32 protein-coding genes and 1 pseudogene (1 of these 33 running past the window's edge) are annotated in these 57,671 nt (G+C 74.8%); 17 read left to right on the forward strand and 16 right to left on the reverse strand.

The genetic code is table 11. The annotated features are described in order from the left end of the window. From ACWDBB_RS17910 to ACWDBB_RS17920, 3 genes are all read left to right on the forward strand, one after another. A protein-coding gene (locus ACWDBB_RS17910) for a cation-translocating P-type ATPase (protein WP_449790498.1) crosses the window boundary here: on the forward strand, nucleotides 1-1,737 show its 3' portion. The gene continues 795 nt to the left of window position 1, outside the view; only the last 1,737 of its 2,532 coding nucleotides appear in the window; its start codon lies off the left edge, out of view; the stop codon is at nucleotides 1,735-1,737. A gap of 153 nt (nucleotides 1,738-1,890) precedes the next feature. Next, nucleotides 1,891-2,424 (forward strand): flavodoxin family protein, encoded by a 534-nt coding sequence (locus tag ACWDBB_RS17915; protein ID WP_449790499.1) that lies wholly within the window; start codon nucleotides 1,891-1,893, stop codon nucleotides 2,422-2,424. Nucleotides 2,425-2,495: 71 nt separating this feature from the next. Next, a complete protein-coding gene (locus ACWDBB_RS17920; RefSeq protein WP_449790500.1) occupies nucleotides 2,496-3,104 on the forward strand; it encodes a hypothetical protein in 609 nt (202 codons plus the stop codon). Nucleotides 3,105-3,129: 25 nt separating this feature from the next. Here the strand turns inward: ACWDBB_RS17920 and ACWDBB_RS17925 are convergent, their stop codons facing one another. Next, nucleotides 3,130-4,287, reverse strand: a complete 1,158-nt coding sequence (locus ACWDBB_RS17925; RefSeq protein WP_449790501.1) for an NAD(P) transhydrogenase subunit alpha — start codon at nucleotides 4,285-4,287, stop codon at nucleotides 3,130-3,132. 199 nt (nucleotides 4,288-4,486) lie between these two features. Here ACWDBB_RS17925 and ACWDBB_RS17930 point away from each other — a divergent pair, with 199 nt between their 5' ends. Further along, complete coding sequence (locus tag ACWDBB_RS17930; protein WP_449790502.1) at nucleotides 4,487-8,074, forward strand: hydantoinase B/oxoprolinase family protein; 3,588 nt, start codon at nucleotides 4,487-4,489, stop codon at nucleotides 8,072-8,074. 110 nt (nucleotides 8,075-8,184) lie between these two features. On the opposite strand, the gene ACWDBB_RS17935 is transcribed toward ACWDBB_RS17930, so the two are convergent. Further along, nucleotides 8,185-8,778: an ester cyclase gene (locus tag ACWDBB_RS17935; protein WP_449790503.1), complete on the reverse strand. Its 594-nt coding sequence runs from the start codon at nucleotides 8,776-8,778 to the stop codon at nucleotides 8,185-8,187. 87 nt (nucleotides 8,779-8,865) lie between these two features. After that, nucleotides 8,866-9,621: an SDR family oxidoreductase gene (locus ACWDBB_RS17940; protein ID WP_449790504.1), complete on the reverse strand. Its 756-nt coding sequence runs from the start codon at nucleotides 9,619-9,621 to the stop codon at nucleotides 8,866-8,868. A gap of 129 nt (nucleotides 9,622-9,750) precedes the next feature. Here ACWDBB_RS17940 and ACWDBB_RS17945 point away from each other — a divergent pair, with 129 nt between their 5' ends. The 3 genes from ACWDBB_RS17945 (at nucleotide 9,751) to ACWDBB_RS17955 (ending at nucleotide 14,354) form a co-directional block, all read left to right on the forward strand. Next, the gene (locus ACWDBB_RS17945; RefSeq protein ID WP_449790505.1) at nucleotides 9,751-10,710 is read left to right on the forward strand and encodes a LysR substrate-binding domain-containing protein; all 960 of its coding nucleotides are present in this window, start codon (nucleotides 9,751-9,753) and stop codon (nucleotides 10,708-10,710) included. 196 nt (nucleotides 10,711-10,906) lie between these two features. Beyond that, nucleotides 10,907-13,270: a phosphoenolpyruvate synthase gene (ppsA, locus tag ACWDBB_RS17950; protein WP_449790506.1), complete on the forward strand. Its 2,364-nt coding sequence runs from the start codon at nucleotides 10,907-10,909 to the stop codon at nucleotides 13,268-13,270. Nucleotides 13,271-13,313: 43 nt separating this feature from the next. Continuing rightward, complete coding sequence (locus ACWDBB_RS17955) at nucleotides 13,314-14,354, forward strand: zinc-binding alcohol dehydrogenase family protein (RefSeq protein ID WP_449790507.1); 1,041 nt, start codon at nucleotides 13,314-13,316, stop codon at nucleotides 14,352-14,354. A 232-nt stretch (nucleotides 14,355-14,586) separates the two neighbouring features. Here ACWDBB_RS17955 and ACWDBB_RS17960 read toward each other — a convergent pair whose 3' ends face one another. Further along, complete coding sequence (locus ACWDBB_RS17960) at nucleotides 14,587-14,715, reverse strand: hypothetical protein (protein ID WP_449790508.1); 129 nt, start codon at nucleotides 14,713-14,715, stop codon at nucleotides 14,587-14,589. Nucleotides 14,716-14,880: 165 nt separating this feature from the next. Between ACWDBB_RS17960 and ACWDBB_RS17965 the strand changes: the two genes are divergently transcribed. From ACWDBB_RS17965 to ACWDBB_RS17980, 4 genes are read left to right on the forward strand one after another with little or no spacing between them, the layout of a single operon-like run. Then, nucleotides 14,881-15,108, forward strand: coding sequence for a hypothetical protein (locus tag ACWDBB_RS17965; protein WP_449790509.1), 228 nt, complete (start codon nucleotides 14,881-14,883; stop codon nucleotides 15,106-15,108). Next, nucleotides 15,105-15,575 (forward strand): CBS domain-containing protein, encoded by a 471-nt coding sequence (locus ACWDBB_RS17970; RefSeq protein WP_449790510.1) that lies wholly within the window; start codon nucleotides 15,105-15,107, stop codon nucleotides 15,573-15,575. The genes ACWDBB_RS17965 and ACWDBB_RS17970 overlap by 4 nt, the downstream gene beginning before the upstream one ends. Continuing rightward, on the forward strand, nucleotides 15,565-15,993 hold the full coding sequence (locus tag ACWDBB_RS17975) for an Hsp20/alpha crystallin family protein (protein ID WP_449790511.1): 429 nt from the start codon (nucleotides 15,565-15,567) through the stop codon (nucleotides 15,991-15,993). The genes ACWDBB_RS17970 and ACWDBB_RS17975 overlap by 11 nt, the downstream gene beginning before the upstream one ends. 55 nt (nucleotides 15,994-16,048) lie before the next feature. Next, complete coding sequence (locus ACWDBB_RS17980) at nucleotides 16,049-16,315, forward strand: dsRBD fold-containing protein (RefSeq protein ID WP_449790512.1); 267 nt, start codon at nucleotides 16,049-16,051, stop codon at nucleotides 16,313-16,315. A gap of 105 nt (nucleotides 16,316-16,420) precedes the next feature. Here the strand turns inward: ACWDBB_RS17980 and ACWDBB_RS17985 are convergent, their stop codons facing one another. The 3 genes and pseudogenes from ACWDBB_RS17985 to ACWDBB_RS17995 form a co-directional block, all read right to left on the reverse strand. Next, nucleotides 16,421-16,831, reverse strand: coding sequence for a thioesterase II family protein (locus ACWDBB_RS17985; protein ID WP_449790529.1), 411 nt, complete (start codon nucleotides 16,829-16,831; stop codon nucleotides 16,421-16,423). A gap of 65 nt (nucleotides 16,832-16,896) precedes the next feature. Beyond that, nucleotides 16,897-17,076: pseudogene (locus ACWDBB_RS17990) on the reverse strand (thioesterase II family protein); the annotation flags it as partial. Between the two features lie 204 nt (nucleotides 17,077-17,280). After that, nucleotides 17,281-17,415 (reverse strand): hypothetical protein, encoded by a 135-nt coding sequence (locus ACWDBB_RS17995; protein WP_449790513.1) that lies wholly within the window; start codon nucleotides 17,413-17,415, stop codon nucleotides 17,281-17,283. A gap of 12 nt (nucleotides 17,416-17,427) precedes the next feature. On the opposite strand from ACWDBB_RS17995, the gene ACWDBB_RS18000 reads away from it, so the two are divergent. Next, entirely contained in the window at nucleotides 17,428-18,114 is a 687-nt protein-coding gene (locus ACWDBB_RS18000; protein WP_449790514.1) for a hypothetical protein, read from the forward strand. Nucleotides 18,115-18,189: 75 nt separating this feature from the next. Here ACWDBB_RS18000 and ACWDBB_RS18005 read toward each other — a convergent pair whose 3' ends face one another. The 8 genes from ACWDBB_RS18005 to ACWDBB_RS18040 all read right to left on the reverse strand — a co-directional run bounded on the left by ACWDBB_RS18005 (nucleotide 18,190) and on the right by ACWDBB_RS18040 (nucleotide 49,695). After that, the gene (locus tag ACWDBB_RS18005) at nucleotides 18,190-18,390 is read right to left on the reverse strand and encodes a hypothetical protein (RefSeq protein WP_449790515.1); all 201 of its coding nucleotides are present in this window, start codon (nucleotides 18,388-18,390) and stop codon (nucleotides 18,190-18,192) included. Between the two features lie 8 nt (nucleotides 18,391-18,398). Then, on the reverse strand, nucleotides 18,399-19,169 hold the full coding sequence (locus ACWDBB_RS18010; protein ID WP_449790516.1) for an SRPBCC domain-containing protein: 771 nt from the start codon (nucleotides 19,167-19,169) through the stop codon (nucleotides 18,399-18,401). A gap of 3 nt (nucleotides 19,170-19,172) precedes the next feature. Then, nucleotides 19,173-20,456, reverse strand: a complete 1,284-nt coding sequence (locus tag ACWDBB_RS18015) for a cytochrome P450 (RefSeq protein ID WP_449790517.1) — start codon at nucleotides 20,454-20,456, stop codon at nucleotides 19,173-19,175. Between the two features lie 5 nt (nucleotides 20,457-20,461). Beyond that, on the reverse strand, nucleotides 20,462-20,677 hold the full coding sequence (locus ACWDBB_RS18020; RefSeq protein ID WP_392878922.1) for an MbtH family protein: 216 nt from the start codon (nucleotides 20,675-20,677) through the stop codon (nucleotides 20,462-20,464). A 3-nt stretch (nucleotides 20,678-20,680) separates the two neighbouring features. Further along, on the reverse strand, nucleotides 20,681-44,758 hold the full coding sequence (locus ACWDBB_RS18025) for a non-ribosomal peptide synthase/polyketide synthase (RefSeq protein ID WP_449790518.1): 24,078 nt from the start codon (nucleotides 44,756-44,758) through the stop codon (nucleotides 20,681-20,683). A gap of 103 nt (nucleotides 44,759-44,861) precedes the next feature. Next, complete coding sequence (locus ACWDBB_RS18030) at nucleotides 44,862-47,159, reverse strand: ATP-binding cassette domain-containing protein (protein ID WP_449790519.1); 2,298 nt, start codon at nucleotides 47,157-47,159, stop codon at nucleotides 44,862-44,864. 187 nt (nucleotides 47,160-47,346) lie between these two features. Beyond that, nucleotides 47,347-47,694: a DUF5132 domain-containing protein gene (locus tag ACWDBB_RS18035; protein WP_449790520.1), complete on the reverse strand. Its 348-nt coding sequence runs from the start codon at nucleotides 47,692-47,694 to the stop codon at nucleotides 47,347-47,349. 312 nt (nucleotides 47,695-48,006) lie between these two features. Beyond that, nucleotides 48,007-49,695 carry a DUF885 domain-containing protein gene (locus tag ACWDBB_RS18040; protein WP_449790521.1) on the reverse strand — a complete coding sequence of 563 codons (1,689 nt, stop codon included), beginning with the start codon at nucleotides 49,693-49,695 and terminating at the stop codon, nucleotides 48,007-48,009. Between the two features lie 277 nt (nucleotides 49,696-49,972). Here ACWDBB_RS18040 and ACWDBB_RS18045 point away from each other — a divergent pair, with 277 nt between their 5' ends. The 5 genes from ACWDBB_RS18045 to ACWDBB_RS18065 are packed head-to-tail and all read left to right on the forward strand — an operon-like array spanning nucleotide 49,973 to nucleotide 56,480. Continuing rightward, a complete protein-coding gene (locus ACWDBB_RS18045) occupies nucleotides 49,973-51,556 on the forward strand; it encodes an ABC transporter substrate-binding protein (protein WP_449790522.1) in 1,584 nt (527 codons plus the stop codon). 14 nt (nucleotides 51,557-51,570) lie between these two features. Next, on the forward strand, nucleotides 51,571-52,539 hold the full coding sequence (locus ACWDBB_RS18050; protein WP_449790523.1) for an ABC transporter permease: 969 nt from the start codon (nucleotides 51,571-51,573) through the stop codon (nucleotides 52,537-52,539). A 1-nt stretch (nucleotide 52,540) separates the two neighbouring features. Beyond that, nucleotides 52,541-54,418 (forward strand): dipeptide/oligopeptide/nickel ABC transporter permease/ATP-binding protein, encoded by a 1,878-nt coding sequence (locus ACWDBB_RS18055; protein ID WP_449790524.1) that lies wholly within the window; start codon nucleotides 52,541-52,543, stop codon nucleotides 54,416-54,418. Then, the gene (locus ACWDBB_RS18060; RefSeq protein WP_449790525.1) at nucleotides 54,415-55,191 is read left to right on the forward strand and encodes an ABC transporter ATP-binding protein; all 777 of its coding nucleotides are present in this window, start codon (nucleotides 54,415-54,417) and stop codon (nucleotides 55,189-55,191) included. Before ACWDBB_RS18055 ends, ACWDBB_RS18060 begins: the two co-directional genes overlap by 4 nt. After that, on the forward strand, nucleotides 55,191-56,480 hold the full coding sequence (locus ACWDBB_RS18065; RefSeq protein WP_449790526.1) for an NAD(P)/FAD-dependent oxidoreductase: 1,290 nt from the start codon (nucleotides 55,191-55,193) through the stop codon (nucleotides 56,478-56,480). The genes ACWDBB_RS18060 and ACWDBB_RS18065 overlap by 1 nt, the downstream gene beginning before the upstream one ends. Here the strand turns inward: ACWDBB_RS18065 and ACWDBB_RS18070 are convergent. Continuing rightward, nucleotides 56,470-57,552 (reverse strand): alpha/beta fold hydrolase, encoded by a 1,083-nt coding sequence (locus tag ACWDBB_RS18070; RefSeq protein WP_449790527.1) that lies wholly within the window; start codon nucleotides 57,550-57,552, stop codon nucleotides 56,470-56,472. The genes ACWDBB_RS18065 and ACWDBB_RS18070 overlap by 11 nt on opposite strands. Nucleotides 57,553-57,671: the final 119 nt, after the last annotated feature.

Consider the following 57,671-nt stretch of genomic DNA (forward strand, 5'->3'; position numbering starts at 1 on the left):
GTCACGCTCGCCCTCGCCCTCGGCGCCCGCCGGATGGCCGCCCGCCGCGCCGTCGTCCGGCGGCTGCCGGCCGTGGAGACGCTCGGCTCGGTCACCGTGCTGGCCACCGACAAGACCGGCACCCTCACCGAGGGCCGGATGGTGGTCGAGCGCCTCTGGACGCCGCACTCCACGGCGACCGTGACGGGCCTCGGCTACGGGCCCACGGGCGAGGTCCGGATCGACGGGGCCGCCCCCGGTGAAGCGGATGCGCTGCTCACCGCCGCCGTCCTGTGCAACGACGCGGAGCTGCGCCCGCCCGCGGAGGGGGACACCGAGTGGCGGGCCCTCGGCGATCCCACCGAGGCCGCCCTGCTGACCGCCGCCGGCAAGGCGGGGCTGGACCACGAACGGCTGCGGGCCGACCTCCCCCGGGTCGCCGAGACGCCGTTCGACAGCACCCGCAAACGGATGAGCACCCTCCACCGCGGGCCCGACGGCACCCTGTCGGCCTGCCTCAAGGGCGCCCCGGAGGCCGTCCTCGACCCCGTCGTCCTCGCCGAGCCCCCGGAGCTGCTGGAACGGGCCCGGCACGCGGCCGCCGACCTCGCCGCCGAGGGCTACCGGGTGCTCGCCGTGGCGCGGCGGGACGTCGACCACGTGCCCGACCCTCCGGAGGCGGCCGAGCACCGCATGCGGCTGCTCGGCCTGACCGCGATGGCCGACCCGCCCAAGCCGTCCGCGGCCGCCACCCTGGCCGCCTGCCGTCGGGCCGGCATCCTGCCTGTCCTGATCACCGGCGACCATCCCGCCACCGCCCGCGCCCTGGCCGTCCGGATCGGGCTGCTGGACGCGTCCGCCGGAGCCGGGGCGGTCGCGACCGGGCGGGACCTCGTCACCGGCGCGGTCACCGACCCGACCGGTACCCGGGTGTTCGCCCGCACCGATCCCCGGCAGAAGGTCGACATCGTCCAGGCCTGGCGCACCCGGGGCGCCGTCACCGCGATGACCGGCGACGGCGTCAACGACGGCCCCGCCCTGCGGCAGGCCGACATCGGCGTGGCCATGGGTCGGCGCGGCACCGAGGTCGCCCGCCAGGCCGCCGACCTGGTCCTCGCCGACGACGAACTCGCCACCGTGGTCGGCGCGGTGGAGGAGGGCCGCCGGGTCTACGACAACATCCGCCGCTTCCTGGTCTTCGGCCTGGCCGGCGGCGGCGCCGAGATCCTGGTGATGCTGGCCGGCCCGCTGTTCGGCCTCGCCCTGCCCCTGCGCGCCGGCCAGATCCTCTGGATCAACCTGCTCACCCACGGCCTGACCGGCGTGGCCATGGGCGCGGAGCCGGTCTCCCCCGGCGCGATGTCCCGGCCCCCGCGCCCACCGGACCAGCACATCCTCGGCTCCGGCGTCTGGCAGCGGGTGCTGCTGCTCGGCCTCGTCGTCGCGGCCGCGTCCCTCGGCGCGGCGCTCCGGGCCCACGACGACGACCGGCCCTGGCAGACCGTCCTGTTCCTCGCCCTGCTGGCCGCCCAGCTCGGCACCGTCCTGGGCCTGCGCGACCGGCTGCTGACCCGCGCGAACCCCTTCCTTCCGCTGGCCGTCCTCGCCTCCGCCGCCCTCGCCGTGGCCGCCCTCTACCTGCCCTTCCTGCGCGACGTCCTCGCCACCGAACCGCTCGGCTGGGCCGACCTCGCCGCCCCCGTGGCCGCCGGACTCGTCGGCTTCGCGGCCGCCCGGCTGTACGGGCCCGGAGACTGACGTCCCCGTCGGCCGGGCCCGGCCGGCGGCGTCCCGGCCCGTCCGCCACCGGCCTGCGCGGACGTGCCCGTCCTGCCGACCGGTCCGGGCCGAACGGCCCAAGTCGGCGGTGGAATTCGGGCGCAAGACTGGAGACGACGGAAGGTGGAGACCATGCACACCGTGATCGTGTACGAGAGCATGTACGGCAACACCCGGGAGGTCGCCGAGGCGATCGCCGAGGGCGTGCACCAGGCCGATCCCGGGGCGGCCGTCGACTGCATCCCGGTGGCCGAGGCCCGCGCCGACGTCACCCGGACCGCGGACCTGCTGGTGGTCGGCGGCCCGACCCACATGCACGGCATGTCCTCCGGGCTCAGCCGCCGGATGGCCGCCACGGCCGAGGGGCACAAGGAGGGCGCGGACGAGAAGGCGGCCGAGGCGCGGGAGACGGTCGAGGGTCCGGGCCTGCGGGCCTGGTTCCACGACCTCCCGGAGACCGAGTCCGGCACCCATGCCGCCGCGTTCGACACCCGGATCGACATGGCCCGGGCCGGAGGCGCGGCCAAGGGCATCGCCCACCGGCTCTCCCACCACCGCTACGACGTGGTCGTCGAACCCGAGGGCTTCATCGTGGAGGACAACGACGGGCCGCTGCGCACCGGTGAACTCGACCGTGCCCGCGCCTGGGGCGCGAGCCTGGTCTGATCCCGCGCCGAGGCGCCCTCGCCGCACCGGAGGGAGACTGGTCGAGGGGCCGCAGGACAGGAGACGACGGGATGTCCGACGGCGGAGGAACCGGGCGCCGCGCCCTGGTCGGCGAGCTGGCCGGTCTGGTACGGCTGGCGAACACCGCGCTGGGCGGCGCGACGGCCGCACTCACGGACCCGGCCGACGGGGGCGCCGGGATCACCGCCGCGGAGAAGGCCCTGGCGGAACTGCTCACCCGCGTCGAGGAGGACGCCGCCGCGACGCCCGGCGGCCGGGCCGCAATCGTGGTCGGCGTCCACGTGGGATGCGAGGTGGAGGCTCTCGGTCGGCTGGCTCTGCGGCTGCTGGAGGCGGCCTGGGCGCGCCAGGAGCGGGAGCCGTTCGACGAACGCTTGCGAGCGCCCCTGATCGGGATCGCCGACGCTGCGCTGGACCTGGTCGCCCGCTCCGCCGACGCCCTGGGGTCGGGCTCGCCGGAGGACGTCGCGGACCTGCTGACGCGGATGCACGAGCTCGGGCAGCGGCAGCGGCTGCTGTACGAGCTGCTGCTCGGCGAGCAGGGCGGCGATCCGGTCGATGTCACCGACCTCGTGCTGCTGTCGTGCTGCTACCAGCAGTGCGCCGACCGCGCCGGGGCGATCGCCCGGCACGCCGGGCTGTTCTCGCACGCCGTCTGAACCCCTCGCACGCGGTCTGAACCCCTCAGGGAAGACCGGCGACGGCGGTCGCCGCCATCAGCAGCCGGGCGGTGGGTTCGTGCCGTACGGCGCCCCGGTCGGTCACCAGCATCGGGCCGAGTACGGGATCCGCGCCCGGCCGACCGGTGCGCGTCAGCCGGTCGAGCAGCGCCAGCACGTTGTGGGCGTACGCCCGCGAGGCCGTTCCGGGCGCCTGCGCCGCGAGGTCCGCCGCGCCGATCACCGTGGCCCCGCCCCCGGCCCCCGCCGTCGTCGTGCCCGGCGGGACGCCCTCGACGTTGCCGCCCTCCGGGCCGGCCGCGAGGTCCACCAGCACCGAGCCGCGCCGCAGCCGCGCGAGCGTCGCCCCGTGCAGCAGGACGGGCGGCGGCCGGCCCGGCAGGGCGAGGGCCGTCACCACGAGGTCGTACCGCAGGACGGCCTCGGCCAGCGCCGCCGACCAGGCCGAACGGTCCCGGTCGAGCGACTCACCCGGCTCCCCCTCGTCCGCGACCGGGCGCAGCCCGGGCAGGTCCGAGAGCCGAGCGCCCAGGGCCACGGCCGCGGCGCGCTCGCGGTGGCGCGGTTCGACGGCGTCGACCGGGGCGCCGAGACGGCGGGCGGTGTCGATCGCCTGGAGACCCGCCGGGCCCGCGCCGACCACGAGCACCCGGACCGGGTCGAACAGGCCGTCCGTCGTGCCCCAGGGCGGCAGGCAGCGGCCCAGACGGCCGGCGGCGAGCAGCACCGCCCGGTACCCGGCCACCCTGGCCTGGGAGGCCCCGGCGTCCAGCGGGTAGGCGGCGGGCAGGTCGGGCGCCAGGTCCAGGCCGATCGCCGTCACCCCGCGGTCCGCCCACTGCCGGACCAGGTAGGGGATCCGCTGCGGCCGCAGCAGCGCGGCCAGCACCTGCCCGGGCCGCAGCTCGCGCGCCGGGTCGACGTTCGGCGGGTGGATGCCGAGCAGGACGTCGGCACGGCGCAGCAGCTCGGCGCGACCGGTGACGGTGGCGCCCACGGCGCGGAACTCCGCGTCGTGGTGGCCGGCCGGTGCACCGGCTCCGGACTCGACCAGGACGGTCACACCGAGTCGAGCGACGGCCGGGACGAGGTCGGGCACCAGGGCCACCCGGCGCTCACCGGGCACGGTCTCGCGCAGCACCCCCACCGTCGTGGCCGTCAACGCTGCCTCCAGGGGTCGGCCCTCCCGCCCAGTATGTCCCGTTTGCCCGGGTCGTTCGCCCGGTCGGATACTCGTGCGCGGGGCCACTCGTGCGCGCACCACCACGCGCATCCGGACGGCACGCGCATCCGGACACCACGCACACACGGAACGCCGCGCGCACACGGAACGCCGCGCGGCAGGGCGGAGGGAGCCGGTCATGGCAGCCAGGGGCTGGCAGTTCTGGGTGGACCGGGGCGGAACCTTCACCGACGTGGTCGCGCTGGCTCCGGACGGCCGGCTGCTGACCCGCAAGCTGCTCTCGCACGACCCGGCCCGCTACCGCGACCCGGCCGTCGCCGGGATCCGGGCCCTGCTGCCGCCCGGCGCCGACCTCGGAGCCCTCGTCGACTCCGTCCGGATGGGCACCACGGTGGCCACCAACGCCCTGCTGGAGCGCACCGGCGAGCCGACCGCACTGTGCGTCACCCGCGGGTTCGCGGACGCGCTGCGGATCGGCTACCAGGACCGGCCGGAGATCTTCGCCCGCGAGATCGTCCTGCCCGAGCCGCTCTACGCCCGGGTGGTCGAGGTGGACGAACGGATCACCGCCGACGGCGAGGTGCTGCGCCCGCCCGACCTCGACCGGCTCGCCGAGGACCTGCACGGCTGCCTGGACGCCGGCATCCGCTCGGTCGCGGTGGTCTGCCTGCACAGCTGTCTGCACCCCGCCCACGAGCAGGAGATCGGGCGGCTCGCCGAGCGGCTCGGCTTCGACCAGGTGTCGCTGTCCAGCGAGGCGAGCCCGCTGATGAAACTGGTGCCGCGCGGGGACACCGCCGTGGTCGACGCCTACCTCGACCCGGGCCTGCGCCGCTACGTCCGCCGGGTCGCGGAGGAACTCGCCGGTGTCCGGCTGATGTTCATGCAGTCCAACGGCGGCCTCGCCGAGGCCGGCCACTTCCGGGGCAAGGACGCGATCCTCTCCGGCCCGGCCGGCGGCATCGTCGGCATGGTGCGGATGTCCGAACTGGCGGGCCACGACCGGGTGATCGGCTTCGACATGGGCGGCACCTCCACCGACGTGTCGCACTTCGCGGGCGAGTACGAGCGGGTGGTGACCACCCGGGTCGCCGGAGTCCGGCTGCGGGCACCGATGCTGGCCATCCACACCGTCGCCGCGGGCGGCGGCTCGGTGCTGCGCTTCGACGGCGACCGCCTGCGGGTCGGACCGGACTCTGCCGGCGCCGACCCGGGGCCGGCCTGCTACCGGGGCGGCGGGCCGCTGACCGTCACCGACGCCAACCTGCTGCTCGGCCGCATCCAGGCCGGGCACTTCCCGCGCGTCTTCGGGCCGGACGGCGACCAGCCGCTCCACACCGACCTGACCCGGCGCCGCTTCACCGAACTGGCCGACGAGATCGGCGGCCGCTCGGCGGAGGAGACGGCCGAGGGCTTCCTGCGGATCGCGGTGGGCGACATCGCCAACGCGATCAAGCGGATCTCCGTCCAGCAGGGCCACGACGTCACCCGCTACGCCCTGACCACCTTCGGCGGCGCGGGTGGCCAGGTCGCCTGCCCGGTGGCCGAGGCACTCGGCATCCGCACCGTCCTCGTCCCGCCGATGGCCGGGGTGCTGTCCGCCCTCGGCATCGGCCTGGCCGACACCACCGTCCTGCGCGAGCAGGCCGTCAAACGGCCGCTCGCCGAGGAGGAGATGGCCGCGGTACGGGCTCTCGCCGACGAACTCGCGCAGACGGCCACGGGCGAGCTGCTCGACCAGGGCGTCCCACGGGAACGGATCCGGCTGGCGCACCGGGCCCGGCTGCGCTACCAGGGCACCGACACCACGATCGGCGTCCCACTGGGCGAACCGGCCGGCATGCGGGCCGAGTTCGAGGAGCGGCACCGGGCCACCTACTCCTTCCTGATGGACCGCCCGCTCGTGGTCGAGGCCCTCGCCGTGGAGGGCACCGGCCTGACCGAACAGCCCGCACTCGACGCCCTCTGCCCCGCCGGCGCCGCGGCCGAACCCGCCGGCACCGCGGCCGAGCCCGCCTCCGTCCGCCTGTACACCGGCGGCGCGTGGAGCCAAGTCCCGTTGCTGGAGCGGGAGTCGATGCGCGCGGACGACACCGTCACCGGCCCGGCCGTGATCGCCGAGGCCAACGCCACCACCGTGGTGGACGCCGGGTGGAAGGCCACCGTCACCGCCGCCGGGCACCTGCTGGTCGAACAGGTCGGCGCCACCGCCGAGGAGGCCGTGCCGACCACCGCCGACCCGGTGCTGCTGGAGGTCTTCAACAACCTCTTCATGGCGATCGCCCAACAGATGGGCGCCCGGCTGGAGTCCACCGCCCAGTCGGTCAACATCAAGGAGCGGCTCGACTTCTCCTGCGCGCTCTTCGACCCGGACGGCAACCTCGTCGCCAACGCCCCGCACATCCCCGTCCACCTCGGCTCGATGGGCACCACCGTCAAGGAGGTGCTCCGCCGGCAGGGCCCGCGGATGCGCCCGGGCGACGCCTACGCCGTCAACGACCCGTACCACGGCGGCACCCACCTGCCCGACATCACCGTGGTCACCCCAGTCTTCGACCCGGACGGGAAGGACGTGCTGTTCTTCGTCGCCTCCCGCGGCCACCACGCCGAGATCGGCGGCACCGCCCCCGGCTCGATGCCCGCCGACAGCCGCGAGATCCACCAGGAGGGCGTGCTCTTCGACAACTGGCCGCTGGTGGTGGACGGGCGGCTGCGCGAGGAGGAGACCGTCCGGCTGCTCACCGAGGCGCCGTACCCGTCCCGCGACCCGGACACCAACCTCGCCGACCTGCGCGCCCAGATCGCCGCCAACCGCAAGGGCGTCGACGAGGTCAACGCAATGATCGACCACTTCGGCCTCGACGTCGTCCAGGCCTACATGCGGCACGTCCAGGACAACGCCGAACAGGCGGTGCGCCGCGCCGTCGACGGCCTGACCGACGGCACGTACCGCTACGAGACCGACTCGGGCGCCGTGATCGCCGTCTCGGTGCGCGTCGACCGCCGGGAGCGCGGCGCCGTCATCGACTTCACCGGCACCTCCCCCCAGCTCGACGGCAACCTCAACGCGCCCTCCGCCGTCGTCACCGCCGCCGTCCTGTACGTCTTCCGCACGCTCGTCGCCGACGACATCCCGCTCAACGACGGCTGCCTGCGCCCGCTGCGGATCGTCGTGCCGCCCGGCTCCATGCTCGCCCCCGAGTACCCCGCCGCCGTCGCCGCCGGGAACGTGGAGACCTCCCAGGCCATCGTCGGCGCCCTCTACGCCGCACTCGGTGTGCAGGCGGAGGGCTCCGGCACGATGAACAACCTGAGCTTCGGCAACGCGGAGCACCAGTACTACGAGACCATCGCCTCCGGCTCCGGCGCCGGCCCGGACTTCGACGGGGCGGACGCCGTCCAGACCCACATGACCAACTCCCGCCTCACCGACCCCGAGGTCCTGGAGTGGCGGCTGCCGGTCCTGGTCGAGGAGTTCGCGGTCCGCCCCGGCAGCGGCGGCACCGGGCGCCATCACGGCGGCAACGGCGCGCTGCGTCGGCTGCGCTTCCGCGAGCCCATGACGGTCAGCCTGCTCACCGGCCACCGCCGGGTCCCCCCGTACGGCCTCGACGGCGGCTCCCCCGGCGCCCTCGGCGACAACCGGGTCCTGCGCGCGGACGGCACCGTCGAGGAGCTGCCCGGCTGCGGGAGCACCGAGCTCGCCACCGGGGACGCCCTGGAGATCCGCACACCGGGCGGCGGCGGCCACGGCAGCCCGGCCTGAGGCGATCCGCCCGGCCCTGACCCGATCCGGCCGGTCGGCGCCGGGACCGGCCGGGCCGCCGAGGCGGTGACCGCCTTCGCCCGGTGAACGCGGCCGGCTGCCGCGAGCCGTCAGGCGTGGACGCCCAGTTGGGCCAGCAGCGTCGCGTTGTCCTCGATGTGCCAGTCCTCGGTGATCCGGTCGGTGCCGACGTGCTGGATGTCGATGGCGTTGAACTCGACGCGCTGGCCCTGGCCCCGCACGCCGTCGAAGGTGCCGGTGAAGTGGCCGCGGAAGACCAGCCGGGCGGTGATCTTGTCGCCGCTGACGAGGAGGTCGGACAGCTCGCAGGTCAGGTCCGGCACCGCGGCGCGGAAGTTCCTCGAGGCGAACAGCGGCCCGGCGGGGCCCTGCGGACGGCCCGGCGGCAGGGTGTTGTCCCGGAACCGCGGGCTGACCGCCGCGTCCAGGTAGCGCTGCTGCCCGGTGTTCCAGAAGGTGTACAACTGCTGGGCCAGGTGGACCTCATGGGCCGCTCGCCGGGCGCCGATGGAGCGGTCCGCGGTGAGCGCCTTCGGCTGGACGAGGCCGGGCGAACGGTCGACCAGGCGCTGCGGCCAGTCACGGTCGGAGTCGTGGGCGGGGGCGGCCGCAGCGGTGCCACCCGCCAGGGCGGCCACGGCCGCCAGGACGGCGGCGGTACGGATCAGGGTGCGCGAGCGCATGGGAACAGCTCCTCGGATCGGGGTGGGCACGCCCGGGGGCCGGGCGTGCCGGGAGAAGGACGGGGAAGAAGACGCCGCGGCCGCGGCTCAGGCGAGCCGGCCGCCGCCGTCGACGTGCAGCACCGTGCCGGTGACGTACGGGTTGTCGACGGCGTAGAGGACCGCCTTGACCAGGTCCTCCGGGGTGCCGACGCGCCGGGCCGGATTGCGCTCGGCGACCCCGCGCAGGAACGCCTCCTTGTCGGCGCCCAGGCCGTCCCAGGAGCCGGTGTCGACGATGCCGGGAGAGACGGCGTTGACCCGGACCGGCGCGATCTCGACCGCCAGCGCCTGCACCAGGAAGGCCAGCGCGCCGTTGGTGGTGGCCATCACCGTGCGCGCCGGCGCCGGGCGCCACGCGGCCACGCCGGAGAAGAAGGTGAACGAGCCGCTCTCGGCGACCTGCCCGACCAGGTGCTTGGCCAGCAGCAGGGGGCCGATCACCTTCGCCGCGAACGCCCGCTGCACGTCGGCCGCCTCGAGCTCCCGCAGGGGGCCGTTGGCGGGCATCGCGGCGGTCGAGACCAGGTGGTCGAAGCGGCCGGCCCGGGCGGCGAAGTCGGCGATCGACCGCTCGTCGGCGATGTCGAGGGCGATCACCTCGGACGGCCCGGTCAGCTCGCCGGCCGTCCACTCCAGCTTGCGCGGGTCCGGGCCCGCCAGCACCAGGGAGGCGCCGGCCGCCGAGGCCGCCTTGGCCAGGGCCCGCCCGGTACGGGAGCCGGCGCCGACGACCACGAGCCGTCGGCCCTGGAGCGAGGCCGGGGGGTACGTGGTGCCGGGTGCGGAGGCGGAAACGGACATGGAGAACTCCTGGGATCGTCGGGGAATCAGACCGCCCGCTGTTTCCCGCGGCGGCCACACCACGACCCTCTCCCGGCCGCCCGTGATGAGTCCAAGGCTTGTTTTCTACCCCAGCGATAAAATCCGTTCATGGCAACGCCGACGCTCAGGCAGCTCGAGTACCTGACCACCGTGGTCGACACCGGATCGTTCACCCGGGCGGCCGAACAACTGCACGTCACCCAGCCCGCGCTCTCCCACCAGATCCGCGCCCTGGAGGGCACCCTCGGCGGCCCGCTGCTGGAACGGCTGCCGCGTTCCGTACGGCTCACCCCGATGGGCCGGGCGGTCCTGCCGCACGCCCGCGCCGCGCTGGCCGAGGCCGAGCGCCTGCACACGGCGGCCCGCCGGACGGCCGGGCTGGAGGAGGGCGAACTGGAGGTCGCCGTCGTCTACTCGGTCAGCCTCGGCATCCTGCCGCCGGTGCTCCGGGACTGGCACCGCCGCCACCCCGGCGTGCGGATCCGGCTGCGCGAGTACGCCCACACCGACCGGCTCCAGGAGGCCATGCTCGCGGGCCGCGCCGACCTCGCCATCGGGCCCACGCCGACCGGCTGGGAGGGGCCGATCCGGGAGCTCGGCGTCGAGGAGTTCACCGTCGTGCTGCCCGCCGAGGACCCACTGGCCGACCGCCCCACCGGCACGGTCGAACTGACCGAACTCGCCGACCGCGACTGGGTCCACTACGCCCCCGACAACGGCCTCGCCGATCTCCTGGACCAGGTCTGCGCCCGGGCCGGTTTCCACCCCAGGGCGGCGATCCGCGCGGAGCAGACCTCCGCCGCACCGCTGCTCGCCGCGGCCGGGCTCGGCCCCGCCCTGGTGCCCGCCAACATCGTCCCGGCCCACTTCGAGGGCGCCCTGCTGCGCCCGGCACCTCCGATCCTGCGCACCCTGACCGCCTACACCCGCACCCGCCCGGACCCGCTCACCGTGGCCTTCGCCGACCTCCTGGCCCGCCGGGCCCGGGTGGACCCCGCCGGCCCCGGCCGGTCGGCCGGGGCCGCGCCGGACGGGCCGGGCGGTCCCGGCACAGCGCCGAACGCCTGATCACGCCCGGTACCCACCCGCGCGCCTCCACATCGGCTCCTGGGCCGAACGGCCCCGGTACGGCGGCCGACCAGGCCCGGCCCGAGGGGCGTACGTCCTCTCGAAGCTTCCCGCCCCGCAGAGGACAGTGGAAGAGACGGACCCCCGGCGCGTCCGGCGCCGCCGGGCCATCCTGCCAGCGCGCCTGGAGGCAGCCATGCGCCGTGTCATCCGCTTCCGCGACCTCGGCCGGGAGGACGTCGGCCTGGTCGGCGGAAAGAACGCCTCGCTCGGCGAACTGATCAACGGCCTGGGCCCGGCCGGCGTCCGGGTGCCCGACGGCTTCGCCACCACGGCGGACGCCTACCGCGAACTGCTCGGCGCCGAGGGTCTGCGCGAGCGGGTCGCGGAGCAGGTCGACCGGCTGCACGGGGGCGCCCCACTGCCCGAGGTCGGCGCCGCCATCCGCGCCGCCGTCCTGTCCGTCCCGCTGCCGCCCGCGCTCGAACACGACATCGTGGACGCGTACGCCCGGCTCGCCGGTGAGGCCGGGCGGGAGGACCCGGACGTCGCGGTGCGCAGCAGCGCCACCGCCGAGGACCTGCCGGAGGCGAGCTTCGCCGGGCAGCAGGAGACCTTCCTCAACGTCCGGGGGCCCGCCGCCCTGCTGGACGCCTGCCGACGCTGCTTCGCCTCGCTGTTCACCGACCGGGCGATCGACTACCGGGAGCGGATGGGCTTCGACCACCTCTCCCTCGCACTCTCCGTCGGCGTGCAGCTGATGGTGCGCTCCGACCTCGCGGGCGCGGGGGTGGCGTTCACGCTCGACACCGAGACCGGCTTCCCCGGTGTGGTGGTGATCAGTGCCGCCTGGGGGCTGGGCGAGACGGTGGTCAGCGGCCAGGTGGATCCGGACGAGTACACGGTGTTCAAGCCGGTGCTCAAGGACCACCGCATCGACCCGGTGATCGAGGTGCGGCTCGGTGCGAAGCGCCGCAAGGCCGTCTACGGCGGGAACGGCTCGACGACGGTCGTCGACACCGACGCGCGGGAGCGGTCCCGCCCGGTGCTCGGCGAGGGCGACGTCCGCACGCTGGCCGAGTGGGCGGTGGCCGTGGAGGAGCACTACGGCTGCCCGATGGACCTGGAATGGGCCAAGGACGGCATCACCGGCCGGCTGTTCCTGGTCCAGGCCCGGCCGGAGACCGTGCAGTCCCGCCGCCGGGGCGAGGTGCTGCGCCGGTTCCGGCTCACCGGTACGGGCGAGCGGCTGGTGGACGGCATCGCCGTCGGCGAGGCGATCGGCGCCGGGCCGGTGTGCGCGCTGTCCGAGCCGGTCGGCCTGGAACGCTTCCCGCAGGGCGCCGTCCTGGTCACGGAGATCACCGACCCGGACTGGGAGCCGCTGATGAAGCGGGCCGCCGCGATCGTCACCGACCACGGCGGCCGGACCTCGCACGCGGCGATCGTCAGTCGCGAACTGGGCGTACCGGCCCTGGTCGGAACCGGATCGGCGACCGCCGTGCTCACCGGCGGACAGGAGGTCACCGTCTCCTGCGCCGAGGGCGCGCAGGGCCACGTCTACGCGGGCCTCGTCGGGTACGAGGCGACCGAGACCGACCTCGGCTCACTGCAGGCCACCCGGACCAAGGTGATGCTCAACCTGTCCGACCCGGGCGCGGCCTTCCGCTGGTGGCGGCTGCCGGCGGACGGCGTGGGCCTGGCCCGCACCGAGTTCGTGGTCGCCCACCAGGTGCGCGTCCACCCGATGGCACTGGTTCACCCGGAGCGGCTCTCGCCGGAGGACCGGCGCCGGGTCGACGAGCTGGCGTACGGCTACCCCGACCGCACCGACTACTTCGTGGACCTCTTCGCCCGCGGCGTGGCCCGGATCGCCGCCTCCCGCTGGCCGGACCCGGTGGTCGTGCGCACCAGCGACTTCAAGACCAACGAGTACGCCCGGCTGATCGGCGGCACGCCATTCGAGCCTGTCGAGGCCAATCCGATGATCGGCTGGCGCGGCGCGAGCCGCTACTACGACCTCGGCTACCGCGAGGGCTTCGCCCTGGAGTGCCGGGCGCTGCGCCGGGCCCGGGACGAGCTCGGGCTGACCAACGTCGTGGTGATGATCCCGTTCTGCCGGACCCCGCAGGAGGCCGACCGCGTCCTCGCGGTGATGGCCGACAACGGGCTGACGCGGGGTGCGAACGGCCTGCGGGTGTACGTGATGGCGGAGATCCCGGCCAACATCCTGCTCGCCGAGCAGTTCGCCGAACGCTTCGACGGCTTCTCGATCGGCAGCAACGACCTGACCCAGCTCACCCTCGGCGTCGACCGCGACTCCGGTCTGCTCGCCCATCTCTTCGACGAGCGCGACCCGGCCGTCACCCGCAGCATCGAGTCCCTGATCGCCACCGCCCACGCGGCCGGCCGCCACGTCGGCCTCTGCGGCCAGCGCCCCAGCAACGACCCGGACTTCACCCGATTCCTGGTGCGGGCCGGGATCGACTCGATCTCCGTCACCCCGGACAGCTTCGCCGCCGTGAAGCACGCGGTGGCAGCCGCGGAGCAGGAGACTTGAACGCGGACGTCCGACGTCACGGGCCGAGCGGCAGGAGACGGCGATGAGCACGACGGAACCCCTCCCCACGGAGACCGACGCCTGGGTGGTGGACCGCCCGGGGCCGGTCGGCGGTCCCGGGCCGGGACCACTGTTGTGGGAGCGGCGGCCGCTGGAGGCGCCCGGGCCGCGGGAGATCCTGGTGGAGGTGGAGGCCTGCGGGGTGTGCCGCACCGACCTGCACCTCGCGGAGGGGGACCTCTCCCCCAGGACGGCCCGGTGCACCCCCGGGCACGAGGTGGTCGGCCGCGTGCTCGCGGTCGGCGCGGACGCCGAGGGGTTCGGCGTCGGGGACCGGGCCGGGGTGGCCTGGCTGGCCGGGACCTGCGGCCGGTGCGGCTACTGCCGCAGCGGCCGCGAGAACCTCTGCCCCGACTCCCGCTACACCGGCTGGGACCGGCACGGCGGCTACGCCCGGCACCTGACCGCCGACGCCCGCTACGCCTACCGGCTGCCCGAGGGCCCGCCCGCCGAGCAGCTCGCCCCGCTGCTGTGCGCCGGGATCATCGGCTACCGCGCCCTGGAACGCGCCGAACTGCCCGCCGGCGGACTGCTCGGCATCTACGGCTTCGGCGCGTCCGCGCACCTGACCGCCCAGATCGCCCTCGCCCGGGGCGCCCGGGTGGCCGTGTTCACCCGCGCCGCACCCGCCCGGCGGCTCGCCCTGGACCTCGGCGCCGGTTTCGCCGGCGACTCCTACGACCCGCCCCCGGAACCACTGGACGCCGCCATCCTCTTCGCCCCGGCCGGCGAGCTCGTACCCGCCGCCCTCGCCGCCCTGGACCGCGGCGGCACACTCGCCGTCGCGGGCATCCACCTCACCGACATCCCGCGACTCGACTACCAGCGGCACCTCTTCCAGGAACGCACCCTGCGCAGCGTCACCGCCAACACCCGCGCCGACGGGCGGGCCTTCCTCACGGAGGCGGCCCGCACCCGCCCGGCCGTCCACGTGACCCGCTACCCCCTGCGGCAGGCCGACACCGCCCTCGCGGACCTCGCCGCGGACCGGGTCACCGGCGTCGCGGTGCTCGTCCCGAAGTAGGGCCACGCACCGCGGCGGTACCCCGGAAGAGCGCGGCGACCGCCTCGTCACCGCACTGTTCGACCTGCTCGGCGAACACGGTGTACCGGGCGAACGCCGGCGCCTCACCGTGCGGCGCACACCGGAGGCACCGCGGGTGGAGCACGGCGCTCGATCGCCCACGATCGGATCGCTCTCCCGCTGACTCCCGGGGCGGGCGGATCACGGCCCGGTCCCGCGCCCCCGGTGCGCGTCAACCGCCCGGCGCCCGGGAGCGCCAGCGCGGCAGGTCGTCGAGGAACAGTTGTTCACCGGGGTCGCGGTACCCGGCGAGCACCGAGACCGTGCGGTACGCCTCCGCCCCGGCCCTGCCCCGGTTCACCGGTACCGTCCGGACGCACCCGGCCGCACCGCACCGACCCGGACGGCCCCACCAATGGGGCCCGGTGATGGGCCGAACGGCCCTGCCGCCCCGCTCGCGGCGGCGGTCTGCTGGATACGAAGGCCCGCTCCCCGTTCCGGGCCCTGACGAGCGGAGGCACCGGCCGTGCTGACCGACGAATCCCGCACCACCACCCGGCTGCTGCCGCACACCGCCGCCGGGCGGACCGTGTCCGTGTCCCGCTTCGCCCCGGAGGTCCTGCCGGACACCGGCCGCGTCGCCCTCGACCCCGCCCGCGAACCGTACGACACCGACCGGGTCCGGCTCTCGCTCACCCCGGCCGAGGCCCGGCGGCCGGTCGGGAACGACACCGCGAAGGCCACCGCGTCATGAGGGCCTCCGACCTGATGACGTCACCCCCGGTGACCGTCGGCGCCACCGCGACGGCCGTCGAGGCGGCCAGACGGATGGAGGAGGCGGCGGTCGGCTGCGTCCTCGTCACGGAGGACGACCGACTGCTCGGCATCCTCACCGACCGCGACCTGGCCGTCCGCGGCCTGGCCCACGACGGGAGCCCCGAGCGGCCCGTCACCGAGCTCATGACCGTGCGGGTCGCCACCCTGGATGCCGACGACGACCTCGACACCGCCTACCGAACCTTCCGCAACGCCGGCGTCCGCCGCCTGCCCGTGATCGACGACGGCCGCCCGATCGGCATGCTCACCGTCGACGACCTGCTCCGTGACGTCGTCCAACGGCTCCTCGACGTGCTGATCCCGGTCTCCCGCAGCGCCCTGCGGGAAGCCGCTGTCCGCCCTCACCCTCCCCTCGAACCCCTTGGAGGCCGTCATGGCCGGTGACCTTCGCAGACGATTCCCGTTCGGCGGCCGGTGGCCGTCGTTGCCCGACTTCTTCGAGGACTTCCCCGCCGAGTTCCGCATGCCACACGGCGAGCACGTGATCCGCATCGAGGAGTCCGAGACCGACGGCGTCTACCAGCTCAAGGCCGAACTCCCCGGCGTCGACCCCGACAAGGACATCACGATCAGCATCGACGACGGCGTGCTGACGGTCCAGGCCGAACGCACCGAGGAGACGAAGGACAAGCAGCACTCCGAGTTCCGCTACGGCTCGTTCAGCCGCAGCGTCCGGCTTCCCGCCGGCGTCCGCGACGAGGACGTCACCGCGTCGTACGACCAGGGCGTCCTGACCGTCCGGGCGCCCGTCGGCGAAGTCGCCAGACCCGCCCGCAGGATCGAGATAACCCGGGGCAGTTGACCCCCGATTCCGGGCCCGGGCACCACCCCGGGCCCGTCGGACCCTGGAGCCGAAGATGACCACGAAGACCCCGACACCGATGCGCACCAAGCGCTGGACCCTGCGCCTCGACCTCTTCGAGGAGGGCGACGCCACCAAGGTCCACGCCGTCCTCGACACCGGCGACAACACCCTGGAGGCCCGCACCACCGCCCACCGCAGCCCCCACGACCCGCCCGTCCCCGAGATCGGCGACGAGTACGCCGCCGGCCGCGCCCTCGCAGAGCTCGCGCGCCAGCTGCTCCACGCCGGAAGGACGGACGCCGCCGCGAACGAGCCGTGAGGTCGACCGGATCGGTGGTGTCGGGTCCGAACCGGTGGGTGGTGAGCTGTGCCGCGCGGCCGGGATGCGCCACCGCCCTTCGCCGGTCCGCCCGGGCGCGGGTGATCACACCCGCCCGTTCTCCCGCCGGTCGGGCGTCAGATCCGCGACCAGGAGCGCCAGCAGTTCCGCCGGCGCCTCGATGAAGCGGTAGTGGCCTCCCTCCAGGAGTTCGAAGGCCGCTTCGCCGCAGGCCGACCAGCCGGTCATCAGCGACGGCGGTATGCCCGTGTCCTCGGTCCAGCCGATGGCGGTGATCGGGCAGGGCAGCCGGAGCGGCTCGGCCACGTGGTAGCGCTTGTTCATGTCGACGTCGTTGCGCAGGACGCCGAGGTAGAGCGCGAGCAGGCTCGGTTCCAGGGTGCCGCCCAGTTCCGCGACGAGCCCGCGCAGTTCGGCGGCCAGCTCGTCGTCGTCCATGTCGAGGAAGCGGCCGTAGGGGCCGTCCTGCGGTGCGACCTCGGAGGAGACGAACACCTGGGTCGGGGCGGGCAGCCCCTTTCGACCAGCCGTACGGCGGTCTCGTACGCCGCCAACGCGGAGCCGCAGTGCCCGAACAGGGCGTAGGGGCGGTCCAGGTAGGGGCGCAGGGCCTCGCAGAGGTCGTCGGCCATCGCCTCGTAGGTGGTGTGGGCGGGCTCGCGCATCCGGTTCTCCCGGCCCGGCAGCTGTACGGGGCAGAGCTCGACGCCGTCGACCGATGACGGCCACCGGCGGTACATGCTCGCCCCGCACCCCGAGTAGGGCAGGCAGAACACCCGCGCCGGTGCCACCGGCGACGGCTCGCGGATGAACCACTTGTTGCGGATGTGGGCCGTCGGAGCGTCCACTGATGTCCTTCCGGGTGGGGGCTTCTTCTCGGATTCGACCGCGGTGCTGCCGGTGGAGGTGACGCCGGCTGCGGTGAAGGCGGCGATGAGCGGTTCCTATCGGGTCCGCGCGGTGATCGGCAGGTGCGTGAAGCCCGCGATGACGTTCGAGCGCATGCGCCGCGGCGCACCGGCGAGTTCGAAGTCGGTGAACCGGCCCAGCAGTTCGGCGAACAGGATCCGCAGGGCCACCCGTGCGACGGTGTGTCCGATGCAGTAGTGCGCGCCGACGCCGAACGGTCGCGGACCCCGCAGCGCGTCGCGCTCCAGGGCTTCGGCACCGTCGGACGCGCGGTGGCCGGTCACCTGGCCGCGCACGGCCACCGGGTGGTGGCCGTGGCCGACGTCCGGGGCACCGTCGAGGACCAGCGCGGACTGCCCGTCGCCGAACTCGCCGCACTCACCAGCAGCGACGGCACGATCGACCGGAGCCGACTGCCCGCCCGGGTCACGGTCCACGGGCCCGGGCAGGCGTGGCTGCACGTCGACGCCGACGTGCTGGTGCTGGCGGCGTCCGCCTCCGCGGTCGACGAGGAGGCGGTACCGGCGGTGCGGGCCCGTCTGGTGGTCGAGGGCGGGAACATGAGCTGCACCGCACCGGCCCGCCGGCTGCTGCGCGAGGCCGGCCACACCGTCCTGCCGGACGTGGTCGTCAACGTCGGCGGGGCGGCGGCCACCGGGTGCGTGCTCGCCGGGCTGGCCCCGTCCGACCTGCCGCTCCCCCGGCTGTCCGCGTGGCTGCGCGAGTGGGTCTCCGGCAGGGTTTCCCGGAACTGCGAGCTGGTGCAGGAGCTGAGCGCCTCGGGCAGTGCCGATCCGGTCGCGGAGCTCCTCTCCTCGCGCGGAACCCCGGCCGGCGCCGCCGACCCGGAGGCGCCGGCCGGGCGGTGATCCCGCCGCAGGACGCGGGACCGGGCGCCGGGTCGTCCCCGGCTGGAGACGACCCGGCGCCCGGATGTCCCGGAACTACCAGCGGCCGCGCGAGGGGGCGGGGTTGAACCTGGCGGCGAGCGCCGCCAGGAAGGTCGGGAGCTTGTCGACCATGGACTTGGGGACCGGGACGGTCTGGACGGTGTCCCTCCGCACGTCCTGGACGACGAGGGTGTAGGTGCCGTTCTCCTCGACGAGTTCGGCGGCGTAGAGCAGGGTTTCGGTGGAGGTCCGCATCGGGGGTCCTAGGCTTGGGTGTCGTTGAGCCAGGCGGTCCACGCCTCGGTGGCCCGCTGCTCGTCGGTGTTCCCGGCGAACACGTGGTGGGCCAGCCAAATCGGCGTGTTCCAGGTGCTGCCGTTGAAGAAGCGGTAGAGCGTGTCCGGGCCGCGCAGCCCGACGAAGTCGGGGCTGAGCCAGTCCACGACCACCTCCTCCGGGCCGCCGTCCCGGCCGGGGACGTGGACGGCGAGCCGGTCGCCGACGGCCGCGTCCTCGGCGAGGCCGAGACGTCGGCGCAGGGCGGCGAAGTCGGCCGGGTCGGCGGTGGGTTCGGGGCGCACGGCCTTGACGTAGACGGCGGGGCGGCCGGCGAAGTGCCGCAGGTACTCGGCGAGGCTGTGCTGGTAGAAGTGGACGTGCTTCTCGGCCGCGTCCGCCTTCCGGTCCCAGATCTCGTCCCAGACGCCCTGGTGCACCCAGTGGATTCCCATCCGCAGGTGGCTCGTTCCGCCGTCGGCCGGCTCGATCCGGTAGCTGAGCGTGTTGGAGAACTCGTCGCCCAGGGTCGCCCGGACGGCGAAGTGGTGTGGCGGCTCCCACGCCACGACGGTGCTCTCGGCCCGGGTGACCTTTCCGCCGACGCGCGGCTCGATCTCCATCGGGTACAGCCAGCCGAGGTTGCCGACGCCGGTGGCGACCGCGGCCCAGACCTGTTCGGGGGTCGCGGGCAGGTCCTGTTCCTTGCGGACCTCGAACTCTCGGGCCATGGTCGGGTTCTCCTTCGTCGTCGTCATGGGTCAGTAGCTGACCGGGAGGGCGCTCAGCCGCCGCTGCAGCGGGTTGGGCCGCCACTCCAGCGCCGCCCCGTCGGCCAGCCGCAGCTCGGGCAGCCGGCGCACCAGGGTGCCGACCGCCACCTCCGCCTGGAGCTTGGCCAGCGGGCCGCCGAGGCAGAAGTGCGGGCCGTTGCCGAAGCTGAGGTGGCGGTTGTCGGGTCGTGTCAGGTCGAGCCGGTCGGGGTCCTCGAAGCGCTCGGGGTCCCGGTTGGTCGCGCCGAGGAACAGGTAGACCAGCTCGCCTTCGCGCAGCGTCCGCCCGCCGATCTCCAGGTCCTCCGCGACGACCCGGACGATCGCCTGGGTCACCGTGTCGTAGCGGGCCAGCTCCTCGACGGCGCCGCGGATCAGCCCCGGGTCCGCGCGCAGCCGGGCCAGCTGGTCGGGGTGGCGCAGCAGGGCCAGCATGCCGTTGCCGATCAGCTGGGTGGTGGTCTCGTCGCCGGCGGTGATCAGGACGAAGCAGGTGGACAGCAGTTCGGAGTCGGTGAGCCGGTCGTCCTGCTCCTGGGTGGCGACCAGGGCGCTGATCAGGTCGTCGCCCGGATCGGCCCGGCGTTGCCGGACGAGGCGGGCGAGGTACTCCTCGTACTGGCCGATCGCCTCCTCGGACTTGTCGAGGTCCTCGCTCAGCCGGCCGAAGCGGCTGAACCAGGTCTTGACCTGCGGGAGGTCGTCGTCCGGGATGCCGAAGAGCCGGCAGACGACGGACGTCGGCAGCGGGGCGGCGACGGCCTCGATCAGGTCCATGGCCGGCCCGGCCTGGACGGCCCGGTCGATCAGCTGGTCGACGATCCGCTGGATGCCGTCGCGCAGGGCCTCGACGCGCCGGGCGGTGAAGGCCCGGTTGGCGAGCTTGCGCAGCCGGGCGTGGTCCGGCGGGTCGGTGTTGGACATCACCCGGCCGAGCCGGTCGGTGAGCCGGCTGAAGGCCTTGAGGTCGCCGCCGAGCGCGACGTAGGCGCGGGTCATCCGGTCCCGGTCGTTGGACAGCCGCGGGTCGGTCAGCGCCGCCTCGACGTCGGCGTACCGGGTGAGGTACCAGATGCCCTGGGCGCTGCGGTGGACCGGGCTCTCGCTCCGCATCCGGGCGTAGAACGGGTACGGGTCGCGGCGGGCCTCGGGGGTGAGCAGGTCCGCGGCGAGGTCGCGGGGCCCGGCGGGATCTCCGGGCTCGGCGGGGCCGCCGGGCCGGGCGGGGCCCGCGGTGGCGCGGGCCCCGCCCCTGGTGTCGGTGGTGGTCACGTCGGCTACCGCCGGGCGTCCATGGCCTCGGCCAGGCTCCTGGGCCGCATGTCGGTCCAGGACTTCTCGACGTACTCCAGGCAGGCGGCGTGGGTGTCGGGGCCGTGGGCGACGGTCCAGCCAGCCGGGACGTCCGCGAACTGCGGCCACAGCGAGTGCTGGTTCTCGTCGTTGACGAGCACGAGGAAGGTGCCGTCCTGGTCGTCGAAGGGGTTGGTCATGGGTCAGTCCTCCTGGTGGTGGTGGGAAACGGTGGTGTCGCCGGTGGCCTCGGCGATCCTGGCGGCCAGGACCGGTCCGATCTGGGCCAGCGAGCCGGCCTGGGTCATCCGGTTGTGCCGGGTGGTGACCTCGTGCGATTCGATCCGGCCGGTGACGTAGGGCTGCCAGATCCCCGGCCCGGCGTTGTCCTCGGCGTTGCGGTCGATCGTGGAGTTGAAGAGCAGCAGGTCCCCGTCGAAGGTCCCGGGGACGAAGTCGACCGCCAGCTTCGCGTTGTTGATCATGATCTGGACGACCACCTCGACCTGCCGCTCGGTCAGGCCGGCCAGCGCGCTGCCCCGCCGGTTCAGCACCTCGGCGACCTCCGCGTAGGTGATCTCCCGGTCGCCCAGCTCCTCCGGGTCGACGTCGAGCACCCCGACGAGCACGTCCCGCTCGGTGGGCACCGGTACCTCCTCGAACTTCACGTCCTTCACCGGGTAGGCGTCGAGGATCGCCAGCAGCGCGGTCCGCTCACCGCGCGACTGCAGCTCGCAGGCGAGGGCGTGGGCGATCAGCCCGCCGGCGGACCAGCCGAGCAGCAGGTACGGGCCCTCCGGCTGGATCTTCCGGATGTGGTCGGCGTAGTCGGCCGCCATCTCCTCGTAGGACGTCGGCAGCGGTTCGGGCCGGCCGAGGCCGCGCGCCTGGATCGCGTAGACCGGGTGCTGCGGGCCGACGTGGTTCAGCAGCCCGCTGTACGACCAGCTGATGCCGCCCCCGGGGTGGACGCAGAACAGCGGCGTGCCCGTCCCGGTCGAACGCAGCGGCAGCACCACGTCCAGCGCGTCGTCGGGATCGTTCATGACCAGGCGCTCGGTGAGCCCGGCCACGGTCGGCGCCTCGAAGAGCATGCGCAGTCCCAGCTCCAGGCCGAGGGTCTCGCGGACCCGGGAGGCCAGCCGGGCGGCCAGCAGCGAGTGCCCGCCCAGGTCGAAGAAGTTGTCGTCGATGGACACCGGCTCCCGGCCGAGGACCTCGGCGAACAGGCCGCACAGCAGCTGCTCCTGCGGCGTCCGGGGGCCGCGGCCGGCGTCCGAAGCCCCGTACTCGGGGGCGGGCAGGGCGGCCCGGTCGAGCTTGCCGTTGGCGGTCAGCGGCAGCGCGTCCACGGTGACGAACGCCGCCGGCACCATGTAGTCGGGCAGCTCGCGGCGCAGCCGGGCGGACAGCTCGACCGCCTCGGGCGCGCCCTCGGGGGCGGGCACCAGGTAGGCGACCAGCCGCTTGTCGCCCGGCCGGTCCTCGCGGGCGACCACGGCCGCCTGGGCGACGCCCGGGCAGCCCGCCAGGACGGCCTCGATCTCGCCGGGCTCGATCCGCAGGCCGCGCAGCTTGACCTGGTGGTCGGCGCGTCCGGCGAACTCCAGGGTGCCGTCGGCGCGCCACCAGGCCAGGTCGCCGGTGCGGTACATCCGGCTCCCGGACGGCCCGTACGGGTCGGCGGTGAAGCGCTCCGCGGTGAGGCCGGGCCGGCCGTGGTAGCCCCGGGCGACGCCGACCCCCGCGAGGTACAGCTCGCCGACCATCCCCACGGGCAGCGGCCGCAGGTGGTCGTCGAGCACGTAGGCGCGCATGTTGGCCATCGGGCCGCCGATCGGCACGGAGGCGGCCTGCTCGGGCAGGTCGCGCACCGGGTGGCAGGTGGCCAGGGTGGTGGCCTCGGTGGGGCCGTAGCCGTTGACCACCTCGATGCCGGGGCAGGCCTCCAGCACCCGGGCGGCGGCGGCCGGGGAGACCACGTCGCCGCCGGTCCACACCTCGCGCACCCCGGCGAGCAGGCCGGGGCGCTCCTCGGCGACCAGCCGGAAGAGTCCGGCGGTGAGCCACAGACCGGTCACCCCGTGGGTGCCGATGGTGTGCTGGAGCAGGTCGAGGTCGAGCTGCTCGGGCGGTGCGACCACGATCCGGCCGCCGCCCAGGAGCGGCACCCACAGCTCGTAGGTCGAGAGGTCGAAGGCCGTCGGGGAGTGCATCAGCACCCGCTCGTGTCCGCCACCGCGCCATTCGGGGGTCAGCGCGTGGCCGACCACGTCGCGGTGGGTGACGGCCACGCCCTTCGGCCGCCCGGTCGATCCTGAGGTGTACATGATGTACGCCAACTGCTTCGGCTCACACGGGACTTCGACGTCGGACGGATCGGGCTCGGCGTCCACCAGGGCGGCCAGCACCTCCTCGGTGAGCACCAGGGCCGCGCCGCTCTCCCGCAGGATCAGTTCGATCCGGGTCGCCGGGAAGCGCGAGTCCAGCGGCACGTAGGCGCCGCCCGCCTTGACGATCGCCAGGATGGCCGTGACCAGGTCCGCCGAGCGTTCCATCAGCACCGCGACGGGCGTCTCCGGCCGGACGCCCCGGCGGACCAGTGCCCGTGCGAGCCGGTTGGAGCGCCGGTCGAGCTCCCGGTAGGTCAGCTCGGTGCCGCCCGCCACGACGGCGACCGCGTCCGGGGTGGCCCGCACCTGGCGGGCGAACAGCTCCGGCACCGCGGCCCGGGGCAGCTCGGCGGCCGTGTCGTTGAACCCGTGCAGCAGTTGGTGGCGTTCCGCCTCGGACAGGAGGTCGATCCGGCCGATCGGCCGGTCCGGGTCGGCGACCGCGGTACGCAGCAGCCGGGCCAGGCGGTCGAACAGCAGCTCCACGGTGGGCGCGTCGAACAGGTCGGTGGCGTACTCCACCGCGCCGACCAGGCCGTCGGGGCCGCCGTCCGGGCGGAACTGCTCGGCCAGGCTGAAGGTCAGGTCGACCCGGGAGGTCCCGGTCGGCGCCTCCAGGTGGCCGGTCTCCAGCCCCGGCAGCGCGAACTCGCCCAGCGGCGCGTTCTGCAGGGCCAGCATGACCTGGAACAGCGGGTGGCGGGCCAGCGACCGCGCCGGGTTGACCACCTCGACCAGGTACTCGAACGGCACGTCCTGGTGGTCGTACGCGGCGAGCGCCTTCTGCCGCACCCGGCCGAGCAGTTCGGCGAATCCGGGATCGCCTCCGGTGTCGGTGCGCAGCACCAGGGTGTTGACGAAGAAGCCGACGAGGTCGTCCAGTGCCTGGTCGGTGCGGCCTGCGATCGGGCTGCCGATCGGGATGTCGGTACCGGCGCCGAGCCGGGTGAGCAGTGCGGCGAGGCCGGCCTGGAGCACCATGAACATGCTGGCGCCGCGCTCGGTGGCGAGGTCCCGCAGGGCCTGGTGGAGTTCGGCGTCCAGCCGGACCGCGACCCGGTCGCCCAGCTGGGAGGCCACCGGCGGGCGGGGCCGGTCGGCGGGCAGCTGGAGCTGCTCCGGCATTCCCGTCAACTCGTCCTTCCAGTAGGCCAGTTGCCGGGCGAACAGGCTGTCCGGGTCGGCGGCGTCGCCGAGCAGGTCGCGCTGCCAGAGCGTGTAGTCGGCGTACTGCACCGCCAGCGGGGCCCACCGCGGTTCCTCGCCCCGGCAGCGGGCCGCGTAGGCGGCGGCCAGGTCGGCGGAGAGCGGGCCCATCGACCAGCCGTCGGCGGCGATGTGGTGCACCACGACCAGCAGCGCGTGCCGGTCGGGCGCGAGCGCGTACAGCTCCGCCCGGACCGGCGGCTGCGCGGCCAGGTCGAAGCCGCGCCGGGCCGTCCGCGCCAGCCGTTCGGCCAGGCGGCCCTCGTCCAGCTCGACCAGCGGCAGCTCCGGGTACGCGTCCGCGGCGCTCAGCACGACCTGGTACGGCACGCCGTCCGTCTCGCGGAAGACCGTCCGCAGGCTCTCGTGCCGGGCGACCACGTCCGCGAGCGCCGCGTGCAGGGCCGGCCGGTCGAGTTCACCGGTGAGGCTCAGCGCGAGCGGCATGTTGTAGGTGGCGCTCGGCCCGTCCATCCGGTGCAGGAACCACAGCCGGCGCTGGGCGAAGGACAGCGGCACCCTCCCCCAGCCTTGACGGCCGGGAGGTGCCCCCATCGGACGCGGCCGGGCGGTCAGCGCGGGCCGCGCCGTTCCGGAGCCGTCGAGGCGGGCCGCCAGGGCGGCCACGGTCGGGGTCTCGAAGAGCGTGCGGACCTCCAGTTCCGCGCCGAGGGTCGCCCGGACCCGGGAGGCCAGCCGGGTCGCCAGGAGGGAATGCCCGCCCAGGTCGAAGAAGCTGTCCTCGACCCCGACCTGCGCCAGCCCGAGCACCTCGGCGAACAGCTCGGCGAGGAGCTGCTCCTGCGGGGTGCGCGGCGCCCGCCCGGCCACGGCCGGGCCGAGGTCGGGGGCGGGCAGGGCACGGCGGTCGAGCTTGCCGCTGGCGGTCAGCGGCAGCGCGTCCAGCGCCACGAACGCCGAGGGGACCAGGTAGTCGGGCAGCCGGCCCCGCAGCCAGTCGCGGAGTTCGCCGAGGAGGGCGCCGGTGCCCCGGCTGCCGGTCGGGCGGTTGGTCAGCCCGGACAGCGGGACGCCGGCCCGCCGCGCCGGCCGGTAGGCCTCGACGGGTGCGTCCGCCGGCCCGTCGGTGGAGCCGGCAGAGGCGGTGGAGCCGGTGAAGAGCGCGTCGAGGGCTTCGGGCGCGTCGGCCGACCAGGTGAGGCTGACCCGGCGGCCGAGCTCCCCGCCGAGGGCGTGGAAGTCCTCCGGGTCGGGCAGGTCGGCGCCGTCCGGGCCTTGCAGCCGCTCCAGCAGCCCGGCGAGCGTGCCGTCCCCGTCGCGCACCGCCCGGGCCAGCTCGGCCTCGCGCGCGACGCGGCGGTTCGGGATCCCGGTGAGGCGCACCGGGCCGGTGCCCGGCCGTCCGAGCAGTTCGCGCAGCTCCGCCAGGCCGGTGACGTCCCGGCCCCACGCCAGGTCGAGCGGCTGGACGGGCACGGCGGGCCGCTTGTGCAGCGTCACGTCGTAGCGGTAGCGGCTCAGTTCGTTGTGGTGGCGGCCGCGCTTGACCTCCACGACCACCGCGCCGATCTCCGTGCCGTGCTCCGCGCCACGCTCCCGCAGGGCGGTGAAGAAGTCCGGGTCGACCAGGAGTTCCTTCTCGACCCGCAGGGCCTGCTCCACCGCGCGGCGCACCGCTGCGAGGTCGGCGCCGTCCCCGGCGCGGTGCAGCTGGACGGCCGTGGCCAGCGGGCGCAGCAGCCGCAGGTTGCGGACGTCGCCGATGAGCAGCGCGCCGCCGGGGGCGAGCAGCGCCGTCAGCTTCCCGATCACGTCGGCGAGGTACTCGGCGGACGGGAAGTACTGCACCACCGAGTTGATCACGATGGTGTCGAACGTCCCGCCCGGCAGCCCGTCGGTGTCGTGCGCCGGGCGGGTCCGGAGCACGACGCGCTCGGCCAGGTCCGGTTGGCGCGCCACCTGGGCGGACAGCGCGTCGATCGCGGTGGCGGAGAAGTCGGTCGCCCAGTAGGTCTCGCAGTGCGGGGCGATCCGGGAGAGCAGCAGCCCGGTGCCGACGCCGACCTCCAGAACCCGGCGGGGGCACAGGGCCAGGATCCGGGAGACGGTCGCGTCGCGCCACTCCCGCATCTGCTCGACGGGGATCGGGGCGGCGTCGTAGCTGCTGTTCCAGCCGACGAAGTTCTGGCCGAACGCGGCTTCCTCGGGGGTGATGGGCAGGGCGTCGTAGATGCCCCGCCACTCGTCCACGTGGTCGGCCTCGATGCCGCTGTCGCGGGCGGGCTCCTGCCGCGGGACGACGTAGCCGACGAGCCGGTCGTCCTGGGCGAGGACGGCGGCCCGGGCGACGGCGGGGTGTTCGGTCAGGGCCGACTCGACCTCGCCGGGCTCGACCCGGAAGCCGCGCACCTTCACCTGGTCGTCGGCCCGGCCGAGGTACTCCAGCTGGCCGTCGGCACGGAAGCGGACCACGTCCCCGGTGCGGTACATCCTGGTGCCCGAGGGATCGAACGGGCAGGCGACGAACCGCCCGGCTGTGAGTCCGGGCCGGTTCAGGTACCCGCGCGCCAGGCCGGCGCCGGCCACGTACAGGTCCCCCGGCACTCCCGGCGGCACCGGTCGCAGCCGCTCGTCCAGCACGTAGACCCGGGCGTTGGTGATCGGACGGCCGATCGGCGGCACGCCGGACGCCGGCGACAGCGGGTCGCTCATCGTCGCGCACACGGTCGTCTCGGTCGGACCGTACGCGTTGATCATCCGCCGGCCCGGTGCCCAGCGGTCCACCAGCTCCGGCGGGCAGGCCTCACCGGCCACCACCACCGTGGACACCACCGCCACCGAGCACACCGGCAGGGCGGCCAGGACGGACGGCGGCACGGTCACATGGGTGACCGCCAGGCCCGGGTCGGTCAGCGCGGACAGCGGCTCGGCCGCCGGGGGCAGCACCAGGGCCGCGCCGCACAGCAGGGCGGTGAAGATCTCCGACGCCGAGGCGTCGAAGCTGGGCGAGGCGAACTGGAGCACCCGGCTGCCGGGTTCGATCGCGAACCGCTCGATCTGGGCGGCCACCAGACTGGCCACGCCGCCGTGGCCGACCACGACGCCCTTGGGGCGGCCGGTCGAGCCCGAGGTGTAGATCACGTAGGCGGGGTGCCGGACGTCGAGCGCGACCTCCGGGTCGGTGTCCGGCCAGTTGCCGTCCGAGAGCATCGCCGGGTCGTCGACCAGCACCGCCGGACGGGCGTCGTCCAGCATGAACGCGATCCGGGCGGCAGGGTATGCCGGGTCCACCGGCAGGTACGCCGCCCCGGCCTTCAGCACACCGAGGACGGCCACCACCGACTCCACCGAGCGCGGCAGCGCCACCGCCACCAGCTGCTCCGGCCCGACGCCGCGCGCGATCAGCGCGTGCGCGAACCGGTTCGCCCGCGCGTTCAACTGGCGATACGTCAACTCGATTTCGCCATGGACGAGCGCGACCGCATCCGGCGTCGCCGCGACCTGCGCCGCGAAGGCCCGCGGCACCGGGACGGCGTCCACCTCGCGGGCGGTCTCGTTGCCGCGCTCCAGCAGCCGGTGCCGCTCGTCGGCGTCGAGGAGGTCGATCCCCCCGATCGGCCGTTCCGGATCGGCGGTGACCGCCTCCAGCAGCCTGGCCCACCGTGCGGCCAGGGCGGTGACCGTCGAGCGGTCGAACAGGTCGGTGGCGTACTCGACCGCGCCGACGATCCCGGCGGGGCTCCCGTCCGGGCCGAACTGCTCGACCAGACTCACTCCGAGGTCGAACTTGGCGGTTCCGGTGGCCACCGCGTAGGTGGCGACGTCCAGCCCGGGCAGCGAGAACCGGCCCATCGGCGCGTTCTGCACGGCCAGGATCGTCTGGAACAGCGGGTGGTGGGACAGCGACCGGGCGGGGTTCAGCACCTCCACCAGGTGCTCGAAGGGCACGTCCTGGTGCGCGTACGCCGACAGCGCCGTCTCCCGCACCCGGCCCAGCAGCTCGGCGAAGCTCGGATCACCGCTGGTGTCGGTGCGCAGCACCAGCGTGTTCACGAAGAACCCGACCAACTCGTCCAGCGCCTCGTCGGTACGACCCGCGATCGGACTGCCGATCGGGATGTCCGTCCCCGCACCCAGCCGGGTGTACAGCGCCGCCAGCGCCGCCTGCAGCACCATGAACAGACTCGTGCCGGTGCGCCGCGCCAACTCCGTGAGGGCGGCGTGCAGTTCGGCGTCGATTTCCAGGCCGACGTGGTCCCCGTGCCAGCCGGCGACGGCCGGCCGGGGCCGGTCGGTGGGCAGCGCGAGCAGCTCCGGGAGGTCGGACAACTGCCGCTTCCAGTAACCGAGTTGCTCGGCGAACCGGCTCTGTGGGTCATCGGCGTCGCCGAGCAGCTCGCGCTGCCACAGCGTGTAGTCGGCGTACTGCACCGGCAGCGGGGCCCACTGCGGCTCCTCACCCCGGCTGCGGGCCGCGTACGCCTCGGCCAGGTCCCGGGCCAGTGGGCCGGTGGACCAGCCGTCGCCGGCGATGTGGTGCATAACCAGCAGCAGCACGTGCTCGTCGGCCTTGTCCGCGAGCGCGAACAGCCCGGTCCGCAGCGGGGGTTCCACCGCCAGGTCGAACGGCTGCCGGGCGAACTCGGCCAGCCGCTCGAAGAGTTCGGCCTCCAGCACCTCCGTCGACCCTGCCCGGGGGCGGGCCGCGGCCGGATCCAGGACGCACTGGCGGGGGACGCCGTCGATCTCCGGGAAGACCGTCCGCAGGCTCTCGTGCCGGGCCACCACATCGGCCAGCGCCCGGTCCAGCGCCGCCCGGTCCAGCGTTCCGGTCAGCTGGAGCGCCAGCGGGATGTGGTAGGTCGCGGCGGCGGCGTCCATCCGGTGCAGGAACCAGAGCCGGCGCTGCGCGAAGGACAGCGGCACCGCGTCCGGTCGCTCGTGCACGGTCAGTGCCGGACGGGCGTGGCCGGCCCCGGCCAGCACCCCGGCCAGGCCCGCCACGGTGGGCGCCTGGAAGAGCGCGCGCAGCCCCAATTCCACGCCGAGCACCGAGCGCACCCGCGCGGCCAGCCGGGTGGCGAGCAGGGAGTGCCCGCCCAGGTCGAAGAAGTCCTCGTCGACCCCGACCTGCGGCACGCCGAGCACCTCCGCGAACAGGCCGCACAGGATCTGCTCCTGCGGCGTGCGCGGCGCCCGGCCCGCCTCGGTGGCCGCGGCCTCCGGCGCGGGCAGAGCGGCGCGGTCCAGCTTCCCGTTCGGCGTCACCGGCAGTGCGTCCAGCACCACGAACGCCGACGGGACCAGGTAGTCCGGCAGCCGGTCGCGCAGGTGCGCCGCCAGCTCCACCGGCCGGACCGCCGCGCCGGGACGCGCCGCCACATAGCCGACGAGCCGGTCGTCCCCGGCCAGGACGGCGGCCTGGGCGACGGCGGAGTGGCCGGCCAGGGCGGCCTCGACCTCACCGAGTTCGACGCGGAAGCCGCGCACCTTCACCTGGTCGTCGGCCCGGCCGACGTACTCCAGTTCGCCTCCCCCGACCTCCGACCGGGGGGACCCCCATGCACGGCGCCGCACCAGGTCACCGGTGCGGTACATCCTGGCGCCCGAGGGACCGAACGGGCAGGCGACGAACCGTCCGGCCGTCAGACCGGGCCGGTCGAGGTAGCCGCGCGCCAACCCGGGGCCGGCGACGTACAGCTCCCCCGTCACCCCCGGCGGCACGAGACGCAGCCGCTCGTCCAGCACGTACGCCCGGAAACCCGCGACCGGCCGGCCGATCGGCGGCACGCCCGCCCCCGGGGACAGCGGCTCGCTCATCGTGGCGCACACCGTCGTCTCCGTCGGACCGTACGCGTTGATCATCCACCGGCCCGGCGCCCAGCGGGCGACCAGCTCCGGCGGGCAGGCCTCGCCCGCCACCACCAGGGTCGACGCGGTCACCGAGTCCTCCGGCAGCGCGGCCAGGGCCGAGGGCGGCAGGGTGACGTGGGTGACGTCCAGTCGCCGGCCCGCCAGGGCCTCCAGCGGGGCCTCGGCCGGGGCCAGGACGAGGGCGGCACCGGTCAGCAGGGCGCCGCACAGGTCCCAGAAGGAGGCGTCGAAGCTGGGCGAGGCGAACTGGAGCACCCGGCTGCCCGGCCCCATGCCGAGCCGCTCGGTCTGCGCCGCCACCAGGCCCGACACCCCGCTGTGGCTCACGGCCACGCCCTTGGGGCGGCCGGTCGAGCCCGAGGTGTAGATCACGTACGCCGGGTGCCGGACGTCCACCACGACGCCCGGGTCGCCGTCCGGCCAGTCCCCGTCCGAGACCATCGCCGGATCGTCGACCAGCACCGCCGGACGGGCTTCGTCCAGCATGAACGTGATCCGCGCCGGCGGGTACGCCGGATCCACCGGCAGGTACGCCGCCCCGGCCTTCAGCGCACCGAGGACGGCCACCACCGACTCCACCGAGCGCGGCAGCGCCACCGCCACCAGCTGCTCCGGGCCGACACCGCTGGCGATCAGCGCATGCGCGAACCGGTTCGCCCGGGCGCTCAACTGACGGTATGTCAACTCCGTGTCCCCGCAGACGAGAGCGACCGCGTCCGGCGTCGCCGCGACCTGCGCCGCGAACAGCTCCGGCAGACTCGCCGCCGCCGCCTCGCCGTCGACGGCGGGCAGCAGCTCGCGCCGCTCCTCGGCGGACAGCAGGTCGATCCCGCCGATCGGCTGGTCCGGGGCGGCGGCGACGGCCGCCAGCAGCCTGGTCCACCGGGCCACCAGCGCCTCGACCGTCGAGCGGTCGAACAGGTCGGTGCTGTACTCGACCGCCCCGCTGAGCCCGGCCGGCGCGCCGTCCGGCCCGTGCTCCTCCGCGAATCCGAAGGTCAGGTCGAGCCGCGCGGTCCCGGTGAGCACCGTCACCCCGGAGACCCGCAGGCCGGGGAGGTCGAAGTCGCCGCCCGGCGCGTTCTGCACGACCAGCCCGGTCTGGTACAGCGGGTGGTGGGACAGCGAGCGGGACGGGTTCAGCGCCTCCACCAGGTGCTCGAACGGCACGTCCTGGTGCGCGTACGCCTCCAGCGCCGTCTCCCGCACCCGCCCCAGCAGCTCGGTGAACGACGGATCACCGCTGGTGTCCGTCCGCAGCACCAGCGTGTTGATGAAGAACCCGACCAAGTCGTCCAGCGCCTCGTCGGTGCGCCCCGCGATCGGACTGCCGATCGGGATGTCCGTCCCCGCACCCAACCGGGTGTACAGCGCCGCCAGCGCCGCCTGCAGCACCATGAACAGGGTCGCGCCCGAGCGGCGCGCCAACCCCACCAGCGCGGTGTGCAGTTCGGCGTCGATCCGGAGTTCCAGCAGGTCGCCGCCGTACGACATGGTGGCCGGGCGCGGCCGGTCGGCGGGCAGCCGCAGCTGCTCGGGCAGCCCCGCCAGCGCCTCGTTCCAGTAGCCGACCTGACGGGCGAACACGCTGTCGCCGTCCTGCTCGTCGCCCAGGATCTCGTGCTGCCACAGGGTGTAGTCGCCGTACGTCACCGGCAGCGGCGGCCAGGTCGGCGCCCCGCCCCGCTGCCGGGTGGTGTAGGCGGTGGCCAGGTCGCGGGCCAGCGGGCCCAGGGACCACCCGTCCCCGACGATGTGGTGCATGACCAGCAGCAGCACGTGCTCGTCGGTATTCTCCGCGACCGCGAACAGTTCCGCCCGCAGCGGCACCTCCGAGGTGAGGTCGAAGCCGCGCACCGCCGCCTCGCGCAGCAGGGCGGGCAGTTCCGCCTCCCCGGCCGCGCGCACGGTCAGCGGGACGGCGGCCTCGGCGGCGTCCAGCACCCGCTGGTACGGGACTCCGGCGAGGTGCGGGAAGACGGTGCGCAGGGTCTCGTGCCGGGCCGCCACGTCCGCGAGCGCGGCGCTCAGCGCGGCCCGGTCGAGGTCGCCGGAGAGCCGCAGGGCGAGCGGCAGGTGGTAGGTGGCGCTCGGCGCGCCGAACTGCTGGAGGAACCAGAGCCGGCGCTGGGCGAAGGACAGCGGCATCGGGTCACGGCGGGGCCGGGGCACCAGGGCCTGCCGCGCGGTGCCGGCGTCGTGCAGCCCGGCCGCCAGTCCGGCGGGTGTCGGGGTCCGGAACAGGCTGCGCAGCTCCAGCTCGACCCCGAGGGTCGCCCGGACCCGCGAGACCAGCCGGGTGGCGAGCAGGGAGTGCCCGCCCAGCTCGAAGAAGTCCCCGTCGACCCCGACCCGGGCCACTCCCAGCACCTCGGCGAACAGCTCGCAGAGGATCTGCTCCTGCGGGGTGCGCGGCCCGCGACCGCCGACGGCCGTGCCGGTCGGCTCGGGCGCGGGCAGCGCGGCGCGGTCCAGCTTGCCGTTGGGCGTCAGCGGCAGCGCGTCCAGCAGCACGAACGCGGACGGCACCAGGTAGTCGGGCACCCGCTCGCGCAGGTACGCCGCCAGCTCCGCCGCCGTCGCACCGGTCCCGGCCGGAGGGACGACGTACGCGACGATCCGGGTCTCGCCCGGCCGGTCCTCGCGGGCGAGCACCGCGACCTGGGCGACGCCCGGGTGGGCCGTCAGCTCGGCCTCGATCTCACCCGGCTCGATCCGGAAGCCGCGCACCTTCACCTGGTGGTCCACCCGCCCGGCGAACTCCAGCTCCCTGTCGGCGCGCCAGCGGGCCAGGTCACCGGTGCGGTACATCAGCGCGCCCGCCGGGCCGTACGGGTCGGCGACGAACCTGCTCGCCGTCAGCCCCGGCCGGTTCAGATAGCCGCGGGCCAGCCCCGCGCCGGCCAGGTACAGCTCGCCCAGCACCCCGGGGGCGACCGGCCGGAGCGCCGAGTCCAGCACGTAAGCACGGCAGTTGGCGATCGGTCGGCCGATCGGCACCGGCAGCGGGCAGTCCGCCGGGTCGGCCGGCAGCGGGTAGGCGGTGACCACGTGGGTCTCGGCGGGCCCGTAGTGGTTGTGCAGCACCCGGCCAGGGCGGCGGGCCTGGAAGCGGCGCACCGCACCGCCGAGGCGCATCGCCTCGCCGGCCTGGGCGACCAGCCGCAGGCTCGGCAGCTCCAGTCCGGCCTCCTCGGCGGCCTCGGCCAGCGCCTCGACCACCAGGTTGGGCGCGAACAGCTCGCCCACCCGGTGCCGGTCCAGCCAGTGCGCGAACAGCTCGGCACTGCGGCGCTGTTCCTCGGTCGGCACCACCAGCGTCTTGCCGTACAGCAGCGCGGAGAGCAGTTCCTGCACCGAGACGTCGAAGCTGATCGCGGTGAACTGCGCGGTGCGGGTGCCGGGTTCGCCGCCGACGGCCTCGTGGTGCCAGGCCAGCAGGTTGAGCAGGCCGGCGGCGGGCATCACCACGGCCTTGGGCCGGCCGGTGGAGCCTGAGGTGTAGATGACGTAGGCCGGGTGCCGGGCGTCCACGGCGACGGCCGGGTCGTGCTCCGGCCGATCCCCGGCCGGGGTGACGGCGGCGAGGTCGTCGAGGACGACGGCCGGGCGCGCGTCCTCCAGCATGTACGCGATGCGGGCGGCCGGGTAGTCCGGGTCGACCGGCAGGTACACCGCACCGGTCTTCAGCACCGCGAGGACGGCGACCACCAGCTCGGCGGAGCGCGGCAGCCGCAGGGCGACGACCTGCTCCGGCCCCACCCCGCGGGCGATCAGGGCGTGCGCCAGGCGGTTGGCCCGGCGGTTCAGCTCGCGATAGGTCAGCACGGTGTCTTCGAACACCACCGCCTCGGCCTCCGGGGTGGCCCGGACCCGCGCCTCGAACAGGGCCGGCAGCGTGGCGGCGGGCACCGGCCGGGCGGTGTCGTTGCGCGCGACCAGCAGCTCGTGCCGCTCCTCGGCGGTGAGGACGTCGATCCGGCTCAGCGGCCGGTCCGGCTCGGCGGCCACCGCCGCCAGCAGCCGCAGCCACCGGGCGACCAGCGCCTCCACCGTGGCGTGGTCGAACAGGTCGGTGCGGTACTCGACCCGCCCGACGATGCCCTCGGCCGGCCCGCCGGTGCCGCCGCGCTCCAGCAGGTGGAAGCCGAGGTCGAACATCGTCGTCGGCGTCCGCACCAGGAGGATCTCGGCGCTCAGACCGCTCAGGGTGAACTCGGTGCGGGGCGTGTTCTGCAGTGCGAGCAGCACCTGGAACAGCGGCTGGCGGGCGAGCGAGCGGGACGGGTTGATCGCCTCGACGACGTGCTCGAACGGCAGGTCCTGGTGGGCGTACGCGCCGAGCGCGGCCTCCCGGACCCGGCCCAGCAGCTCGGCGAACGACGGGTCGCCGCTGGTGTCGGTCCGCAGCACCAGGGTGTTGACGAAGAACCCGACGAGGTCGTCCAGCGCCTGGTCGGTGCGGCCGGCGATCAGGCTGCCGAGCGGGATGTCCGTGCCCGCGCCGAGCTTCTCCAGCAGCGAGGCCAGGGCGGCCTGCAGCACCATGTACACACTGGCGCCGTGCTCCCGGCCCAACCGGACCAGCCCGGCGTGCAGTTCCGCGTCCAGCTCGACCGCCAGGTGGCCGCCGCGGTGGGAGGGGGTCGCGGGGCGGTGGCGGTCGGCGGGGAGCCGGATCTGCTCCGGCAGGCCCGCCAGCGTCCGCTTCCAGTAGGCCAGCTGATGGGCGAACAGGCTGTCCGGGTCGGCGGCTTCGCCGAGCAGCTCCCGCTGCCACAGGGTGTAGTCGGCGTACTGCACGGGCAGCGGCGCCCACTGCGGCTCCTCGCCCCGGCGGCGCGCCGCGTAGGCGGTGGCCAGGTCGGCGGCCAGCGGGCCCAGCGACCAGCCGTCACCGGCGATGTGGTGGATCACCAGCAGCAGCACGTGTTCGTCGGCGGAGAGCTCGAACAGCTCGGCGCGCAGCGGCGGTTCGGTCGCGAGGTCGAATCCCCGCGCCGCCACGGCCGTCAGCAGCCCCGACAGCTCCGCCTCGCCGACGCGGGTGACGGGCAGCCGCGGCGGGGCGCTTCCGGCGTCCAGCACGTCCTGGTGGGGCACCCCGTCGACCTGGGGGTAGACGGTGCGCAGGCCCTCGTGCCGGGCGACGACGTCGCCGAGCGCCGCGTGCAGGGCAGCCCGGTCGAGCCCGCCCGACAGCCGCCACGCCAGCGGCATGTTGTAGGCGGAGCCGGCGTCCTCCAGCTGGTGCAGGAACCAGAGCCGCTGCTGCGCGGACGACAGCGGCACGGTGCCGGGCCGCTCCGCGCGGCGCAGCGCGGTCCGCGCCCGGCCGCTCCGGCCGAGCCCGGCGGCGAGCCCGGCCACCGTCGGCGTCTCGAAGAGGGCGCGCAGCTCCAGTTCCACTCCGAGGGTCGCCCGTGCCCTGGCGACCAGCCGGGTGGCGAGCAGGGAGTGCCCGCCGAGGTCGAAGAAGTCGTCGTCGGCCCCGACCTCGGCCACGCCGAGCACCTCGGCGAACAGCTCGGCGAGGACCTGCTCCCGGGGTGTGCGCGGGGCCCGGCCGGTGCGCGCCGCACCGTGGACGGGCGCGGGCAGCGCGCGCCGGTCCAGCTTGCCGGTGGCCGTCATCGGCAGGCTCTCCAGGGGCACGAAGGCGGCCGGGACCATGTGGTCCGGCAGTCGCTCGCGCAGGTGCGCCCGCAGCTCGTCCGCGCGGAGTTCCGCCCCGGCGGCGGGCACCGGATAGGCGACCAGGCGCACGTCCCCTTCCCGGTCCTCCCGGACGATCACGGCGACGTGGGCGACCTGCGGGTGTTCCGCCAGCGCCGCCTCGATCTCGCCGAGTTCGATCCGGAAGCCGCGCACCTTGACCTGGTCGTCGGTCCGGCCGAGGAACCACAGGTTCCGGTCCGCGCCCCAGCGCACCAGGTCGCCGGTGCGGTACATCCGCGAACCGCTCGGACCGAACGGGTCCGCCACGAACCGTCCCGCGGTGAGTCCTGGCCGGTTCAGGTAGCCGCGGGCCAGGCCCGCTCCGGCGAGGTACAGCTCGCCCGCCACGCCCGCGGCCACCGGCTGCAGCGCGCTGTCGAGGACGTACAGCCGGATGCCTCCGAGCGGCCGGCCGATCACCGGGCGGGGGCTCGACGCCACTGCCGCGACGACCGCGTCGACCGTGCACTCGGACGGCCCGTAGTAGTTCAGGCAGGAGACGTCCTCGACCGCCCGCAGCCGCTCCCACAGCCGGTCCGGAACGGCCTCCCCACCCATCGAGACCACCACCGGACGACGCACCGGATCGTCCAGGAGCCCCCGCGCCACGAGGACCTGGAGGTAGGACGGGGTGGCGTTGACGTAGTCCAGACCGGCGCGTGCCGCGTAGTCCACGAAGGCGTCCGGGTCGGACCAGGTCGCCTCGTCCAGGACGTGCAGTTCGTGGCCCGCGTACAGGCTGGAGATCTGGTCGCAGGAGGCGTCGAACGACACGGAGGTGGTCAGTCCGATCCGCAGCCGCTCCTCCGTCCGCCGGGGGAACAGCAGCGGACGCTGGCTGACGAAGAGGTTGAGCAGGCCGCCGTGGGTCGACACCACGCCCTTGGGCTTCCCGGTGGAGCCGGAGGTGTAGATCACGTAGGCCGGATGCCTCGGGTCGATGGCCACCAGGGGGTCCGTCGCCGGGCAGCCGGCCACCAGGGCGGCCGTCCGCGGGTCGTCGAGCACCAGCCACCCGGCCGGGCCCGCCTCCGGCAGCCCGTCCCGCGTCCGGGCGTCGGTCACCACCAGGACCGGACCGGCGTCATCGAGCATGTGCCCGATCCGCGCGGCCGGGTACTCGGGGTCAATCGGGACGTAGGCCGCTCCGGTCCTCAGCACGGCGAGGACCGCCACCACCAGCTCGGCCGACCTCGGCAGGGCGACCGCCACCAGCCGCTCCGGCCCCGCGCCACGCGCGATCAGGGCGTGTGCCAGCCGGTTCGCCCGCGCGTCCACCTCCTCGTACGTCAGCGAGACGTCCCCGCACACCAGTGCCACCTGCTCCGGGGTGGCGCGCACCTGCGCCCGGAACAGCTCCGCCACGCTCGCGGCCGGAAGCTCCACCTCCGGTCCGGTGCCGAGTGCCGCCAGGTCGCCGTGCTCCGCGGCGGAGAGCACGTCGCACCGGCTGAGTCGCCGCCGCGGGTCGGCGGTCACGGCGCGGAGCAGTCGCTCCCAGCGCCCGACCATCGTCTCGACGGTGGCAGGGTCGTACAGGTCCGCGGCGTACTCGACGACGACGTCGATTCCCTCCGGGGTGGGGGCCCCTCCCGGGCCGCCGGACCCGGCGGGACCGTCCGACGCGTGCCGCTCGGACACCGTGAAGGTCAGGTCGAGCTTGGCGGTGGTCGTGGTCAGCGGCATGTCGTCGACGTGCAGCCCGGGCGGCGCGAAGTCGGCGCCGGGCGCGTTCTGCAGCACCAGCATGACCTGGAACAGCGGGTGGTGCGCCAGCGAGCGCGCCGGGTTGAGGTCCTCGACCAGGTGCTCGAACGGCAGGTCCTGGTGGGCGTATCCGGCCAGCGCGGTGTCCCGGACCCGGCCCAGCAGTTCCACGAAGGTCGGGTCGCCCGAGGTGTCGGTGCGGAACACGAGGGTGTTGACGAAGAAGCCGACCAGCTCGTCCAGCGCCTGCTCCGTCCGGCCGGCGACCGGGCTGCCGAGCGGGATGTCGTCGCCCGCGCCGAGCTTGCTCAGCAGTGCGGCCAGACCGGCCTGGAGCACCATGAACAGACTGGTGCCGTGCGCACGGGCGAGCTCGCGCAGACCGCGGTGCAGTTCGGCGTCCAGTCCGGCGTGCACGAAGCCGCCCCGGTGCGAGGCGACCGCCGGGCGGGGCCGGTCGGTGGGCAACTGGAGCAGCTCCGGCATATTCGCCAACTGTCGCTTCCAGTAGGAGGACTGGCGGGCGAGCAGGCTGTCACGGTCGCCGGCTTCGCCGAGCAGCTCGTGCTGCCACAGGGCGTAGTCGGCGTACTGGACCGGCAGCTCCTCCCACCGCGGCTCCTCGCCGCGACGGCGCGCCGTGTAGGCGGCGGTCAGGTCCCGCGCGAGCGGGCCGAGCGACCAGCCGTCACCGGCGACGTGGTGGAGCACCAGCTGGAACACGTGGTGGTCCGGTGCCGGCTCGAACAGCCCGACCCGCAGCGGCACGTCGACCGCCAGGTCGAACGGGCGGTCCTTCGCCGCCGCCAGCGCGGCCGGCAGCCCGGCCTCGGTGGTCGGGCTCACGAGCAGCCGCGGGCGGGCCGCCGCGACGTCCAGCACCCGCTGGTGCGGCACGCCGTCCACCGCAGGGAAGACGGTGCGCAGGCTCTCGTGCCGGGCCACCACGTCCGCCACGGCGGCCTCCAGGGCCCGCCGGTCCAGCACCCCGGACAGCCGCCAGGCCAGGGAGATGTGGTAGTTCGCGTCGGCGCCCTCCAGCTGGTGCAGGAACCACAGCCGCCGCTGCGCGAACGACAGCGGGATCGCCTCGGGGCGCTCGCGCCGTACCAGGGCGGCCTGCGCCGGTCCGGCCGCGACCAGGGCGGCGGCCAGGCCGGCCGGGGTCGGCGCCTCGAACAGGGTGCGCAGCGGCATCTCCACGCCGAGCGTCGCGCGGATCCGGGCGGCCAGGCGGGTGGCCAGCAGCGAGTGCCCGCCGAGGTCGAAGAAGCCGTCGTCGACGCCGGCCGACGCCACGCCGAGGACCTCGGCGAACAGTTCGCAGAGGACCTGCTCCTGCGGGGTGCGCGGCGCGCGGGCGGCGGCCGCCGGGGCGAGGTCGGGGGCGGGCAGGGCGCGGCGGTCGAGCTTGCCGTTGGCGGTCAGCGGCAGCGCGTCCAGCAGGACGAACGCGGACGGCACCAGGTGCTCCGGCAGTCGCTCGGCCAGGTATCCGCGCAGCTCGGCCGGGCGTGGCGCGGCCGCGGCGGCCGGCACCAGGTAGGCGACCAGCCGGGTGTCGTCGGCGCGGTCCTGCCGGGCCAGCACGGCGGCCTGGGCGACGCCGGGGTGGGCGGCGAGGGCTGCCTCGATCTCGCCGAGTTCGATGCGGAAGCCGCGGACCTTCACCTGCTGGTCGGCCCGGCCGACGTAGCGCAGGCTGTGGTCCGCCGCCCGGCGCACCAGGTCGCCGCTGCGGTACATCCGGGAGCCGGCCGGCCCGAAGGGGTCGGCGAGGAACCGCCCGGCGGTCAGGCCGGGCCGGTTCAGGTAGCCGCGGGCCAGGCCCGGGCCCGCGACGTACAGCTCTCCCGCGACGCCCGGGGCGACCGGGCGCAGGCCGTCGTCGAGCACGTACGTCCGCAGGTCCGGCAGGGCCGTGCCGATCTGCCCGGCGGCGGTGCCGGGGCCGTCGAGGGCCGCGTGGGTGACGTGCACGGTGGTCTCGGTGATGCCGTACATGTTGACCAGCCGCGGCGCGTCCTCGGGGTGCCGCTCGTACCAGCTCGCCAGCCGGGCGTGCTCCAGCGCCTCGCCGCCGAACACCACGGTGCGCAGGGCGAGTTCGGGGCCCGCCTCCTGGTCCGCCCGCATCAGCTGGTAGAAGGCGGAGGGCGTCTGGTTGAGCACCGTCACCCGCTCGCGGGCGAGGAGTTGCAGGAACGCGTGGGGCGAGCGGCTGGTCTCGTGGTCGACGACCACCAGCCGGCCTCCGTGCAGCAGCGGGCCCCACAGCTCCCACACCGAGAAGTCGAAGGCGTAGGAGTGGAAGAGCGTCCAGACGTCCTCGGCGGAGAAGCCGAACAGCTCCCGGGTGGCGTCGAACAGCCGCACCACGTTCCGGTGCGGGACCACGACGCCCTTGGGGTTGCCGGTGGAGCCGGAGGTGTGGATGACGTAGGCCGCCTGGCCGGGGTCCACCGCGACCTTCGGATCGGTGTCCGGCTGCCCGGCCAGGTCTGCGGTGTCCAGCGGAAGCCGGTCCACGCCGTCCGCTCCCGGCAGCTCGCCGGCCGCGCCGGCCGTCACCAGCAGCGCGGGGCGGCCGTCCTGGAGCAGGTAGGCGATCCGGGCGGCCGGGTAGTCCGGGTCCACCGGGAGGTACGCGCCGCCCGCCTTGAGTACGGCGAGCACCGCCACGACCTGCTCCGCCGAGCGCGGCAGGGCCAGTGCGACGAGCTGCTCCGGGCCCACCCCCCGGTCGATCAGGGCGTGCGCCAGCCGGTTCGCCCGGGCGTTCAACTCGCCGTAGGTCAGGGTGACTTCGCCGTCCGTGAGGGCGGCGGCGGCCGGGTTCGCCCGCACCTGCCGCTCGAACAGCGCGGTCAGGCCGAGCTCCGGCGGCCGCTCGCCCCGGTCGGTACGGGCCGGGAGCAGCGCGGCGAGTTCCTCGGCGGACAGCACGTCGACCCGGCCGATCCGCCGTCCGGGGTCGGCGGCCACGGCGCGCAGCAGCCGCAGCCACCGCTCGACGATCCCGGCGGCGGTGGCCTCGTCGAACAGGTCGGTGCTGTACTCCAGGACGCCCGATAGCCCGTCGGGCTGTTCGGCCAGGATGAAGGTCAGGTCGCACTTGGCCGTCCCGGTGTGGACCAGGTCGGTGGCCACCCGCAGCCCCGGCAGGTCGAAGGTGCCGAGCGGTGCGTTCTGCAGGGCGAGCATGGTCTGGAACAGCGGGTGGTGCGCCAGTGTCCGGGTCGGGTTCAGCGCCTCCACCAGGTGCTCGAACGGCACGTCCTGGTGCGTGTACGCGGCGAGCGCGTCGGCGCGCACCCGGCCGAGCAGTTCGGTGAAGGACGGGTCTCCGGAGAGGTCGGTGCGCAGCACCAGGGTGTTGACGAAGAAGCCGACCAGCTCGTCCACGGCCTCGTCGGTGCGTCCGGCGATCGGGGTGCCGATCGGGACGTCGGTGCCCGCGCCGAGTTTGCCCAGCAGCGCGGCCAGTCCGGCCTGGAGCACCATGAAGAGGCTGGCCCCGCCGTCCCGGGCGAGCGCGCGCAGGCCCTGGTGGAGCTCGGCGTCGATCCGCACCGGCAGGTGGGCGCCCCGGTAGGACATCGCGGCCGGCCTGGGCCGGTCGAAGGGAAGCTCGACCTGCTCCGGAAGGTCCGACAACTTTGCCTGCCAGTAGGCGAGTTGACGACTCAGCAGGCTGTCCTGGTCGGTGCCGTCGCCGAGCAGCTCGCGCTGCCAGAGGGCGTAGTCGGCGTACTGGACGGGCAGCGGCGACCACTGCGGCTTCGCGCCCTGCGCGCGGGCCGCGTAGGCGGTCGTCAGGTCCCGTGAGAGCGGCCCGGCCGACCAGCCGTCACCGGCGATGTGGTGCATCACCAGCAGCAGCACGTGCTCCTCGGCCGCCGTCCGGAAGAGTTCGGCGTGCAGCGGCGGTTCCCCGGCGAGGTCGAAGCCGTACCGGGCCGCCGCCGCCAGCCGCTCGGGCAGCTCGCGCTCGGCGGTCTCGGTCATCCGCAGCCGAGGCCGGGCCTCGTCCGGGTCCAGCACCCGCTGGCACGGCACGCCGTCGACCGTCGGGAAGACGGTGCGCAGGCTCTCGTGCCGCTCGACCAGGTCCGCCAGGGCGGCCTCCAGGGCCCGCTGGTCCAGCTCGCCGGACAGCCGCAGGGCCAGCGGGATGTTGTACGTGGCGCTCTGGGCGGGTTCCATGCGGTGCAGGAACCACAGCCGCCGCTGCGCGAAGGACAGCGGAACGGTGTCCGGCCTCTCGCGCCGCCCCAACGCCGGGCGCGCGCGGCCCGCGACGTCCACGGCCGCCGCCAGTTCCGCCACCGTCGGCGCGTCGAACAGGTCGCCGAGCCGCAGTTCCACGCCGAGTGCCGAGCGGGCCCGGGCGACCAGCCGGGTGGCGAGCAGGGAGTGCCCGCCGAGGTCGAAGAAGCTGTCGTCCAAGCCGGGTTCGGACACCCCGAGCACCTCGGCGAACAGTCCGGCGAGCAGGTGCTCGGTCGCGGTGCGCGGGGCGCGGCCCCGGACGGCGGTGGCCTGCTCGGGCGCCGGGAGGGCTCGCCGGTCGAGCTTGCCGTTCGGGGTCAGCGGCAGGGCGTCCAGCAGCACGTAAGCGGCCGGCACCATGTGCCGGGGCAGCCGGTCCCGCAGGTGGTCGCGCAGCACGGTGTCGGTCGGCGCGGCTCCGGGCTCCGCGACGGCGTAGGCGACCAGCCGCGGTTCCTCCTCGGTGCGCACCAGCACGGCGGCCCGGGCGACCAGCGGGTGCTCGGTGAGCACGGCCTCGATCTCGCCGAGTTCGACCCGGAAGCCGCGGACCTTCACCTGGTCGTCGGTGCGGCCGAGGAACTCCAGGTTGCCGGACGCGTCCCAGCGCACCAGGTCGCCGGTGCGGTACATGCGCGATCCGCTCGGCCCGAACGGGTCCGCCACGAAGCGCCCGGCGGTCAGCCCCGGCCGGTCGAGGTAGCCGCGGGCCAGCCCCGCACCCGCGACGTACAGCTCACCCGCCACACCGGCCGGCAGCGGCCGCAGGGCGCCGTCCAGCACGTACAGCCGGGCGTTGCCGACCGGCCGCCCGATCACCGGGCGCGGACTCGAACCCAGCGGCGCCACCACCGAGTTGACGGTGCACTCGGACGGTCCGTAGAGGTTGAGGCAGCGCACCCCCTCAGCCGCCCGCAGCTGCGCCCAGAGCCGCTCCGGGACGGCCTCGCCGCCCGCCGCGACCACGGCCGGCCGCCGCCGCTGGTCGCTCAGCAGCCCGTGCTCGACGAGTACCCGGAGGTAGGACGGGGTGGCCTCGACGTAGTCGAGCCCGCACCGCCCGGAGTAGGCGACGAAGGCGTCCGGGTCGGTCCAGGTCGCGTGTTCCAGGACGTGCAGCTCGTGGCCCCCGAACAGGGCGATCAGCTGGTTCCAGGAGGCGTCGAAGGAGACCGAGGTGGTCAGCGCCACCCGCAGCCGCCGCCGCTCCGCGAGCACCGGCGCGAGCTGCACCTGGCGGAGGTCGGTGAGCAGGTCGAGCAGGCCGCCGTGGGTCGGCAGCACGCCCTTGGGCCGCCCGGTGGAGCCGGAGGTGTAGATGACGTACGCGGGGTGGTCCGGGTGGACGGCCACCATCGGGTCGGTGTCCGGCAGCCCGTCCAGGTCGGCGGTGTCCAGCACCAGCCGGTCGACGGGCCCGGCCTGCGGAAGCCGCCCCTCGCCGCGGGAGTCCGTGACCAGCAGGGCCGGCCGGGCGTCGTCGAGCAGGTAGGCGATCCGGGCGGCCGGGTACTCGGGGTCGACCGGGACGTACGCCGCGCCGGTCTTCAGCACCGCGAGGATCGCCACCACCAGCTCCGCCGAGCGTGGCAGGGCCACCGCGACCCGCCGCTCCGGCCCGGCTCCCCGCGCGATCAGGGCGCGCGCCAGCCGGTTGGCCCGCCGGTCCAGCTCCGCGTACGTCAGCGAGACGTCGCCGCAGACCAGCGCGACCAGGTCCGGGGTCGCCCGCGCGTGTTCCCGGAACAGCTCCGGCAGGCTCGTGGCCGGGGCCGGCGCGACCGGCCCGGTACCGAGCACCGCCGCCTCGCGCCACTCCTCGGCGGTGAGCAGTTCGATCCGGCCCACCGGCTCGTCCGGGTCGCAGTCCGCGACGGTGTCCAGCAGCGCGAGCAGCCGCTCCTGGTGGCCGGCGAGGTCCGCGTCGCCGTAGGCCTCCGGCGAGCCGTGCAGCCGCAGCAGCGGCGGGTTGCCGTCCCGGTAGTCGAAGACCCAGACGGCGAGGTCGGTCGTCGACCCGGACACGAAGTGGTGCACGTCGGCGGGGTGCCCGGCGAAGCTCGGCCGGGAGTTGAACGCCATGATGTTGACGATCAGCGGGAACGCCGTGCCGATGCTGCCGGGGGCGCCGAGGTCGCGCAGCAGGTCCTCGCTGCGGTAGCGCTCGTGCGCGACGGCCGTCTCGACCTCCCGCGCCGCCTGGGCGACGAGGTCGCGCCACGGCAGGCCCGGTCGCACCGTCAGCCGCAGCGGCACCACGTTGGACAGGGTGCCCGGCACCGCCGTCAGGTCGCGGTCGGCGCCCCGGCGCGCGGTGACGGGCATGGCGAGCACCACGTCCTGGTTGCCGGTCAGCCGGTGGACGTAGAGCGCCGTCGCCGCGATCACCAGCCGGGACCACCGGACGCCGGAACGGTCGGCCGCGGCCCGCAGGGCGTCCGGGCGGCGCAGCTCCCGTTCCTCGGCCAGCCGGAGGGCGCGGTGCGGGTCGGTGGCGGAGGTGTCGGCGAGCCGGGTCGGGGCGGGCAGGTCGGCGAACCGCCCGGTCCAGTGGGCGCGGTCGGCGGTGAAGTCGGCGGACGCGCGGTAGGCGGCGTCGCTGTCGACCAGGTCCCGTAGCGAGCCGAAGGGGCACGGCGGCACGGCGCCGCCGCCCTCGGCGAGCGCCGAGTACACCTCGCCGACCCGCTGCCGGAGCATGGAGCTGCTGATCGCGTCCAGCACGACGTGGTGGTAGTTCAGGTACCAGAGGAACTCCGTCGGCGACGCCTTGATCAGCGCGTGGCCGAACAGTGGGTCCCGGGCGAGGTCCAGCGGGCGCAGCAGGTCCCGTTGCATCCACTCCACGGCCGCCGCCCGGGGGTCCGGCTCCCCGCTGAGGTCGAGGTGCGCGGGCGCCCAGTCCCAGCTCTCCCGAAGGACCTGGCGCGGGCCCTCGCCGTCCTCGACGAAGGTCACGTGCAGGGCGTCGACCTCGTCGACGACCCGGCGCAGCGCGGTCTCGAAGAGCTCCCGGTCCACCGGCCCGTGGATCTCCAGGCACTCGCCGACGCGGTAGCCCGGGATCGGTGTCCTGGAGCGTTGCTCGGCGAGCCAGATCTCGCGCTGGGCCGCTGTCAGCGGAAGGACGTCGCCGTCGCGACGGGACATGGGGGTACCTCCAGAAGTGTGGGCAGGCGTGCGGGCAGGGCGCGCCGGGCCCCGCCGACCGCGGTGGCGTCACGCGGTCGGCGGGCGGGCGCTGCCGCTGTGGTCAGGCGGCGAGTTCGCCGGCCTGGAGCTGCCAGAGGGATGCGTAGAGCCCGTGCAGGGCGAGGAGTTCGTCGTGGGTGCCCTGTTCGGCCACCACGCCGCCCTTGTCCATGACGTAGATCCGGTCCGCGTGGCGGACGGTGGAGAGCCGGTGGGCGATGACGACCATGGTCCGGTCGGCCGCGAAGCTGCGCAGGGTGCGCTGGATGGCGGCCTCGGTCTCGTTGTCCACGGCGGAGGTGGCCTCGTCGAGGATCACCACCGGCGAGTCCTTGAGGATCGCGCGGGCCAGGGCGATCCGCTGCCGTTGGCCGCCGGAGAGCGCGGCGCCGCGTTCGCCGATCAGGGTGTCGTAGCCGTCCGGGAGCGCCGCGACGAAGGTGTGGGCCTCGGCCATGGTGGCCGCCCTGACCACGGCCTCGTCCGAGGCTCCGAAGCTGCCGTAGCGGATGTTGTCGGCGATGCTGCCGTCGAAGAGGAACGGGTCCTGGGCGACGAAGCCGATGGCGTGGCGCAGGTCGTGCCGCCGCAGCTCCCGGATGTCCTGTCCGTCGAGCAGCACGCTGCCGGACTCCGCGTCCTGGAAGCGCATCAGCAGTTTGGCGACCGTGGTCTTGCCGGAGCCGGTGGCGCCGACGAGGGCGGTGACCCGCCCGGCGGGGATGGTCAGCGAGAGGTCCTCCAGCACCGGCGGCCGGCCGGGGTAGGCGAAGGTCACGTCGTCGAGGACGATCTCGCCGCGCACCTTGTCGGTGTCGAGCGGGTCGCCGGTGCCCTCGGCCTCGACGGGCAGGGCGCGCAGCCGGTGGACCCGGTCGTAGGCGGAGAGGGTGCGCTGGTACTGGTCGACGATGCCGCCGAGCCGGTTCATCCGCAGCAGCACCATCTGGGGCAGCCCGATCAGCGGGCTGAACACCTCGAACCGCAGGCTGCCGTCGAGCACCGACCGGCCGCCGATCAGCAGGGTGCCGGCCATCGAGCTGGTCGTGCAGACCCGGACGGTCTCGGCGTGCCGGATCGTGCTCCGGTCGGTCTGCTCGTTGCTGTCCTGGGCCCGCGCGCTCAGCCGGTCGATGCGCCCGGCCTCGTAGTCCTCGGTGCAGAAGCTCTTGACGGTGGCGCCGGCCTCCAGGGTGTTCACCAGTTGGCTGTGCAGCCTGGCCCGGTCCTCCCCGGCGACGGCGTAGTCGGCGGTGACCTTCTCCTGGTAGCGGAGCGACAGCCAGGCGATGACCGGGATGGGCAGGAAGGCGATCCAGGCGATCTGCGGTGCCAGCAGCAGGAACACCGGCACCAGGACGGCCAGGCTGGTGCCCATCTGCAGCACGTCGTTGGCCGAGGTGGCGAAGAAGGCGCCGAGCTGGCGGACGTCGTCGGTGAGCACTCCGGCGATCCGGGTGGTCCGCTCGCCCTCCAGGTGCCGCAGTTCGAGGTGCTGCACGTGGTCGTAGGTGCGGCTGCGCCAGTCGTGCTCGATGTCCTGGCCGAGCCCGCGCCACTGGAGGTTCGAGGAGTACGACAGGCCCGCGACGGCGGCGCAGGCGACGGCCACCAGCCCGGCCAGGCCCCAGAGTTGGGCGGAGGCGGTGGTCAGGCCGAGGCGGACCAGCGGTGCGGCCTCGCCCTTGATGAGGACCAGGGCGGTCCAGCCGAGGAAGGTGGCGAGCGCCATCTCCGAGAACTGGCAGGCGACCGAGAGCGCGGAGGCGCGCAGGAGCCGCCGCCGGTGTGGTCCGACGATCTCCAGCAGGGGGTGGCGTTCGTCCCCGAGCCCGGCCAGTTCGCCGGCCGTGTCGACGGTTCTGCGCCAGGCCCTCCGCAGGACGGCCACGGTCGCGGCCGCGACCCCGCCGAGTGCCACCAGCTGCCTGCTGAGCGCCGACCCGCGGATCAGCGCGACGCCGGCCGCCACCCCGCCGCCGACGGCGAGGACCGGGCGTACGACCAGGCCACGGTCCGGGCGCGGGGCCGGTGCGGCGGCGGGCCGGGGCGGCAGCGGACCGCCTGTCCCGGCCGGCCCCTGGGTGACCAGGGCGACCGCCCTGCGGATGATCCGGCCGACGTCCGCGGCGCGCACCCGCGCGTCGTACCGGACGAGGACCCCACCGGTGATCGGGCTTGCCTGCGCCTCGGTGATCCCGGGGACGCGCCGTAGGGCGGCGGCGAGGATTTCGGCGGTCCTGGGCCGCCCGAGGACCGGCTTGACGTCCCAGCGCTGGCGCCCCGGGACGACCGAACGCGGACGCACGTCCGAATCCACGGAGAGGTTCCCGGCTGCGGCACCCAGCAGAGATGGCATGTGTACGATCACCTGTTTGCGGAGGTCGCGGATGGGCCGTCATTGGGCATGGCGGAGCACTGCGACGAAGTGGGAATTCTGGAGGGGAATGCGGTGCGGCCCTCGGGCCGACGGCCGACCCGCCGCTCGGACACATCCTCCGGGTTCGACCGGAACACGCGCCCAGGCGGCGGCTCGGGCGGGGGCGTCAGTTCGTCTTGCCTGCGCCGGAGCCGGCGGTCGCGCGGATCCTGGGGCCCCTCGCCTCCTGCTCGGTCCGGTGGACGGCCTCGTCCTCCTTCTCGCCGTTCGGCGTGGCGCCCTCGGCGGCCCGGTGATGGTGCTCGTCGGACGCGACCTGCGCGGCCACCATGTCGGCGGCCACCTCGGCCGCGAGGTCGTGGATGTTCTCCCCGGCCTCGTGGGCCGCCTTCTTCACCTCCATCACGATTCCGACGGACGTCTTGACGACGCCGCGCACCAGCGGCTTGAGGAGGCGCTTGGCCAGTGGCGCGACGATGAGGCCGACCAGGAAGGGCGGTACTACGGGCGGCATGATGCTCCAACCTCTCTACGCAGACGGATGACAGGGGACCCCGGGGGCACTGCGAACTCCGGAGCACGCACAACAGAGCGGGCCGAAGCACCCATGTCCGGAATTCTCGATTCCCGTGCCGGATTTCCCTACTGGGCCGAATTCCTCAGTCGATGGGCTCCACCGCCCGCTCCTTGGTCACCGTAGTCGAGCCGGTCCCGTCGGGGCCAAATATCCTCGGCAGATTCACCCGTGCGAGTGCTTTACAAAACACCCCTTCCGCAGGTTGTGACACGCGGAGCCATTGATTTAACATATGATCCGATTTTCAGATCAATGCAGATTGCCAGCCTCCCGCTCCACCCGCCGCCCCAGCGCCGGAAACGGCAGCCCACCGCCACCCAGCACCGCCTCGTGGAAGGCCCGCACCTCGAACCCGGCGCCCAGCTCGGCCTCCGTCCGGGCCCGCAGCCGGACGAACTCCAGGTACCCCGCCCGGTAGGAGAGCGCCTGCCCGGGCAGATCCGTCGCGTAGCGCAGCAGGTCCGAGGCGATCTGGCCCTCCGCCTCGGTGGAGTTGGCGCGCATGAAGTCCCGGGCCTGCTCCAGGCCCATCGTCCCGAGGTTGAGCCCGGTGTCGACGACGAGGCGCTGCGCGGTGAACCGCTCCTGCGCGAGGCGCCCGTAGGCGTCCCACGGATCGTCGTAGAGGCCCATCTCCCAGCCGAGACCCGCCGCGTACTCGGCCCAGCCCTCGTTGAAGGCGCCGAACTCGGCCACCTCGCGGCGCAGTTGGGGCAGGGCGCGGTTCTCCGCCTGCCGGGCGAGGTGGAAGTGGTGCCCGGGAGCCAGCTCGTGGTGGATCAGGGAGGCCGCGCCGATCAGCGAACGCCCCTCCAGGCCAGACCCGTTGTAGCGGTAGCGCCCGACCGGCGCGGCCGGAGTCGGCTGCTCGTAGTACCCGAAGGTCATCCCCGCCTCCAGTGCCGGGTCCAGCCGCGCCAGCCCGTACGGCGCGGCCGGTAGCACCGCGAACCAGCGCGGCAGCAGCGGGGCGAGCCGGTCGAGGTAGCCCCGGTAGCGGGCCTCGACCTCCTCGGGGGTCCGGGCGTACAGCCGGGGCTCGGTGCGCAGCCGCTCGTGGAACTCGGCCTCCGAGCCGTGGAAGCCCAGCGTTCCGCGCACCTCCCGCATCCGCTCGGCGAGTTCCAGGCACTGCTCGCGGCCCAGCTCGTGCAGACGCTCGGGCGGCGTGTCGCCCCCGCTGTGGGTCCGGGCGAAGTCCCGGTACGCCTCCTCGCCGCCCTCGTAGCGCGCCCAGCCGACCTCCTGCGGCGCCTCCCGCCGGTAGTCCGGGTCGTCGAGGAGGGCGAGCAGCCGGTCGAAGCCCGGCACCAACTCGCCGTCCACCAGCCGCCGTACGCCGGCCCTGAGGTGCCCGTGCTCGGCCGGTCCCAGCCCGCGGAGCCGACCGTCGTCCACCTCCACCCGCTGCGCCACGGAGGTCCGCAGGCCGACGAGCGTGGCGCGCGCCCCGGCCAGGGCCGGGGCTGCCACCCGGAAGCCACGGGTGGCCTGTTCCGCCGTCCGGTCGGCGATCGAGCCGACCACCCGGGCCAGCTCGCGCACCAGCGACACGTACCGTTCGCAGTCGGCCCGTCCGGCGAAGACGAACGGGCGGAACACCGCGTCGACGTAGAGCGACAGCGGGAACAGCCGGTACGGCGTGGCCGCGGGTGTCAGCCAGTAGCAGCGGTGGGCGCGCACCTCCTGCTCGGCCAGCCCCGCGAGGAATCCGACGGTGTCGGCATCCGTGCCGGACAGCTCCGCGCCGTCGAGCGCCCGCACCCCGGCCAGCACCCCCTCGGCGAACCGCGCCCGCTCCTCGGCCTCGGCGGGCGAGGCCGGGGGCAGCGTCTCGACCGGGAGCCCCTGGCGGACTCTCAGCAGTGGCTCGCGCTCCAGCAGGAACTCCCAGTAGCGGTCCGCCAGATGGCCGGGCTCGTTCGTCCTCACGCTCATGCGGCCAGTGTGGCGGTGACGGGCCGCCCTGCCACCCGGTCCACGGGGCGGCAGCCCCCGTGTCCCTCGAACGGGTGAGGCGACGGAGGGCGCACCGGCGCCGGCCGGTACGGAACCCCCGTGCCGGCCCGTCGGGCCGTCCCGACCGAGGCCTCCGGGAGGCGTCACCCGGGAAGGAACGATCCGACCCCGACCTGCACCACGCGCTATTCGAACACGCTTACTGTGCAGGCGAGTTGACTCGCCAGGGACAGAACTCGGTGGCACCATGACGCCCATGCCCCGTCGCACCCCGTCGGCCGCCCGCTCCCTCACCGCCGCCGTACTGGCCCTCGCGACGGCCGGTTGCGGGGGCGCCGCCCCGTCCTCGACGAGCACTCTGCTCGTGGAGCGCGGGACCGTCCGGATCGCCGCGTCCAGCGAGACGCCGAGCTTCGACCCGTACTCCACCTTCGGGGCCAGTCAGGCCCGTTTCTCCTACGACTCGCTGGTCAACCTCGCCCCCGACGGCACCGTGGTCTCCGGCCTCGCCTCCTCCTGGCAGGCCTCCACCACCACGGCCACCTTCACCCTCCGCCCGGACGTCACCTGCTCCGACGGCACCCCGCTCACCGCCTCCGCCGTGGCCCGGGCGCTGACGTACGCGAGCGACCCGGCCAAGCAGCTGGCCGGTGCCCAGACCGTCCTGCCGAACGTCCCGTTCACCGCGAGCGCCGACGACCGGGCCGGCACGGTGTCCGCCACCACCACCGCGCCCTTCCCGTTCCTCACCCGCACCCTCGGCCTGCTGCCGATCGTCTGCCCCGCCGGGCTCGACGATCCGCCGTCGCTCGGACGCACCACCCGGGGCACCGGCCCGTACGTGCTCACCCGCTACTCCCCCGGCGGGCCCTACGAGTTCACCGTCCGCGAGGGCTACAGCTGGGGCCCGGCCGGGGCGACCACCGCTGCGCCCGGCCTGCCGGCCCGGATCGTCCTCTCGGTGGTGCCCCAGGCGGCGACCGCGGCGAACCTGCTGCTCACCGGCGGCATCGACATCGCGAGCGTGAACGGGCCGGACCGCGCCCGGCTCACCGGCCACGGCCTGACCGCCGAGGACGTGGCGACGGTGGTCGGGCTGACCTTCTTCAACCAGCGCCCCGGCCGCCCGCTCGCCGACCCGGCACTGCGCCGGGCCCTGGTGTCCGCCCTGGACCGCCAGGGCCTCGCCAACGTCGCCGTCGGCGGCACCGGCCACCCGGCCGGCGACTTCGGCGCCGAGGGCGCCGTCTGCCACGCCGACCTCGCCGACGCCAACCTGCCCGCCCAGGACGCCGCCGAGGCCCTGCGCGCCGCCGGCTGGGCCCGCGGGCCGGACGGCCGGCTGACCAAGGACGGCCGACCGCTGCGGCTGCGCCTGATCACCAGCCCCGACCTCGGCCCCACCCTGCCACCCGCCGCCGAGCTGATGGCCCGGACCTGGACGGCGCTCGGCGCGGACGTCAAGCTCGTCACCGAGAGCCTGCCCGCCCTCGTCAACGCCATGTACCAGACCGGCGACTTCGACGTCGTGGTCGGCACCACTCCGGGCTTCGCCCTGCCGGTCGGCTTCATCCCGTTCTTCTCGGGCCCCGCCCCCTCCCAGGGGCTGAACTTCGCGGGCGTCACCGACCCCGAGTACGACGCCCTGGTCGCCCAGGCCCTCCGGGAGCAGGACACCGAAGGCTGCGGCACCTGGAACCGGGCCGCCGCCGCGCTCTTCCGCTCGGCCGACGCCCTGCCGATCGCCGACGGCCGGAGCACCGTGTACGGCCGGAGCACCACCTTCACCACCACCTTCGGCGGCCAGCTCGTCCCCACCAGCATCCGCCTCCACCGGTGACCGGGAGGCCGACCGTGTCCCTGCCCCGCCTGCTGCGGAACCCCTGGACGGCGTTCCTCGGCCGCCGCACCGCCCGACTGGTCCTCTCCCTCGTCATCGTGCTCACCGCCTCCTTCGCGATGATCCGCCTCGTCCCCGGCGACCCGGTCCGCGCCGCCCTCGGTGTCGACGCCGCCCCCGCCCTGGTCTCCGCGCGCCGACACCAACTCGGCCTCGACGTACCGTTCCCGACCCAGTTCCGGCACTACCTGGGCGGCCTCGTCCACGGCGACCTCGGAACGTCGCTGGTCACCGGCACGCCGGTCGCCGAGCTGGTCCGCACCCGGCTGCCGGCCACCCTGGAGATCGCCGGCCTGGCCTTCCTGGTCACCCTCGCCGTGGCCCTGCCCGGCGGGCTGCTCGCCGCGGTCCGCACCCGCGACGGCCGGCGCCCGCGCAGCGAGCTGGCGTTCACCGTGCTCACCGCCGGCCTGGCCGGGGTGCCGGACTTCGTGCTGGCCGCCGGGCTCACCGCACTGCTGGCCGTCGGCCTCCAGCTGCTGCCGGTGGCCGGCGCGGCGGGTGCCGAGTCCTTCGTGCTGCCGGTCCTCGCGCTCGCCCTCGCGCCGACGGCCGTCCTGGTGCGCATCGTCCGGGTGGAGGCGCTGAAGGTGCTGGGCGAGGACTACCTGCGCACCGCACGCGGCAAACGGCTGTCCCCCGCCCGCCGCTACCTGCGGCACGCCGCGCCGAACATGGCCACCGCCGCGCTCACCGTCGCCGGGAGCCTGCTGCCCGCCATGATCGCCGGCACCGTCCTGGTGGAGAAGGTGTTCGCCTGGCCCGGCATCGGCTCGGCGATGGCCCAGTCCGTGGTCAGCCAGGACTACCCGGTGATCCAGGCGATGGTGCTGATCCTGGGCTCCACCGTGCTGCTCTCCGGCCTCCTGGTCGACGTGCTGCTGGCGGTGCTGGACCCGCGTTCCACGATCCGGGAGAGCTGAGATGTCCCTTCCCACCCGGCACCTCCGCTCACCGATGGCCTGGACCTCGGCGGTCATGCTGGCCTCGCTGCTCGTCCTCGCACTGGTCGCACCGCTCCTGTGGGGCACCGCGGCCGACCGTCCCGACCCCTTCGCGGTGCTCCAGGGCCCTTCCACCGCCCACCCGTTCGGCACCGACAACCTCGGCCGGGACGTCCTCGCCCGGGTCCTGACCGCCACCAGGCCATCCCTGCTGCTGGCCCTGGCCGCCACCCTGCTCGGCGCCACCGGCGGCGTCCTGCTCGGCGCGGCCACCGCCGTGGTCGGCCACCGCGCCCGCCGGCTGCTCACCGCGCTGATCAACCTGCTCCTCGCCTTCCCCGCGCTGCTGGTCGCGATGTTCCTCGCGGTCGTGTTCGGCGCGGGCGCCGCCGGAGCGGTGCTCGCCCTCGCCGTCGCCGGCGTCCCCGGCTTCGCCCGGCTCGCCCAGACGCTCGCCGCCGCCGTCGCCGGCACCGACCACCTGGCCGCGGCCCGGGTGCTCGGCCTGCGCCGACACCGGCTGCTGTGGCGGCACGTCCTGCCGAACATCGCCGAACCGCTGCTGCTGGCCACCACCACGGCCGCGGGCACCGCCCTCGTCGCGCTCGCCGGGCTGAGCTTCCTCGGCCTGGGTGTCCAACCACCCGACTACGACTGGGGGCAGCTGCTCAACCAGGGACTCGACCGGATCTACGCCGACCCCCTGCCCGCGCTCGCCCCCGGTCTGGCCGTCCTCTACGCGGCGGTGACGTTCCAACTGCTCGGCGAGGTCCTGGCCGGCGGCGTCGCCCGGCGCACCCCGGCACCCCGTACACCCGCGCCGCCGACCGCCCCATGCGGGTCCCCCCGACCGAAGGCCGGGGGAGTGTCCGCCGAGGACGGCCTGGTGCTCCAGGTCGAGGACCTCAGCGTCGAACTCCCCACCCCGGGCGGGATGATCCGGCCGGTGCGCGACGTGAGCCTCTCCCTGCGCCCCGGCGAGATCGTCGGGCTCGTCGGCGAGTCCGGCTCCGGCAAGTCGCTCACCGCGCTCGCCATCGCCGACCTGCTGCCCGAACGGGCCCGCGTCACCCGGCGGACCCTCCGGCTGCTCGGCGCCGACCTCGCCACCATGACGCCGAAGCAACGCGACCGCCACCTCGCGACCGGCCTGACGACGGTCTTCCAGAACCCGGCCTCCGCGCTCAACCCGTCCCTGCGGATCTCCACCCAGCTCACCGAGGCCGTCCGGGCGCACCGCGGCGCGAGCCGTGCCCAGGCGCTGTCGGAGGCCGCCGACGCGCTGCGCAAGGTCGCCCTTCCCCCCGAACTGCTGCGCTCGCGCCCCCACCAGCTCTCCGGCGGCCAGCGCCAACGGGTGATGATCGCCGCCGGGCTGATGCTGCGACCGGGCCTGGTCATCGCCGACGAGCCGACCACCGCGCTGGACGTCACCGTGCAGCGGCAGATCACCCGGCTGCTGTCCGACATCCGGCGGGAGACCTCCGCCGCCGTCCTGTTCATCAGCCACGACGTCGCACTGGTCGGCGAGTTCTGCGACCGCGTCCTCGTGATGTACGCGGGGGCCGTCGTCGAGTCGCTGCCCGCCGACCGGCTCGCCGGCGGCGCCCGGCACCCCTACACCCGGGCCCTGGTCGCGTCGGTACCGGACCTCGCGGCGGACCGCGACCGGCCGCTGCCCACGGTGCAGGGCGCACCGCCCGACCCACTGGCGCCCGCCCCGGGCTGCCCGTTCGAGCCCCGCTGCCCGCGCCGCCGGGACCACTGCGCCGAACAGGCCCCGCCGCTGGGAGAGCTCGACGCGGACCACCGGGTGGCGTGCTGGAACCCGGCGCCGGTGGAGGTCCTCGCCCCATGACCACCCTTCAGCTCCTCGACCTCACCGTCCGCCACCACGGCCCGTACGGCCCCGTCGCCGCCGTCGACGGGGTCTCGCTGGAGATCCCGGCCGGCACCACGCTCGGGCTCGTGGGCGAGTCCGGCTCCGGGAAGTCGAGCCTGGCCCGCGCGATCGTCGGTCTCACGCCCGTGCACGGCGGCCGGGTCCTGCTCGACGGCCGGGAGGTCCGGGTCCGGACGGTCGGCGACCGGCGCCGGCTCGGCCGACTGGTCCAGATCGTCCTCCAGGACCCGGACACCGCACTGGACCCCAGGATGACCGTCCGCCGGACGCTCCTCGAAGCGGCCACCTCCTTCCACCGGCTCGACCGGCCGGCCCGGGCCGAACGCGTCCCCGCCCTGCTCGAACTCGTCGGCCTGGGCCCCGAGTTCGCGGACCGCCTGCCGCACCAGCTGTCCGGCGGCCAGCGCCAGCGGGTCGCCGTCGCCCGTGCCCTGGCCGTCGAGCCCGGCCTGCTGATCGCCGACGAGATCACCTCGGCCCTGGACGTGTCGGTGCAGGCCGCCGTGCTCAACACCATCCGCGACCTCCAGCGGCGGCTCGGCCTGTCCATGCTGTTCATCGGCCACAACCTGCCCGCGGTCTGCCACGTCTCCGACGTGCTGGCGGTCATGCGGGACGGCCGGATCGTCGAAACCGCCCCCACCGAGGCCCTGTTGCGCACGCCGCGGCACCCCTACACTCGGGCGCTGCTCGACGCCGTGCCCCGCCTGCCCTCCGGGAGGTCCTGATGCCCAGTCGCCCAGCGGACGCCGTGGTGGTCGGAGCCGGAGTGATCGGCGCCGCCATCGCCCTCGAACTCGCCCGCACCGGACGGCAGGTGACCGTCGTCGACAAGGCGGGCGCCGCCGGCCACGGCTCCACCAGCGCCTCCAGCGCGATCATCCGGTTCAACTACTCCACCTTCGACGGGGTCGCCACCGCCTGGGAGGCCCAACACCTCTGGACGTCCTGGCCCGAGCACCTCCGGCTCACCGGCCACCGCCCGCTCGCCGCCTTCCACCGCACCGGCGTCGTCCTGCTCGACTCCCCCGCCGCCGACCCGTCCGCCGTCACCGCGCTGTTCGACCGCGCCGGCGTCCCGTACGAACGGTGGGACGCCGGCGCGCTGCGCCGCCACCTGCCCGGGATCGACGCCGGCCGGTACTGGCCGCCGAAACCCGTGGACGACGACGCGTTCTTCGACGCGCCTTCCGGCGAACTCGGCGCACTCTTCACCCCGGACGCCGGGTTCGTCGACGACCCGCAGCTCGCCGCCCAGAACCTCGCGGACGCGGCGGGCGAGCTGGGCGCGCGCTTCCTGTTCCACCACACCGTGGTGGCCGTCGACCGCGCCGCGGGCCGGGTGACGGGCATACGGCTGGCCGACGGCACCCGGATCGCCGCACCGGTCGTGGTCAACGCCGCCGGCCCGTGGTCGGGCGGCCTCAACCGGCTGGCCGGCGTCGGCGACGACTTCACCGTCGGTGTACGGCCGCTGCGCGAGGAGGTGCACCAGGTCACCGCCCCCGGCTTCGGCCCGGTGGTCGCCGACCTCGACCTCGGCACCTACCTCCGAGCGGCCCCCGGCGGCCGGCTCCTGGTCGGCGGCACCGAGCCGGCCTGCGACCCGCCGCAGTGGATCGACGACCCGGACGAAGCCGACCCCCGCCCGACCGCCCGCCGCTTCCGGACCCAGGTCACCCGGGCGGCCCGCCGCTTCCCGGAGATCGGCGTCCCCAACCGGCCCCTCGGGATCGCGGGCGTGTACGACGTCGCCGACGACTGGACCCCGATCTACGACCGCACCGCCCTGGCCGGCTACTACGTCGCCATGGGCACCAGCGGCAACCAGTTCAAGAACGCCCCGCTGGTGGGCCGCTACCTGACCGCCCTGATCGACGCGGTCGAGTCCGGCCACGACCACGACCGCACCCCGGTCCGCCACCGCTGCGACCACACCGGCAACGTCGTCGACCTGGGTGCCTACTCCCGCCTGCGCCCGCTGCGACCCGACTCCGCCCGGACGGTCATGGGCTGACCGCGCCCAGCTCCCGCACCAGGTCCTCGACCACACCGACCACGAACTCGGGCGCCTCGTGCGGGAAGTCATGGCCCGTCCCCTCCGGCGTGTACACCAGCCGGGACGATGTCGACGCCGCCAGGTACCGCGTCCTGCTCCGGAGGTAGAAGCGGCTGATCCGCTCCGCCTCGGCCGCGTCCCGGGCACCGGCCAGCACCGCCTCACCGCCCACGAGGTCCCGCGGTATCACCAGCACCAGCGGCAGGTCGCCGAGGTCACCGTCGTACACCACGGTCTCCCAACCCACTCGCGCCAGCCCGGACGGCGACAGCTCGGCGAAGACCGACGCGGCGGCACAGGCCGGCCCGGTCCTGAGCCCGGGGCCGCGGCGGGCGCCGAACAGCTGCCGCACCGCCGTCCGCAGGAGGCCACGGCGCATCGCCGCCAGCTGCCGGTTGGGCGGCGCGAAGGCGATCACCTCCAGGGGCGTCGGATCCAGCAGCACGAGGCCGGCCACCAGGTCCGGCCGACGCCTGGCCACGTTCGCGACCAGCAGCCCGCCGAAGGAGTGACCGACGAACACGAAGGGAGCCCGCTCCCCCGCCTCCTCCAGCGCCGCCGGAAGCTCCTGCGCCTCGGCCGCCGTCGTCCGCGGGAACGGCCCGACGTCGCTCCAGCCCGTCCCGAGGCGGTCCACCAGCACCGACCGGGCCCTCGCCGCCAGCATCGTGTGCAGCTCCCGGAGGTCCTCACCCGGGGCGTGCCCGCCGGGCACCCAGACCACCGTCGGCCCGCCCCCCGCCTCCCCCTCGGCGAGGACGTGCATCCGGTGACCGCCCACGTCCACCAGCCGCCCCGGCGGCGGATTCCCCCGCGCCCCGCGGGCCACCAGCACCAGGTGCCGCACGGCTCCCGCCGCCAGCAGCACACCGACGGCCATCACCAGGCCACCGAGCGCCACCGCCCAGGCCGCCCCCGTCCCGACCAGCAGGCCCCCGACTGCCACCACCAGCACCGCGACGGGCACTCCCAGCCAGTCCCGGCTCAACAGCGCGAGCAGGGAGTCCGCGACCCGTCCGTCCTGGCGCATCGGTCCTCCGCGAGGGCAGTCGAAAACCGATCCTGGCCAGTATCCTCCCCCGGGCCGTCCAGCACGAGGCCGGCGCCTCCCGCGCCTTCCTCTTCCTCTCAACCGCCCCGACCTGCGCC

Source organism: Kitasatospora sp. NPDC001095 (assembly GCF_053598615.1).

Coding starts and splice junctions, on each gene's coding strand:
- ACWDBB_RS17915 (WP_449790499.1), top strand. CDS start 1,891: ATGCACACCGTGATCGTGTACGAGAGCATGTACGGCAACACCCGGGAG.
- ACWDBB_RS17920 (WP_449790500.1), top strand. CDS start 2,496: ATGTCCGACGGCGGAGGAACCGGGCGCCGCGCCCTGGTCGGCGAGCTG.
- ACWDBB_RS17930 (WP_449790502.1), top strand. CDS start 4,487: ATGGCAGCCAGGGGCTGGCAGTTCTGGGTGGACCGGGGCGGAACCTTC.
- ACWDBB_RS17935 (WP_449790503.1), bottom strand. CDS start 8,778: ATGCGCTCGCGCACCCTGATCCGTACCGCCGCCGTCCTGGCGGCCGTG.
- ACWDBB_RS17940 (WP_449790504.1), bottom strand. CDS start 9,621: ATGTCCGTTTCCGCCTCCGCACCCGGCACCACGTACCCCCCGGCCTCG.
- ACWDBB_RS17945 (WP_449790505.1), top strand. CDS start 9,751: ATGGCAACGCCGACGCTCAGGCAGCTCGAGTACCTGACCACCGTGGTC.
- ppsA (WP_449790506.1), top strand. CDS start 10,907: ATGCGCCGTGTCATCCGCTTCCGCGACCTCGGCCGGGAGGACGTCGGC.
- ACWDBB_RS17955 (WP_449790507.1), top strand. CDS start 13,314: ATGAGCACGACGGAACCCCTCCCCACGGAGACCGACGCCTGGGTGGTG.
- ACWDBB_RS17970 (WP_449790510.1), top strand. CDS start 15,105: ATGAGGGCCTCCGACCTGATGACGTCACCCCCGGTGACCGTCGGCGCC.
- ACWDBB_RS17975 (WP_449790511.1), top strand. CDS start 15,565: ATGGCCGGTGACCTTCGCAGACGATTCCCGTTCGGCGGCCGGTGGCCG.
- ACWDBB_RS17980 (WP_449790512.1), top strand. CDS start 16,049: ATGACCACGAAGACCCCGACACCGATGCGCACCAAGCGCTGGACCCTG.
- ACWDBB_RS18005 (WP_449790515.1), bottom strand. CDS start 18,390: ATGCGGACCTCCACCGAAACCCTGCTCTACGCCGCCGAACTCGTCGAG.
- ACWDBB_RS18010 (WP_449790516.1), bottom strand. CDS start 19,169: ATGACGACGACGAAGGAGAACCCGACCATGGCCCGAGAGTTCGAGGTC.
- ACWDBB_RS18020 (WP_392878922.1), bottom strand. CDS start 20,677: ATGACCAACCCCTTCGACGACCAGGACGGCACCTTCCTCGTGCTCGTC.
- ACWDBB_RS18025 (WP_449790518.1), bottom strand. CDS start 44,758: ATGTCCCGTCGCGACGGCGACGTCCTTCCGCTGACAGCGGCCCAGCGC.
- ACWDBB_RS18030 (WP_449790519.1), bottom strand. CDS start 47,159: ATGCCATCTCTGCTGGGTGCCGCAGCCGGGAACCTCTCCGTGGATTCG.
- ACWDBB_RS18035 (WP_449790520.1), bottom strand. CDS start 47,694: ATGCCGCCCGTAGTACCGCCCTTCCTGGTCGGCCTCATCGTCGCGCCA.
- ACWDBB_RS18040 (WP_449790521.1), bottom strand. CDS start 49,695: ATGAGCGTGAGGACGAACGAGCCCGGCCATCTGGCGGACCGCTACTGG.
- ACWDBB_RS18045 (WP_449790522.1), top strand. CDS start 49,973: ATGCCCCGTCGCACCCCGTCGGCCGCCCGCTCCCTCACCGCCGCCGTA.
- ACWDBB_RS18055 (WP_449790524.1), top strand. CDS start 52,541: ATGTCCCTTCCCACCCGGCACCTCCGCTCACCGATGGCCTGGACCTCG.
- ACWDBB_RS18060 (WP_449790525.1), top strand. CDS start 54,415: ATGACCACCCTTCAGCTCCTCGACCTCACCGTCCGCCACCACGGCCCG.
- ACWDBB_RS18065 (WP_449790526.1), top strand. CDS start 55,191: ATGCCCAGTCGCCCAGCGGACGCCGTGGTGGTCGGAGCCGGAGTGATC.
- ACWDBB_RS18070 (WP_449790527.1), bottom strand. CDS start 57,552: ATGCGCCAGGACGGACGGGTCGCGGACTCCCTGCTCGCGCTGTTGAGC.